This window comes from Acinetobacter sp. ANC 5378, assembly GCF_013004315.1.
Classification (GTDB): domain Bacteria; phylum Pseudomonadota; class Gammaproteobacteria; order Pseudomonadales; family Moraxellaceae; genus Acinetobacter.
In genome coordinates this window covers 1-49,676 of record NZ_JABERK010000002.1, presented here as the reverse complement: position 1 = coordinate 49,676, position 49,676 = coordinate 1, and the positions used below count along the sequence as shown (strand labels likewise).

The window sequence follows — 49,676 nt, the reverse complement described above, 5'->3', positions numbered from 1 at the left end:
ATATTGGCAGGACTTTCGATTTTACTGAACACTCTTCAACTGCTCTCAGAATATTCAATAGATGAACTGAATGAAATCGCAACAATTGCATTAGGTACCTAAAGATGTGTAGATACCTATGCCTCTTAGGAGAGGGTTAGGGAGAGGTATTTTTCAATTCAGTACATACTTGCCATAAGTGTTCTAAAACCACATTCGTCCTTCCCAACACATCATAATTCCAATACCGAACCACTATTAAATCCAACGCTTCTAAAAACTTGGTACGTTCAGCATCATATTCAATCGCATCATCCATTCCATGCTGACTACCATCCAACTCAATCACTAAACCAATTTCGTGACAGTAAAAATCTACAATATATGGCGCAATCACATGCTGACGGCGAAACTTGAGATTTATAAAATGTTTGGCACGTAAAAACTGCCACATGAGATGTTCTGCATCGGTAGCGGTGTGACGCATAGATTTTGCGAATATTAAAAGTTGAGGATCGATCTTTTTGTTCATGAGTTTTTGTTTTTATTGTTTTCTTTAGATTAGCAGAATTTATAACCTCTCCCTAGCCCTCTCCTAAAAAGAGAGGGAACATCCACTGCTGTCCCATAGTTTGATTTAAATAAAAAAACCTGAGTCCTAACAGTTAAAATATGAGTGCGAACCAACACTTTAACGACCAGGATTCAGGTTTTGTCACATCAGAATACCGTATTTCATCAGCTGATTAAACCCGTCATGCGACAGGATTTTGAACAACTTGCTAAAGTACACCATGTTGGACAGAAATTTAGAGCGGCTTCAAGATGGGATCAGTTTATTGCCATATTGATGTCTCAACTTTCCTGCAGGCAAAGTCTGAGAGATATTCAATCCAATCTGGAGTGCCAACAGGAAAAACTGAGTCATCTCGGAGCAAAGTCTATACCCCGAAGTACACTGGCACGAATCAATGAGCAGCAGCCCGCGGTCTTGTATCAACAGCTCTTTTACAAGTTACTTAAATACTATGAACACTCAAAAGTAGCTCATAAATTTCGCTTTAAGAATCCATTATATTCCCTGGATGCCAGTCATATTGACCTGTCACTTTCCTTATGTGGGTGGGCCAAAGTTCACGACTCAAAAGCCAGCATGAAACTCAGCGTAGGATTGAATCACAGCAATGATATTCCTGAGTTTGTTGCAGTTGAAAATGGTAAAGAAAATGACATGGTACAAGGCCGAAAATTCCAGTTTCCCGCTGGCAGCATTGTGGTCTTTGATAAAGGCTATGTCGATTATCAATGGTATGCGAATCTAAGCGCTCAAAACATTGGCTTTGTGACACGTTTTAGACCTAAATCGGTGTATCAGGTGATCCAGCAACATCCCGTGCTTGAATCCAAAGGCATTCTAAAAGATGAAACCATTCAGCTGAATAGCGCACATGCCCTAAAAAGAAAAGCCCCCGTATTAAGAAGAATTGAATATAGAGATCAGCAAAGTGGCAAGCACTTCAGCTTTCTCAGCAATAACTTTCATTTAGCGGCCTCTACCATTGCAGCGATTTACAAAGACCGCTGGAAAGTTGAATTGTTCTTTAAAGCAATTAAACAGAACCTGAAATTAAAAGCCTTTTTAGGCCGAAGCAAGAACGCCATTCAGACACAAATCTGGATTGCAATGATCGCCTATTTACTAGTAAGTTTCGCTCAACATTTAGGGAAAAAAGGCTGGACAGTTCAGCGCTTACTCAGAATAATTCAGGTGAATTTATTTGAAATAAAAACCTTAAAAGCGTTATTTTCACCCGCTAAAATCCCCATCAAACAAGAGGAAGCTCATGTGAGCTTCCTCTTATAAAAATTGTGGGACAGCAGTGAGGGAACATCCATTTTTAAATTTATGATGGCATAAAATCACGTACTGCTCCCTTTCCCTATGGGATGAGAAGCATTGCTTCACAAGGGGGGGAACTAAAGTGCCCCATTCTCCAACAACATCTCTAACCCTTTCACCCGACTCATATATTTGAGTCGTTCTTTTTCCCATTTTACCTGCTGCTTTAAAGCCGAAGTATCAGCATCTATTTGTTTATATAAGTCAGAAATTTGAACCTTTCCTTTGGACTTTTGCACTGCAATTTTGGTATTCTCTGACCAAACCAGTGAATCAATAATGTCATTTATTTGATCATCAAGTTTTTGACTTTGTGCATCTAAAGCCAATTTATAGAACTTCACTTGCTCCGCACTTAAACCCTTTTGTGAAATACCTCGGTTTTGCTCAATCTGGATTTGAAGTTTCAGCAAATAGAACAAATCCTGCTTTTCGTAAGCTGCATTGGCATGCTGTAACATTTCGGTTTTTTCGAGCTTCTTGCTTTCATCCTGTTCACGGTCAGGATGAATCACAGCAGTAATTTTTAAATACACGGTTTTCAGCGACTGCTCTGCCATTTTCTGAGCTTGCTCGCGTTTCTCTTGCAGTTTTTTGAGTTTGGCTTGTTCACGTTGCTGTTCGTGCTTTGTATGGTCCCAATCATCTAACCTATCAAATGCTGTTTCGCTTTCATCTGATTCAGAGCTTTCAGACACAAAATCTGTTGCAACGGAAAGCTTTTTCTTGGTTTTCTTCGCGTTTGTATGTTCTGTATGTTGCTGGTAAAAGGTATCAATTTCTTCGACTGTATTGGCTTGTTGCGCTGACAAAGCTTTTGAATCTTTTAAGTATGCTGCAAGGTTTTGGATTTTTTCATCAAGCTGCACGACTTCTGCTTTTGAAAATTCAACACCATGCAAATGTTTCCATAACTGTTCAAGCTGCTGAAACAATACAGTGTGTAATTCATTATAAGCAGGTACAAGGGTTTTACGTGCATGTTGTTGAATGTCGGCTTGAGCTTTTTCCCATGCTACCAAGTCTATTTTTTGCTGTTCAATTTTTTCAATCAGACGATTAAGCTTTTTTTGTTGTGGCGAAAGCTCTGCATCTGGCTGAACAGTGGTTTTTAAATCGAAAGACATAGCAAGGAAAAAAGCAAAAGAAAAACTATAGCAATATTCCTGACTCAATGACAGATAACAGCAAGCAATCTAAAACTAGGCAAAAGTTAAAAGTACCCATTTAGTTATTGGATGATTCATTTTTTATTGTGTCATACCGGTTATTTTAAGTTCAGTAAGTTACTAAAATACTGGCAGTTCTTTACCGAATTATAAACATACATCCTGTGCTACTCGGGCATAGTATAAAAAGATGAATAAACGAATAATGGAAAGGAACGACATCCATGGATTGGGCAACTCTCTTTATTCATGACACCACTTGGACATTTGCCGCAGAAATCACCATACGCGTAGTGCTCATGTTTAGCATGATCATGATCTTTCTGCGCTTAACCGGTAAACGGGGTATTCGGCAACTCTCCATTTTTGAGCTGGCGATTATTTTATCTCTCGGTTCCATTGCCGGTGACCCGATGTTCACCGAAGACCTGCCGCTGATTCAAGCCCTGCTGATCATGAGTATTGTGATCACACTTTACCGCCTGACCACCTGGCTGATGATGAAATACCAGCCTTTTGAGGACTTAATCGAAGGAAAGTCGCTCTATATTGTGGAAGATGGCATGCTGGTTTTGGACAAGATTAAACGCGGCAAAATGTCGCATGATGAATTCTTTGCGGAAATGCGTCAGCAAGGCATCGAACATTTGGGTCAGGTGCGTGCCGGCTTGCTGGAAACCGACGGTAACTTTAGTATTTTATTATTTAAGCCCGATGAAATTCGTTACGGTCTCCCCCTTTTCCCCAAACAGTATCAGCAAACCACTCAAGTAGAACTGGAAACCTACTATGCCTGCATGCATTGCGGTTATGTCGATTATATTTCCAAGCCAGATCAGCAATGTTCACGTTGCCAATGTTGTCGTTGGGCCAAAGCGCTTAATAGTCAGATGTTAAGATAAATTTCCAAGTGATCTGAATAGTTGTATCTTTTATTTAAATTAAGCCACCCTAAACTTTAGTCGAAAGTCTCAATTACAAACTTCCTCTGGCATGCTTCCTGCTGTAGTTAAAGTCAGTTGTTATACGGAGTTTTGACTAAAAACTGGTTATTTCCTCAACATTTATCATTAACAAAACGGTAAAAAATCTTGCTTGAGCCTTGAATAGAAACTCGATTAAGATGAAAGCCAAGATTAAAAAATAAATGCAACAAAAAGTGTCATTTGTTATCTCAAGCTGATGAATGAATCATCGGTTTAAATCCAAAACAAATGATGATTAATAATAGAAATGGAGTTTTCAATATGTCACCTAAACGCACTATGACCTCTTTACTTTGTGCAAGCGCACTGATGCTTGGACTAAGCGCTTGTAGCGACAATAAAGCTCCGGCATCGGGCGAAAAAGCCACTGGCGATGCAACGACCTCTGGCACACTGGATAAGATTAAAAAATCAGGCACCATTGTATTGGGCTATCGCGATTCTTCTATTCCGTTCTCTTATATTGCAGACAATCCAAATCAACCGGTCGGTTATGCCCATGACCTGCAATTAAAAGTGGTCGAGGCGGTTAAACAAAAATTGAATATGCCGGACTTAAAAATTCGCTATAACTTGGTAACCAGTCAAAACCGTATTCCGCTGGTTTCAAATGGCACGGTCGATTTGGAATGTGGCTCAACCACCAATAACAAGGAACGTCAGCAACAAGTCGATTTCTCGGTGGGCTTCTTTGAAGTCGGTTCTCGCCTGCTTACCGCTAAAGATTCAGGGGTGAAAGATTTCACTGATCTCAAAGGCAAAAAACTGGTCACTACAGCCGGAACAACCTCTGAACGTTATATCCGTCAGCATCAGCAGGAACTCGGGATTGGTGAAATTATTTCTGCCAAAGACCATGCAGAATCGTTCTTGATGCTACAAAACGGACGTGCCGCTGCCTTTATGATGGATGATATCTTGCTGGCAGGTGAAAAATCTAAAGCCGCTGATCCAAATAAGTGGGAAATTGTCGGCACTGCACCAATTCACGAAATTTATGGCTGTATGCTGCGTAAAGGCGACACGGGCTTTAAACAAGTGGTCGATGATGCGATTAAAGCCACTTATAGTTCCGGTGAAATTAACAAAATGTACGAGAAATGGTTCCAGCAACCGATTCCACCAAAAAACATTAATCTAAACTTTAAAATGTCAGATCAGCTTAAAGCGTTAATTGCTACACCGCACGATCGCGATCAATAAACTTTAAAACAACATACGTTCAAGGTCAGGTAAACATGGATTTTTACCTGATTCTTCGGTGGAGTCACTATGAATTATAGTTGGAATTGGAGTGTTTTGTGGCAATCCACCGGAGTCGGTGATAGTACCTATTTACAATGGGTGTTAGTGGGTCTGGGCTGGTTGTTGGTGATTGCCCTAGTCGCGTGGAGCATTGCCATGGTTTTGGGCAGTATTCTCGGCATCATGCGGACTTTGCCGAATAAGACTGCACGCGCGATTGGTACAGGCTATGTCACTATTTTCCGTAATGTACCGTTGCTGATTCAATTATTTATCTGGTTTTATGTGGTTCCCAACTTTTTGCCCTCAGCTATTCGAGACTGGTGGATCAATGACCTAGGTGCCAATACCACAGCGCTGATTTCAGCCAGTGTCGGTTTGGGTCTATTTACCGCCGCACGGGTCTGTGAACAGGTGCGTACCGGGATTGAAGCCTTGCCGGTCGGACAGGTGAACGCCGGTTATGCCATGGGTTTTAGTACTGCCCAGCTCTATCGCTACGTTATTTTACCGCAGTCTTTTCGCACCATTTTACCGCCGCTCAGTTCAGAGCTGACCAACTGTGTAAAAAACACCTCGGTTGCTTCACTGGTGGGAGTGGCAGAAATTATTTCCCAGATGAAAACCATCAGTGAATACACGCAAAATACCATCGAGATTTACACCATTGTGACCGTGATTTTCATTGTGATTAACGTCTGTTTAATCTCGGCAATGACCCTGCTGGAAAGACGCTTACATGTGCCCGGTTTAATTGCAGGAGGTAAATGATGGAATGGCTCTCTGCATTTTTAAATGACTTGCAACTCTCGGGTCCTGCCTTATGGCATGGCTTTAGTATCACTTTAAAAGTGGTCTGTATTGCAACTGTGGGTGGTATTCTGATTGGCACCATTTTGGCTTTAATGCGTTTGTCTTCCATTAAAGTGTTGAACTGGATTGCACAAGGCTATGTGAACCTGTTTCGCTCCATTCCCTTGCTGTTGGTGTTGATGTGGTTCTACTTTGCGGTACCTTTTATTTATACCGCAGTCACGGGAAATTACCTGACTATTGATACCGCCTTGGTATCCAGTATTGTGGCATTCATGCTATTTGAAGCAGCCTATTTTTCTGAAATTGTGCGTGCCGGCATTCAGTCGATTCCGCGTGGCCAATCAGCAGCAGCTTCAGCTTTAGGTATGAGTTATGGGCAATCGATGCGTCTTATTATCTTACCGCAAGCCTTTCGTAAAATGACGCCCCTGCTCCTACAGCAAACCATTATTTTATTTCAGGATTCAACCATGGTGTATGCCATCGGTTTACTGGACTTTTTCAGGACCAACTATGTCCGTGGTGACCTGATGTCACTGCTGACCCAGTACATTTTATTTGCAGGGCTGGTGTATTTCACCATTAGTCTTTTGGCCACCTATGCGGTTAAAAAATTACAAAGAAGGTTACGCGTATGAATGATAACAAAGTGATGATCGACATTCAGAACGTGAGTAAATGGTACGATAAATTTCAGGTACTCACAGATTGCAGCACGCAAATTCGCCAAGGTGAAGTTGTGGTGGTCTGTGGTCCTTCTGGTTCGGGGAAATCCACCCTGATTAAAACCGTCAATGGTCTGGAAGCCTTCCAGCAAGGCAATATTGTAGTGGATGGAATTTCGATTAAAGACCCGAAAACCAATTTGAACCAGTTGCGTAGCCGTGTAGGCATGGTATTTCAGCATTTTGAACTGTTTCCGCATTTAACCATTACCGAAAACTTGACCATTGCCCAAATTAAAGTTTTGGGACGTTCTGAAGCTGAAGCCAAGAAAAAAGGCTTGGCGTATTTAGAGCGAGTTGGACTGAGTGCTCAGGCGGATAAATTCCCTGCACAACTTTCCGGCGGACAGCAACAACGTGTTGCCATTGCGCGTGCCTTGAGTATGGATCCTATTGCCATGCTGTTTGATGAACCGACTTCCGCGCTTGATCCTGAAATGATTACCGAAGTTTTAGATGTGATGGTGGGACTGGCCAAAGAAGGCATGACCATGATGTGTGTCACCCATGAAATGGGCTTTGCGCGTCAGGTGGCGAACCGTGTGATCTTTATGGATCAGGGCAAAATTGTAGAAGATTGTACTAAAGATGAATTCTTTAATACAAAGCGTGGCGAACGCGCTCAGCAGTTCCTGGATAAAATTTTGCATTAAACCTAAAAGTATTTAAAAAGCAGATCATAAGATCTGCTTTTTTTATGGGGAAAAAATTATTCAAGCACCAAGCGTGCATGGGTCGGCTGTACAGGACGATTATTCGGATGTTCCAGCAAACTTGAAAATGCCTTGATTTGTTGTTTCGAAGCTTGTTGAATATCTTTAAGCACAATCCAGCGTACGCCTTCAGAACACGGTGGCGTGGTGAGCGAACCATTAAAACGATAATAATCTAATTTTTCAGGTAAGAAGGCAGCGGCTAAATCTTGATGTTTCAACTGTACCGCATTGCCTGCTTTTTTCGGCAATTCTTTCCAGAGTTGTTTCAGTTTTTTATTTTCCTGACCTTCGTCAAACATCACAGCAATAACGGCTAACTCGCCTTGTTCAGTGGCATGCACCAAATGCATTTCCATGGCATAGCTTTTGCCCTTAATGGTATTTTCACTTGGACTATGTAAATGAAATTGTTTGAGATGAAAGAGTTTATGATCCAATTCCAGGGTATTACCCTCGGCAAAATTAATTTGCACGGTTCGATGATTATTAATAATCGTATCCGCTTTTGAACTGTAATTTAATTTTAAAGCCGGTAGTTTTGCCGATATAGTTTGATCAATATTAATCGGCGCTTGATTGACTCCTTCGCAGGCTTGATATTCAGGTTTAATCTTGCCCCATTGTGCCGGTGCAGTCTGTTTTGCATAACCCCAGTCAAACTGTGTGCCTTCTGCTGCAAATGAATAATTAAACCCAACCAATGCCATTAACGCAAGCATACTCCGCTTCATTATTAAATCCTAAAATATAATATAAAATGAAGACTTATCTTCTAGAGTTAACATGTTGAACGCAAAACCAAAACTACCATTTCGTTATAGGTTTTGTATCCCATATCGTTTAATTATTCACCTTGTTTGCTTTAAAGAAATTCAGTTGCTCCTACTTTATTTTTATTTTGCTCATCTTTTATTTAGATTTCAAATAAGAGTGATGTTTTCAAAACGCACCATAATTGATGATAAAAGCAGCTAAAACTGCTTCATCAAAATGCATTGCTTACTTTATCTTTAAATTATTTTTAATATTTTAGATCAATAACATTGCCACTATTCAGTGCTCGGAGAAAAAGCCGAAAAAATAAACACAATCACAAGTCCTAAATTTAATTTAGTAATCATATATTTATATATACTTTAATTTAAATCTCTTGCCTTAAATTGGTGCATGAAATGCATCTAAAAATCATGCTTTGCTTTATATCGAGTCTTGAGCATTTTTTTGCATGAATTATCAATATTTCCCTTTTTCAAAGCTCTTCCTCAAATCCTAGGCCTCGATATACTGATCTTCTTTTTGTGAAAAACAGCACTAAAATTGGGCTAAAATATGCAAAATATAGATTTACTCTTTCTCCTTCTTGGTGCAGTTTTAGTTTTAGCCATGCATGCAGGTTTTGCATTTTTGGAGCTGGGCACAGTACGACATAAAAACCAGGTTAATGCACTCAGCAAAATTTTGACTGATTTCTCTATTTCAGCCATCGCCTACTTTTTTGTTGGCTATTACATTGCTTATGGACAACATTTTTTCCATATTGGCGCAACCTTAGCCGCAGATCATGGCTATAACCTGATGCGCTGTTTCTTCCTGCTGACTTTTGCTGCGGCCATTCCTGCCATTATTTCTGGCGGTATTGCTGAACGTGCCAAAATGCGTTCCCAAGCGATTGCCACCTTATTATTGGTCGCCTTGATCTATCCTTTCTTTGAAGGCATTGCCTGGAATGGCAATTTGGGATTGCAAAAATGGTTAGCAAGCACATTTGGTGCAAGTTTCCATGACTTTGCCGGTTCTGTGGTGGTGCATGCGATGGGCGGATGGATGGCTTTAGTGGCGGTGCTTTTACTTGGTGCACGTTATGGACGTTATAAAAAAGATGGCCGAGTAAGCGCACATCCACCCTCTTCGATTCCTTTTCTGGCTTTGGGTTCATGGATCTTAATCGTGGGCTGGTTTGGTTTTAACGTAATGAGCGCGCAGCGTTTAGATGCCATTTCCGGTCTGGTCGCGATTAACTCACTCATGGCCATGGTCGGTGGAACCATTGCTGCCAACTTCATGGGCAAAAATGACCCCGGCTTTTTACACAATGGTCCTTTGGCAGGTTTGGTGGCGATTTGTGCAGGTTCTGATGTGGTGCATCCGGTTGGAGCGCTTATAATTGGAGCAGTTGCAGGCGTGATCTTCGTGAAACTCTTTACCTATACCCAAAATAAACTTAAAGTCGATGACGTCTTGGGTGTTTGGCCATTGCACGGTGTATGCGGTACATTTGGCGGCTTGGCCGTGGGTGTTTTCGGACAACAATGGTTAGGTGGCCTGGGCAATGTTTCCATGATTTCACAAATCATTGGTACACTCCTGGCAATCTCGATTGCACTTACTGGCAGCTTTCTGGTTTACGGTGCACTCAAAATCACCATGGGTATCCGCTTATCCCAAGAAGATGAATTTCGTGGTGCGGATTTGTCTATTCATAAAATTTCTGCCAATTCAGAAGACACAATGTTTTAAAGCTTAAATTTTAAACCTAATTCTTAAACCTGCTCTTAAACTTAATACGATTTTCAGCGCGACTCGAAAGAGTCGCTTTTTTTATCTATATAAATGTCACTTCTATTTCTAAGAATAAATAAGCAACAATGACCCTTATAAATATTGTTTAATTTCAGCTAAGTTTTGAATCGTATTCATCGGCTGATGATCTTCAACATCATGAAAACCTTGCAGCCACAGAGCATTCATACCCGCTTGGGTTGCGCCTTGTATATCATTCACTGGATGATCACCAATAAAAAGACAATGTTGCGGCTCAACATCCAATTGACGGCTGGTATGCAGAAAAATTTCAGGATTCGGTTTACTCATCCCGACCAATTCAGAGCTGACAATTTCATCAAAATAATGGCTAAAACCCAAACCCTGTAAAATGGTTAAACGCGTGGCATGTCCACCATTGGAAATAACTGCCAGTTTATACCCCTGCTGTTTTAAGTCTGCTAATAAGCTATTCGCACCTGGCATGGCAACAGCAGACAATCCAAATTGCTGAAACCAGAATTGTGATAACTCTTCCAAGTCAGGTAAGTTTTTCCACGTCAGTTCTTGCTGTAAAGCATAAGCCACGGAAGCAGCAATACTCGGGTGGGTTAACAGCTCTTTTTGGGGATAACCACCATTATCAATGCGGCGGATAATCGACTGAATCTGGCTGATATCAGCATGCGGTAATTGATGCTGATATGTACGAGCCAGATGTTGGCTATATGCCAAAATACTTTGATCACGATGGGTTAAGGTATTATCCAGATCAAATAAAACAGCACGAATCGTCATATTAATACCTCACAAATCTTGTGGGCTAATGTAGCACTGAAGACCTGAATGATTATGCTGTTTCTTGAATATGCTTATCACGATACAGCACAAAATTATTTTGCATCCTCACACAATTTTCTAAGGGTTTAGCCCCCTATTCAGCCATAGCTTAAGTCTAAATTAAGTTTTGCTTGGTGTAATCGCTGAAATAAAATCAATCGATCTTTTTTATGCACGATAAGCAACGCTTCATCCTCTATCAAGGCTGTTTCTTGGTCATTAGTTTTTGCATGCTTTGGATATTCTTTCCTATCGGTGGATCACTGGATCTTGCCCTGATTCATCCGTGGGTGAGTGAATCGGGGAAATTTTTATTGCGTGATAACTGGTATCTAGCCGAACTGAATCACCGTTATGTGAAAGATCTGATCATTTTGGTCTATGTCAGTTTTTTTATTATCTGGCTGGCTTCGTTCAAAGTTGAAAAATTAAAACCGGTACGCTGGACCTATGGCTATTTCTTTTGCATGGTCATTCTCTCGACCTCGATCATTGGATTGTTAAAATCTCAATCCGCCCACGCCTGCCCCTGGAATATCACGATTCCCACATCTCAGGGCTTCTTTTGGGATTTTTCAGCCAGCAAAGGACATTGTTTCCCGGGTGGTCATGCCTCAACCGGCTTTGCGCTCATGGCAGGCTATACTGTATTTCGCCAATCTGATAAAAAACGCGCCTACTTTTTTCTGGTCTCGGGCTGTATTTTAGGGTTTGCCATGGGGTGGGCACAGATGATGCGTGGAGCGCATTTTCTCAGTCATAATCTGTGGACGGCATGGATTATCTGGCTGGTCAATGTGGTTTTTTATTTATTTAACTACAAGCGTTTTACCATTACTCCATCTTCTCCAGAGTGATGGATTTTTAAATCTGCTTGACCAGTGGCAATTGGACATTCACCTGTAAACCTCCCAGACTTTCACTCCTTGAAAAAGAGATGCTGCCACCCAATCGTTCCGTGGCTTTATCGACAATAGAAAGTCCCAAACCGCTACCCATTTCTAAATGATGGTGAATACGATAAAAGCGCTTAAGAATCTGCTTATGCAACTCGGGGGCAATCCCCGGCCCACTATCTTCAACTTGAACCATGGCAAAACCATTTTGTTCAAATACAGACACATTAATCACGCCCTGATTCGGTGTGTATTTAATCGCGTTATCAATCAGATTAAAAATAATGGAATGCACCGCTGATTCTTGGCTATTCAGTAGTACATCTTCTTGTCTCTCCATACCCAAATCAATTTCTTTTTGCATGGCTAAATGGATCAACTGTTCAACGCAATTAACTGCCACCTGATTGAGTAAAAACTGCTGTTTGGTTTCCACATTCAAAATTGAAGCATCTTGTTTTGCCAGATTGAGTAACTGGCTGACCAGATGTTGAATCCGGATTAATCCCTTACTCAAATTCTGTAAATTGTGATCTTCTGGAAATTGTTTTAACAGAATTTGCATTTGTAAATTTAATGCAGTGATGGGCGTGCGTAATTCATGTGCAGCATCGGCAATAAATTGTCGCTGTTCCTGTTGCGAATGTGAAATACGCTCAAACAAATGATTCATTTCAGTAATGGTCGGAACAATTTCCACAGGATAATCACTGAGTTGTATTGCGCTTAATTCGTCTGAATCTCGTTGTGCCAATTCAGCTTTAAAATCATCGAGTGGCTGTAAACTTCGGCTAATAATCCAGCTTAAACCCCAAATCACAAAAGGCATAAACAGCAGGTAAGGAATAAACATACTTCCGGCAAGCTCTAATGCCAAACGCTGCCGGGTCGATTGCTGCTGGCTGACCTGAACCTGATAATGCTCTAAAGGTAAAACATAAGTATGCCAAATGTCCTGTGCGGTTTTATGGGTGTAAAATCCTGCTTTATGAACAGGATGGATCAACAAATCTAAATCATGCGTTTTATGATCTTGATTGGCATAAGCCCAGACATCAACAAATAAATCTTCTTCATGATAATGCTTGGATGGATCAAATTGGCTTTCAACCGGTTCAGGATCATGCGTAGCGACGCGTTCTGCCAAATTTTGCATCTGCGCATCTAAAACTTCATTAATTTCTTCCAGTGCAATCCGATAAGTAGAAAAAATCAGCAAGCAGCCCAAGGCAATACTAAAAACAGAAATATAAATGATCAGGCGTTTTTTTAATGAATACTGTGATTGCACCAGTTGCTGACCTTATAGTTGTCCGAGTCGATAGCCTAACCCGCGAATGGTGCGAATAAAATCTTTACCCAGTTTGGCACGTAAATGATGGACATAGACCTCAATGGTATTACTGCTCACTTCGCTATCCAGATCATACAATTTATCTTCTAAATTGGCTTTAGAAAAAATCTTGTTCGGATGACTGACTAAAGGAATCAAAATCGCCCATTCACGATTAGAAATATCGATATATTGTCCCTTAAACTTGGCAATATGCTGCTCCACATCCAGAACCAAATCACCATAACGAAGGATTTCTGGACTGTCTTGAAGTGCTGATTCTGCACCGCTACGGCGTAACAAAGCATGAATGCGCGCCACCAATTCATCAAACTCATAGGGCTTAATCAAATAGTCATCGGCCCCATTATTCAAGCCTTCGACACGGTTTTGTAATTGATCACGTGCGGAAATAATCAGAACAGGTAAATTTGAACATTGCTGACGAATTTGTTTCAACACCTGCATACCATCCATCATCGGTAAACCAAGGTCGAGCAAGACAATATCAAATTTTTCTTGGGTCAGTTTTTTTAAACCATCAATCCCATTGTTGACCCACTCCACATCAAATTGCTGATATTTCAACAAAGTCATGCTTGATTCAGCAATCATAAAATCATCTTCAATCATTAATATTTTAGTCATGCTTTAAACTCACGCTTTCTTTTTTGATTCACACTGCTGCAACATATTTTTTTGTTCATCAATAACTTGGGTTTTAACATCTAGCAGACTTAGCAGACTTGGGAACAAGTTATCTTGGCTTAATTCTTTGCTTTTTTGCTTGGTTAAGCAAGTGATTTGTGCAGAATTGTGTTGAGCCCATTCCGGTGAAAACCACATCAACATTGGAATATGGGTTTGTTGGCTTGGCGCGATCGCATACGGTGAACCATGTAAATATAAACCATGTTCCCCTGTCGATTCACCATGATCGGATAAATACCAGAATCCGGTTTGATAGCTGGTATTGCCTTTTAATACCTGAATCAGCGAGCTTAAAACATGGTCGGTATACACAATCGAATTATCATAACTGTTCAATAATTCTGTGCTGCTACAGCCTTGAATCGCATTGCTATCACAGCTAGGTTTAAACGGCTGGAATGCAGTAGTTGCACGCTGATAATAAGCCGGTCCATGACTGCCCATTTGATGTAAGACAATTAAACGCGGGGTTTTATCAGTTTCAGGAATAGCCGCAAGATAGGTTTTTAAACTATCCACCAAAATTTCATCGTAACAATCACCGTCTTTCGCACACCATTTATCTTTTAACTGTTGTGGAATTTGATACTGTTCCACTCGATTACAGGTACCTTTACAGCCTGAATTATTATCTATCCACGTCACTTTATAGCCCGCTCGCTGTGCAATATCGAGCATTCCCTCACGGTGACTGGCAAGCTGTTCGTCATAATCTGAACGTGGCATCCCAGAGAACATACACGGTACTGAAACCGCTGTTGCCGTACCACATGAACTCACCTGATTAAAATTAATAATATCCAGTTTAGAGAGTTCAGGGTTGGTATTTTTGGCATAACCATTTAAAGAAAAACTTTCTGCACGTGCAGTTTCACCCACCACCAAGACCATCAATTTTGGTTTATTCTGCTTAGCCGCGGGCTGAAGCAAATGGGCATCTTCACCATAAGTAACTAAAGGCAAATTCTGCGCAGGTTTAGATTTATGATAATAAGAGAGTGTCGATGCGATGGTATTTTGTGGAGAAATCATGCCTTTTAAATAACGATGTTCACGAAAGATCGCGGCATAATCCACATAAAAGAGAAATAACAACCCCCCCACCAATAACAATGAAATGCTGCTATTAATGAATTTTTTAGTGACTTTCGATAAGAAAAATTCAGGCTTGATCCGAACCAAAGCAACCAAAATGAGCGGGCAAATCACAAAGGCCAATGTCCATAAAACAAAGCGTAAAGACAATAAGCCCCGGACTTCACGCGTATCAGTTTGCATCATATTCTGAACTTGTTCAGGTGAAATCACTACACCCAGACTATTCACAAAATATGCAGTAAAACCGCCAATGAAAATTAATACATAGGCAAAGATTTTTGCATTCCATTTCCATTGAATCAGTTGAAAAATGAAGTTATAAGCTGCAACAATCACCAATACAGTAGCGATTAAAAACAAGTAGGCTTTAGGACCTTGATACGGGGTCAAGCTTTGTATTTTTTGAAAAAAAGCAAAGTTCAGAACCACCCCTAACCAAATCGCCAGCAATAAATTAAACTGGCTTAATGAAATCGGCTTTATCTTATTGCGTATTAGACTGATTATATTTGACATGATTACTGACTAATCTTTTTACTGATATCTTAATCTAAAATACAAAACTTAAAACTCACTTAATAAAAGAAAATAATAAAAAAGGCGATGTAACCATCACCTTTTGATTAACTAAAAGTAACCATTGATTAGAACTTATATTCCAAACCTGTCCCTACAACGGGTTGTTTGGTTTCATTAGAACCTTGTTCAAGGGTCAAATAACCTGCATAACCATAAGCTTTCACTTGTTTGTTAAATGCATAGTCTGCACCAACAAAAATTTGCTTCGCTTCTAAATCTGCTGTTGCATTTTTAAAACTGGTTGTATTTTGGCTATATTGTGCTTTTACAGTCCAGGCTTTCGCAGTAGGAAGATTATATTCAGCACCCAATAACCAGCCTTGAGCATCATCAATATTTCTAATTGCTGCTAGCCAGTTTGCCTGAGCCACTAAATCAGTAGGAGAAATATCAGCATTTTTCGTTTCTTCTACTTCAGATGTTTGATACAAAGCTTTAAGCGCTAAACCACCATCAAGGTTCACACGACCAATTGCACGAATGGTATTTGCAGCGGCAAGTAAACTACCACCTGCAACTTCTGGTGCAGGAGCATTAACAAAGCCACGACCTAAGAAGTTGCTTGTAATCGCTTTGTCATACGCAATACCTGCTACAACCACTGGGCTGTCATAAACAACAGATGCAGACCATGCATCACCTAAGCCACGACCTGCAGTCTTAGATGAGCCATTGCCTTTCGCAATACCTGAATCTTCACCAGAAGCTAATAAAGCGTTCACTTTAATTGTACCTGTAGGCAAGGCAATTGCTGGAGATTCATAAATGACTGCATTAGAAATACGATTTTCACCGGTCATAATGCCAGTAACATCGGCTTTATTGGCTACGTAGTTGTTAAAGGTATCCACTGAGCTTGAAAGTTGTTTCAATGGAGTGTCATGTGCACCCACTTTTAAAGTACCGAGCTGGGCATCTTTTAAACCCACAAAACGGTTACGTACACCTAAGTCGGTAGAGTCGCCATCTGCGCTAATGCTCCATTCAATCGCATACACGGCGCTTAAGCGATCAGTCAGCTTCTCATCACCTTTTAAACCAATGAATGAGCTGTTTGAACTTACTTCAACGACATCTTTATCAGAAAAACCTGATCTATTATCTTCAGGTAAATAATCGATAGAAGCATCAATTTCCCCATAGAAGGTTGGTGCTGCAAATGTAGAGCCTGCAAGTAGAGTTAAAGCAATTGCTGCTGCAATTTTGGTTTTCATTTTTAAATACTCCTAAGTTATTTTGTAACAGATGTTACTGTTTAGAAATATTTAAAAAAATGATTTAGATTTTATTAAGTTATCTTTTTTATTCCTTAGATTTTAAATAGATATTTAATTGAATTAAAAAGCTTTTATTGCATTATTACTGGTTGGTTTTCCATCTCAAAATAGGCAATAAACAGACCACGGCAACCAAGGTGATGAAGGCTAAATAATCGGCATAACCTAAAAGATCACCTAATATTCCACTTAGGCTATATAGTCCACCACTGACCGTTGCCATCAGCGCCACCTGAAAAGTAAAATCTGTCCCTGCCAAATGTTTGCGACTGTATTGCATCACCAAAGTTAGCATCACCACCAATAACATGGCTGAAATCATGTCTTCAGCAGCATTAATCACATAAATCACCCAAGCTTCAATTTTTCGGTGTGACTCATATTGAAAAGCCAGCCATGTGTATGCACCTAAGCTGAAAATTTTCAATACAGAAAAACTCAATAGCGCATTCGCACGAGAAATATACTTCAGACTCAGTCCCGCGAATCCTGCCCCAATTAATGCGGCCAACGCCCCAAGCATGGTCACATAAATGCCAATTTGGGAAAATGTCAGTCCCATATCCACCATTAACGGTTTCAGTAAAGGACCTGCTAAACCATCGGCAATTTTAAAAGTGATCAGCACGCCTAACCATAAAGCCAAACTACGGCTTTGATAAAAATACGACAGATAACTTTTTACTTTGCTCCAGCTAAATGATTCTTTGTCAGTCGCTTGCTGAATATGCTGGAATCGCGCAGGTTCTTTAAAAAACAGAATTGGTAATGTATTTAGAAGAACCAGCCCTGCCAAAACCAAAAAAGTGACTTGCCAATCTAGCCAGTCCAGTGCCCATAAAATCGCGCCACCACCGACAATAAACCCCAAGCGTGAACCAATCACCTGAAAAGTATTGCCCCAATGCTGCTGTTCATTTTTCAGAATATTGACGGCTAAGCCATCGGTTGCAATATCTTGGGTCGCACCGACCAGATTCATGCTCAGTAAAGCCACAAAAAAAACCAGTAAATATTCGGGCTGATTTAAGGCTTGGATCGGCAGGAATGATAAACCAATGAGTACGACCACACTGAGTAACTGAGTCGGAACAATCCAGCTCCGGTAATGTCCAAACGCCGAATAACCAAAACGATCCACCCACGGCGCCCAAAAAATCTTAATCGACCATGGCAACATCAATAATCCAAAGCCGCCAATCTGTGCCAGTGACACCCCTTGGGCACGTAAAATCACCGGTAAGGCATGGGTCATAAAACCAACAGGTAAACCTTGCGCCCAATATAAAGAGAACAACAAGATATAGATGTTACGTGTAATCGGCATAGTGTGCCCTTATGATCAAAACCGGATTGATTATTTCTATCAAGCCCACTGAATTATGCTTTACATTTTGCCAATGAATCTTATTTAACAAAAGCTTAACATTATTAAAATGCAATAAACTTTTGTCAGGGAGGCCGATAAAACCATGTCAGCACATTTCCCAACATTGCCCGATCAAGTGCCTGCTCGCGGTAGCAACTTGAGCCGAACTATTTTCAAAAAATTATTTCTTGCTCAAGGCTGGAGTTTTGAAGGTGAATTTCCCAACCTGCCTAAAGCCGTCGCTATTATTTCCCCCCATACATCCAATATAGATGCCTGGCATGGTTTTACAGCCCTGCTCGGACTGGGCATTAAAATTACCATTTTTGGCAAACATACGTTATTTAACACCCCGCTGAAACCCTTACTGGAATGGATTGGCGTGATTCCGGTCAATCGCAGTATTCAACAAGGTACCACTCAGCAAATTATCGACTTCATCAATACTCAAGAGCAGATCTGGGTTGGTATGGCGCCTGAAGGAACGCGTAAACAGGCAGAATCGTTTAGAAGTGGTTTTTACCGTATTGCCGTAGGTGCCAAGCTCCCGATTGTGATGTTTTCCTTTGATTACGACCATAAAACCATTTATTGCCTAGGCGTGTTTCAACCGACTGGAAATTATCAACAGGATCTAGAACAGATCTTGAACCGGTACGTGGGAAAATTTTCTCCAAAAAATCCGCAGTGGTTGGCCAAACCGTTACAAAATCGTATAAAAAATAGCTAGCCAAATTAAGCATTATCTGCTGTCATGTGTGCAATTTTGTCTATTTAATATCCAATTTCAACTATGAATCTTGTGCAATACTCTTTCATTGGTCTGCTTGCGTTTAGTCTGGTTGGCTGTGATAAAGCCACTAAAACCTCCCCACAAACCACGACCATAAAAGCACGTGAACCAGTAGTTGCCATTGCTCTAGGGGGTGGTGGAGCCAAAGGTTTTGCCCATATTGGGGTATTGAAAGTTTTAGAATCACATGGTATTAAACCGAAAATTGTCACCGGTACCAGTGCCGGGAGCTTTGTTGGCAGTATTTATGCCAGTGGTAAAACCCCTTACCAATTACAGCAAATTGCCCTAACGTTAAAAGAATCTGACATTCGTGATTTAACATTAAACAGTCAAGGCGTGGTGCAAGGTCAAAAATTGCAGAACTATGTCAACAAACACATTGCCAACAAACCGATTGAACAGTTTCCGATTCGTTTCGCGGCTGTTGCAACGCGCCTCGACACAGGTCGTAAAGCCGAGTTTATTAAAGGCAATGCAGGTCAGGCCGTTCGAGCCTCATGCAGTATTCCCAATGTATTCGTGCCTGCAACGATTGGTGGAAAACAATATGTCGATGGTGGTTTAGTCAGTCCGATTCCAGTGAAAACGGCGAAAGATATGGGTGCAGATATTGTCATTGCGGTGGATATTTCTGCACGCCCAGTCGGTGGTAAACCCCTGAACATGTGGGGCTTGCTGGACCAGACCATTAATATTATGGGACAGCAAAGTATTAATGAAGAACTCAGTCAAGCCACTGTAGTGATTCAACCTAAAGTGGGACATTTAGGCACGCTGGATTTAAAAGCCAGCAATCAATCGATTTTAGAAGGTGAAAAAGCCACCCAACTGAAAATCATCGCGATTGACAAAGCCATTACCGATTTTAAAAAGTCTCCTGCCGCGTTTAAAGCTGCACCAAAAGCCAAAATTTAAAAAAGATGCTTTTTTAATATTCAAAGACTTACTCATCTGCTAAATTGATATAGACACTTGGTTATCTATATCAATTTTAACAATACACGAGTAGATGTATGGAATTTGCTTTCGAACCTTGGCATTGGTTTGTATTGGGTATTTTGCTCATTCTTTCTGAATTGGTAATCCCCGCTTTTGCTGCACTATGGTTTGGTCTCGCAGCCATCATGGTGGGGGTTTTACTGTGGATGTTCCCGATGATGGGCTTCACCACTCAAATCGTCACCTGGATTATTTTATCCATACTGTGCACATTACTTTGGTTTAAATTTATTAAACCGCTTTCAATCGATAAAACTAAAGCCGGTTTATCTCGTGAGGCGACTATTGGGCAGGTCGGTATGGTCATTCAAACCCATATGCAACATGATCTGATTACAGTCCGTTTCCCCATGCCGGTTTTGGGCTCTGATGAATGGAACTGCCGTACCTTAGCACCAGTTCAGGTGGGCGATCGGGTTCGCGTGGTCGATATTCTCGGCAATGATCTCGTGGTCAAGCCACACCATTCACATCATGAAAATATATAAAGCGAGGAAATAACATGTCTGGTGGATCTATTATTGTTTTAGCCTTCCTGGTTTTTGCAGGTGTTACCATTTTTAAAGGGGTGCGCATTGTTCCCCAAGGCTATAAATGGATTGTACAACGTCTGGGTAAATACCATACCACGCTAACACCGGGTCTGAATTTTGTGATTCCTTATGTCGATGAAGTTGCGTATAAAGTCACCACCAAAGACATCGTGATGGATATTCCTTCTCAGGAAGTGATTACCCGTGATAATGCGGTTTTACTGATGAATGCCATGGCCTATATCAATATCACAACCCCGGAAAAAGCGGTCTACGGTATTGAAAACTATACCTGGGCGATTCAAAACCTGGTACAGACTTCACTACGTTCAATTGTCGGCGAAATGGATCTGGATGATGCCTTGTCTTCACGTGATCACATTAAGGCCAAACTGAAAGCGGCCATTTCTGATGATATTTCTGACTGGGGTATTACGCTAAAGACTGTTGAAATTCAGGATATTCAACCTTCAGCCACCATGCAATCGGCAATGGAAGCGCAAGCTGCAGCGGAACGTCAGCGCCGTGCGACCGTAACCAAGGCCGATGGTGAAAAACAGGCCGCTATTTTAGAAGCAGACGGTCGCCTGGAAGCTTCACGTCGTGATGCTGAAGCGCAAGTGGTCTTGGCTGAATCATCACAACGTGCCATTGAGATGATTACTTCTGCGGTCGGTGACAAAGAAATCCCGGTGGCCTACTTGCTCGGTGAACAGTATGTTAAAGCCATGCAAGACATGGCGAAATCTAATAATGCCAAAACAGTTGTGTTACCTGCAGATATCATGAATACCATTCGTGGCGTGATGGGTCGTAAACCATAAACGACTGCATTTTTTCTATAAAATAGACAGCATTCGCTGTCTATTTTTATTTCAGTTGCGAAAAACTCTGCAATCATTGTGAAATTATGATTAAATTTCGCGTTATTTTTTGAAATTATTTGTGCTTCTTTTTATAAGCCTTTGTTTCGATCTACTGTCTACTGTCCACCTTGTAAATGGATACCGTATGAGCTCCCTGAATCCGACCTTAATTACCTTTCTTTTTTATATTGTCGCCATGATCGTGATTGGCCTCATGGCTTATCGCGCGACAGCCAACTTCTCTGATTACATTTTGGGGGGTCGTCGTTTAGGTAGTTTCGTAACGGCGCTCTCTGCTGGTGCTTCAGATATGAGTGGCTGGTTGCTGATGGGACTGCCTGGTGCAATTTATCTTTCAGGTTTGTCTGAAATGTGGATTGCCATTGGCCTGATTATTGGCGCATGGCTGAACTGGCGACTGGTTGCCGGACGTCTTCGTGTCCATACCGAAGTGCAACACAATGCCCTCACCTTGCCAGACTATTTCTCCAACCGTTTTAACGATCAAAAGAAAATTCTGCGTATTGCTTCTGCTTTCATCATTTTGATTTTCTTTGCAATTTACTGTGCTTCAGGCATGGTTGCAGGCGCACGTCTGTTTGAAAGCATGTTTGACATGTCCTATAGCACGGCGCTTTGGGTCAGTGCGATTGCCACCATCAGTTATGTGTTTATTGGTGGCTTCTTGGCAGTTAGCTGGACCGATACCATTCAAGCCGGTCTGATGATTTTTGCCTTGTTGCTGACTCCTGTGGTTGCCGTATTAAGCTTTGCCGATATGGATCAAGTGACTTTGGCACTTGAAGCGGCTCGCCCACAAGCAACTGACGTAATTGGCAATTTAAGCTTTGTCGCCATTATTTCATTATTGGCTTGGGGTTTGGGTTACTTTGGTCAGCCGCACATTCTTGTGCGTTTTATGGCGGCAGATTCAGTCACCTCCATTCCCAATGCACGTCGTATTGGCATGACCTGGATGATTCTTTGCTTAGGTGGTGCAGTGGCTGCCGGTTTCTTTGGTATTGCCTACTTCCAGCAACACCCAGAACTTGCCAGTGCAGTGAACGCCAATCCAGAAACCGTGTTTATGGAACTGACCAAAATTCTGTTTAATCCATGGATTGCAGGGATTGTGTTGGCTGCCATTTTAGCCGCGGTGATGAGTACCTTAAGCTGCCAGTTACTGGTTTGCTCAAGTACCTTAACCGAAGACTTTTACAAATCATTCTTACGCAAAAATGCAACGCAAACAGAACTGGTGTGGATTGGCCGTTTAATGGTACTCCTGATTGCCCTGCTTGCCATCTGGATGGCTGGAAATCCTGAATCTAAAGTTCTTGGCTTAGTGGCATATGCTTGGGCGGGCTTTGGTGCTGCCTTCGGTCCACTGATCATTCTTTCATTGTTCTGGCGTCGTATGACACTCAATGGCGCACTTGCCGGCATGTTGATTGGTGCGGTTGTGGTGATTCTCTGGAAAAACATGTTCAGTGCCACTGGCCTTTATGAAATTATTCCAGGCTTTATTTGCTCGCTGATTGCCATTGTCGTGGTCAGCTTAATGGGTAAAGCACCAACGGAAGAAATCACCACACGTTTCGATGAAGGTGATCGTTTATATCAAGACTCTAAATAATCTTTAGCGCATAAAAAAGAGGACATCATGTCCTCTTTTTTAATTCATGTTTTCTAAATCACCCGCTTCTAAAGCTAAGTGTATTTAGCTTTTACGCGACAATAAAAATTGTGAAATCTGATTGAGTTCAGCTGCATTTTCACCAAACATTGTCAAAGCGCTAAACGCCTGATCATGCAATTCTTTGGCATAAGTTTGGGCTTTTTGCAGACCCATCAATGCCGGATAAGTCGATTTATCCACTTGCTGATCTTTACCGGCAGTTTTCCCCAATACTTCTGTGTCGGAAATAATATCCAGAATGTCGTCCTGCACTTGAAAAGCCAGTCCAATTGTTTGCGCATATTCGCGCAGCCTAGGAATGGCTTGATCAGTGCCTTCAAACACACATACCGCAGCCATCATCACCGCAGCAGAAATTAACGCTCCGGTTTTATTACGGTGAATATTTTCCAAAGCTTCCTGATCAACATGCTTACCTTCAGCTTGTAAATCCAGCACCTGACCACAGACCATTTTTGAACTGGCTGTCGCCAAAATCTGCATCTGTTTTAAAATAATCGATGGATCAACCGCAGGACCTTGATCAAACAGGCGACTGCCTAATATCTCAAAGGCCATCGACTGTAAAATATCACCGGCAAGTAATGCTGTATCTTCACCAAAAGCCACATGACAGGTCGGCTGACCGCGACGCAACAAATCATTATCCATACACGGCAAATCATCGTGTGCCAGTGAATAGCAATGGATCATTTCAATGGCTACTGCCGCACGGCGTACTGCGGCAAAATTTGCATGTGGCTTTATCGCCGCTGTTGCATAACAAAGTGCTGGACGTACACGTTTACCACCGAGCATCACCGCATGATGCACAGCGCCTTTCAGCGGTTCTGGAATGGAAAATGCGTCTAATGCCGTCAATAAATCTTGTTGAATACGTTGCTGTGCTTGGGTTAATACATTTGCATGTACGTCAGTTAAAGATGACACATTCGCCTCGAATATTTTGCTTTGGTTCGTCGATTTAACCATCAGAAATCAATGATTGATCTAATATACAACGCTCTTGTCGTCATCGACAGAGAACTTGCGACTCATGATACTGCTTTCTCGCAAGATTCTCTATCTGGTTTGTTATTTCAAGCTATCTTCAGGAATTCGAACCCAACCTTCCATCAGAACTCGTGCGCTACGGCTCATCACCGCCTTCTTCACCTGCCATTGTCCATTTTCCTGCACTGCTTGCGCACCGACACGTAAAGTCCCTGAAGGATGACCAAAACGTACTGCTTCACGTGCTCCCCCACCCGCAGCCAAATTCACTAGTGTTCCCGGAATCGCAGCTGCTGTACCAATCGCCACTGCAGCTGTTCCCATCATGGCATGATGCAGTTTACCCATAGACAAGGCACGAACCAGTAAATCGACATCACCTGTTTGAATGGCTTTACCACTGGATGATGTATAACTTTTCGGCTTGGAAACAAACGCAATTTTAGGGGTGTGTTGACGTTTTTCAGCTTCAGAAATGTCCTGGATCAAACCCATCTGTTTTGCCCCATAAGCACGGATGGTTTCAAAACGTGCCAGTGCCTGAGCATCGCCATTAATGGCTTCTTGTAATTCAGTCCCTGTATAGCCAATCTCTTCAGCATTTAAGAAGATGGTCGGAATACCGGCATTAATAAATGTCGCTTGGAAAGTGCCGATATTTGGAACGTCTAAAGTATCGACTACATTTCCGGTCGGGAACATGGCACCGCCATCTTCGCCATCATCAGCAGGGTCTAGAAATTCAATCTGAACTTCGGCTGCAGGAAAAGTCACACCATCCAGTTCAAAATCACCGGTTTCCTGCACTTGTCCATTGGTCATCGGTACATGGGCAATAATGGTTTTTTGAATATTCACTTGCCAGATGCGTACCGTACAGATGCCATTTTCAGGAATACGCTCTGCACTGACCAAGCCGTTGGAAATCGCAAATGAGCCCACTGCCGCTGTTAAGTTGCCACAGTTACCGCTCCAGTCGACAAAAGGCTGATCGATCGCCACCTGTCCAAATAAATAATCCACATCATGATCAGGCTGTGCACTTTTGGCCAAGATCACGGTTTTACTGGTACTTGAACTTGCTCCACCCATGCCATCAATTTGCTTGCCGTATGGATCTGGACTGCCAATCACACGCAATAACAATTGATCACGCACTTTTCCAGGCTGCTGTGCTGCTTCCGGTAAGTCATCCAATTTAAAGAAAACACCTTTACTGGTACCGCCACGCATATAGGTTGCTGGAATTTTGATTTGTGGAGCAAAACTCATTTTATTGATCCTTGATATTTATCATTGTTTTAAACAACATACGGGAAATGTTGATCACTTTTATCATAATGCTTTTTTCAGCAAAAACACTCACTACAGGACTTAAGTATAAAAAACGAACCCTAAACTTTTTCTTATAATTTACATCATTTTATTTTATGTAATTAAAAATAAAATTAATTCATTGATTCAAAATCGAAATATACAAAATATTTTTTTGTGATTATTTTTTAACAAGCTCCCTCCTAGCCCCGTACTAGGCTTATACAAATCAATCCATTACAATCACAATCTTATCCATTGTCGGGCTGAGTACTTTGAACAACGAGTCTTCTAAACTTCAGCGTGGCTTAAAGAACCGTCATATCCAACTCATCGCCATGGGCGGAGCAATTGGTACAGGCTTATTCTTAGGTTCCGCACAGGTGATTCAATCTGCAGGTCCTTCCATCATTTTGGGTTATGCCATTGGTGGTTTGATTGCATTTTTAATCATGCGTCAACTGGGTGAAATGATTGTACATGAGCCTGTAGCAGGATCATTCAGCCATTTTGCCTTTAAATATTGGGGGAAATTTCCCGGCTTTTTAGCAGGTTGGAATTACTGGATTTTATATATTTTGGTGGCCATGACAGAGCTTACTGCTGTCGCCAAATATATTAATTACTGGTGGCCTTTTATTCCTGCCTGGGCATCGGTACTGTTCTTTTTCGTTGTGATTACTTTAGTCAATCTCGGCAATGTGAAATTTTATGGTGAATCAGAATTCTGGCTTTCCATCATCAAGGTCACGGCGATTGTATCCATGATCGTGTTCGGTTTGTATTTATTACTCACCGCAGATGCTGGCTCAACCTCTTCATTTAGCAATCTTTGGACTCATGGTGGATTCTTCCCGAATGGATTTGAAGGCTTATTCTATATGCTTGCCTTCCTCATGTTCGCCTTCGGGGGGATTGAACTGATTGGTATGGCTGCAGCAGAAGCTAAAGATCCTGAAAAAACCATCCCTAAAGCCATTAATCAGGTGGTTTTCCGTATTTTGCTGTTCTATATCGGTTCACTGACGATTCTTTTATCATTGGTGCCATGGAATCAGCTTGATCTAGGCGGTCTGGATAAAAGTCCATTTGTGATGATTTTCAGTCAACTCGGAATCGGCTGGGCAGCGCATTTACTGAATTTCATTATTTTAACCGCTGCGCTGTCTGTTTATAACAGTGGCATGTATGCCAATAGCCGTATGCTTTTCGGTTTGGCACAGCAAGGAAATGCACCAAAGGTATTCCAAAAGGTGAATAAACAAGGTGTTCCGATTCCTGCTGTTTTATTTTCCGCACTGTTAATTTTTGGTTGCGTACTTTTAAACTACTTTGTTCCAGAAGATGCCTTAAGCCATTTGATGTATGTCGTGGTGGGTGCGTTGGTTTTAAACTGGGCGATGATTAGTTTGACTCACTTGAAATTTAAACAAGCGGTTAAACAAGCTTCCATTCAAACCAAATTCCCTGCACTTTGGTCTCCAATCAGTAATTATCTGGTTCTTATTTTCATTGCGACCGTCCTTTATATTATGTGGACGCAAGGTTTTAAAGAATCTGTACTGATGATTCCGATCTGGATTGTGATCATGTTTGGTCTATTTAAAGCACTCAAGATGAATAAATCTTAAGCAAAAACCTTAAAGATATGTCTTTTAAAAAGTTATTGTTTCGACAATAACTTTTTTTTTATCAGTATTTGCGCTAAATTAGCTGCGCATTGTGCCCTTAGCTTAACTGGATAGAGCAGTTGCCTCCTAAGTGACCGACGCGGGTTCGACTCCCGCAGGGCGCACCATGCTAAAAATCGTTATACCTCTTACAGATACAAAGATTAAAATAACTAAAACTAACCCAGAGAAAATACAAAAATTAGCTGATGGTAATAGTGTTTTTTCTAACCATTGCTAAAATAGGTGACAAAACCTAGAGATTTGATTACTCACGTCCCTATACCCAAAAAAGGAATTCATTAAGCTTTTGGTTCCTATCCGAATGTGACCTTAGCTCAAGCGCGAATCAAACGAGAAGAAGCTCGCACACTACTTGCTCAAAATATCGTTCCACTTCTAGAAAAGAATTAAGAATGATATCTCTAATTCAAAAATAATATTTTCAGTAAACTTACTAAGGAATAGATGAGTAAATAATAGTTTGCAGAATCTCCCCCCCTTAGAAATCAGCAAAGCTTGTTAGAAGTCATCAATCAACATATTGATCCAATTCCTGTTCATGAAATTAAACCAACTGATATCCTTAAAGTTTGTCAGATTTATGAAAAGAAGAAAAACTAGAAACAACCAAAAAAGTTAAATGTGGTCAGATATTACGTTATACAAGTGAACAAGTATGCGGTCACGGTTTCCGAGCATCTTTTAAAAATATTGATGATAACGATGCTGGTCGATACCGTTCTCAAAATGTACTCATTTATTCGTAGTGGTTTAAATTGAATGCCGCCACCAAATTTGTGTAACAACAAAAGCTCGGTCATTTGATCGGGCTTTTTATTTATTCTAAATTATTAATTTATCTTTTCTAAAAACATGATTTAATTAACATTATTTTAAATTTTGGTATATTGCGCCACTGAAAATTACTGGATTAGTGTACAAAATAGCGAACAGAAACTAGCTGTAGTTTCTGAAGGATCTCCCAAGGTCCTTAGTTTATAAGCCCACTTCGTTCTTTCCCTGAGTGGGCTTTTTTTTGTCGGGAGAAAAGAAATACTCCGATTTCTAATGTGTTTATTTGGTCTTCATAGTGCCATTCAAATCGATTACACGGTTGATGATGAAGTGATCAAAGTGTGCCGTGATTGCTTGAAAGAAGTTAAGTAACAATCAATCAAAAAGCATACGATTAATTAAATTATTAATCATACTTTTTTTGTTTTCACAATGTTGAAATAATTTAATTATATATTGAGTGAAAACAAAGAATAAGTGTAAAAATTCTAAAGTTTTAGCGCAAATTAGGCCTGTTTAATTTGGGAGAGTTAGACAGGTTTTTTATTGAAAGATATTTATATTTTCCTTTCTTGTCGAACGTATTACGACACATAAACCCCGTCATTAATTTGTCGGGGTTTTTTTTCTTCTTGGTGATGAAATGAAGGTTCAAAACTTTTATGAATGTTACAAACATAAGTGCCCAGGCTTTATAAATTCAGAACTTACCTACAATTATTTACATGCTCTGAGTCAGTCATAAACCGGCTGACTCGGACTAATAAAGTCAGCTTATTCTTTATAAGTCTGCGTACTGTATAGTTCAACGGGTAAGCGTTTCAGGACTTTTTCATTTTTTGCATAATCCAAGAAGGCTACAGCATAATCCAGTCATACTTCTACACGACGTTCACCAATGATATTTTTAAAACTGCTATAAAAATCTTGACCATCTGCAAGAAAATTAATGGTAATCACTTGATAGGTTTGATTTGGATTTAAAGATTCGTGTTGTCTTTACTATCATTAGTACACCCAGCTAAAAATATACTGGAAACTACTAAACAGTATGTAAGACTCAAATAGTGATTGATTTTATTTTTAAAGGTCACGATCTCCTCCCAATTTGATTATAATTTAACTACAAATAATGTAGGGCAGTTGTTTAAAACTCATTAAATTAGCTATTTTTTGCTCATTAATTTTTGAACAAAAAGTTGTAATTAGCTCATTAAGAAAAAATTCATGTATGTCTTAAAGCTAAATTAATCGTTTTGAGTCATCGAGTGTTTGATCTTATTTAGCTGATTTTTTAGAACAATGAGTGCAGCTACAATTCTATACACGCATACAATAAAATAAGGAGAAATATAAAATTCCTCCTTATACAGTAAATTTATCTGGTCAGTTTCGAGATTTTACATTTAATAGATTCATCTAAAAATTTACGTCTGCGTAGGGTAGGAACTAAAACCAGCCCCGTTAAGGTTAAAATTAACCATAACCCTATGCTGCCACCGCTTATTTTGCCGCTATCCAGATTATTCACTACATTTTCATTTAGATCCATATCGACAATCACTGCATCATGATCGGAAGAACGGAATGCATCATCGCTATAGAATGCTGTGATTTACTCATATGCAACAAAGCCTCTTGCAATCAGAAATCATGTTTAAGACCGCTCAACCGCTAATGCAACGCCCATTCCACCACCAATACATAAGGTCGCCAGTCCTTTTTTCTTTTCACTACGTTGCATTTCATGTAACAGCGTGACCAGAATTCGACAGCCTGAGGCTCCAATCGGATGGCCTAAGGCAATGGCTCCACCATTGACATTGACCTTGTCCATATTCAGGCCCAATTCTTTTGACACCCCTAAAGCTTGTGCAGCAAAGGCTTCATTGGCTTCAATCAGATCAACCTCTTGCAAAGACCAGCTTGCTTTTTCTAGCGTCTTTCTCACAGCATTTACTGGACCAAGTCCCATCACTTCCGGCTCAATACCAGACATGCTATACGCTTTAATTTTCGCTAGTGGCTGTAAACCAAGCTCTGCTGCTTTATCTGCACTCATCACCAATACTGCAGCTGCACCATCATTAATCCCCGAGGCATTACCTGCAGTCACCGTGCCATCCTTTTTAAAAGCTGGGCGCAGCTTGGCTAGACTCTGTTCATTCGTTTCGGCCTTGATATATTCATCACAGTCAAAAACTAACGGATCACCTTTACGTTGAGACACTTGAACCGGCACGATTTCTGCATCAAATTTCCCTTCCGCCTGTGCTTTGACTGCACGCTGCTGAGACGATAGTGCCAAAGCATCCTGATCTTCACGGCTAATTGACAGTTTTTCTACAATATTCTCAGCGGTCATTCCCATGTGATACTGGTTATACACATCGGTCAGACCATCATAGACCATGCTATCCACCAATTGCGCATTGCCCATCTTCTGCCCGTTACGCATCTGGATAATATGGGCACTTTGTGACATCGACTCCTGACCACCAGCCACGACAATATCGGCTTCACCAGTGGCAATGGCCTGTGCTGCCAAATGAACAGCGCGCAGTCCCGAACCACATACCACATTCAAGGTTGAAGTGGGTACTGAAACCGGAATACCCGCAGCAATTGCCGCTTGTCGTGCCGGATTCTGTCCCACACCCGCAGTCAACACATTCCCCATAATGACCTGATCTACCTGTTCTGGCTTCACTCCGGCAGCGTCTAATACCGCACCAATCACCACTTTACCTAACTGCGGTGCACTGATACTGGCCAGGCCACCCAAAAAACTTCCAATCGCAGTACGTTTTGCAGCAACAATCACAACTTCTTTCATTTTATTTCCTATTTTTTAACTCATATCTTGCTTGATACTCCTGCCCCCATACGATTGGTCGGCAGTGAGAATGCCTAAATGCTAAAATAAACTGACTTGTACATAACTGCCCGGTGCTGCTTCCTTGACAGGATAAGTTGCACTACCTAATGTACGCGCTGGAACCTGATCGCCGGTATAAGGTGCGATCCATTCCTGCCAGCGTAACCACCAGGATTCTGGATGGAACTGGGCATCTGCCAGCCACTGTTTCGGGTTTTCATAAGGTCTATTATTGGTATAACAGCCATATTTGTTGCGGTTTGGCGGATTGACGATTCCTGCCACATGTCCGGATTCGCCGAGTACCAGTGTGGTTTCCCCACCCAGATAGGCAGAACCTTTAAAGCACGTATCCCACAGTGCAATATGATCTTCCTGAGTCGAGATAAAAAAGTTCGGTGTTTTCACTTTAGACAGGTTTAAACCCACGCCATTAACCTTGATCTTATTCGGCTGAATCAGTTCGTTATTCAGGTACAGATTGCGCACCAGGAAATTGTGCACATGTGCAGCAATGTTGGTGCCATCACTATTCCAGTACAAAATATCAAAGTCGGACGGATGCTTGCCTTTCAGGTAATTTTCAATGTAATAGTTCCAGTACAGGGTATTTTCACGTAACAGACTAAAAGTCACCGCCAACATGCGGCCATCAAAATAGCCCACCTGTTGATTCAAAGTTTCAATCCCTTGAATGACCGGCTCATTAATAAAAGCCCCCAAACTGCCTGGATTGTCAAAGTCCAACATTGTGGCCAGATAAGTGGCACTCTTGACGTGATTCTTCAGACGTTTCGCCACATAGTACGCCTGCGTCGCAGCAAGCACCGCTCCACCGATACAATAGCCAATGGCATTGACCTCTTTTTCTCCAGTCATTTCCTCAATGACACGCATCGCCTCAACCGTACCGGAGGTAATCAGGTCATCAAAGCGCATGTCCTTTTGTTCAGCCCCCGGATTACGCCAGGACATTAAAAATACGGTATGCCCTTGCTGACGTAACCAGTTCACAAAAGAATTCTGCTCACGCAAATCCAGAATATAGTATTTGTTAATAAAAGGCGGGATGAGCAAAATAGGCGTCTGATATACAGTTTCAGTGGTCGCTTCATACTGTAACAATTGAAAAACCGGATTTTCAAAGACCACCGCACCCGGCGTATAGGCTAGATCTTTTCCCAAACGGAACGAGTCATTATTGACCATGCGTACGGACAGATATTTACTACTGTTCATGATATCGTCATGGAAAATTTCCATGCCACGCACCAGATTTTGCCCGTGTTCCTGTACCGTCTGATGAATCACTTCCGGATTGGTCCACAAAAAATTGCCGGGAGAAAAGGCATTCACCATTTGGCGGGTAAAAAAGTGGATACGGTGACGGACTTTATCCGGAATGCCTTCAACCTCATCCAGCATTTCTTGCACCAATTGACTGAAATGCAGATAGGACTGGGTCAAGAGATCATAATTGGGTTCTTGCCAAAGTGAATCTTTGAACCGGCGATCGCCCTGCTCAGGTTTCACTAACGGCTGGATATCCTTGTTCACACTGCGCAGCATGATATTTTGGTAAATCTGCATCTGACCGATCCACCATTTGCTCTGCATCTCGATCAAGCGTGCCGGATTTTTGGTTAATGCCTGAAAGAACAGGGTCATATCTTCACTGTTGACTTTACTCAATGCATCATTGAGCGGATTATCGCCATAGTGAAATTCTTGTACTTTCTTCCAGATTTCTTCATGTACATCGAAAAAACGCTGGACGTTCTGATTAAACTGAAAAAGATTCTGCTGCATTGCACCACTCCTTATACTGGGTCATTCCTCACTTTCGCTCAGGAATGGGATAGAAAACGGGGAAGTGATCTCCACTTCCCCGCTCACTAGTCTTCAATCTTCATTAAGGTTGCTAACCATTATTTATTGTTCGGCATCGATTCGCTAACTAACTTGTCAAACTCGGCTTTAAATTCAGTTGCCAAGCTTGCCAGTTTTTGGCCATCGTCAATCATTTGCTGGCTGAGTTTGGTCATGGTTTCTACTTGCTTCATGCCACAATTAATCATCGTTTGCATGTCTTTGACTTCACTGTTGGCAAATACTTGCGACAAGGTAATATCGGCATAATGACGTGCAGCATTGAGTTGTAAATTGGTCAGATCCGCAAAGTTTTTCGCCACTAGACTGTTAAATTTTGCATAAGGTTCAAAAATGTTTTTGTATTGAGCATTCATGTTTGAAAAGATATCACCGTATAGCATGTTGTATTACTCCATTGATTTATAGTGCTTAAAATTTAGTTATTGTTTAAAAAATAAATGAAAAAACTGACTCAGTGAGCACAGGGCTTATTGCATGTATAAACCGCCATTGATCGATAAGGTTTCACCCGTAATATAGGTGCCATACTCACCGATCAGATACATGACTGCCGCTGCAATTTCTTCAGGCTGGGCCAAACGCTGCAAAGGAATCTGGTCTTCAATACTTTTGATGACCTCTTCCCGCATGCCAGTAACCATCGGTGTCGCAGTATAGCCCGGTGCCACGACATTCACGCAAACATTGGAACGTGCACCTTCCTGGGCCAAGGCCTTGGTAAAACCGATCATGCCCGCTTTTGCGGCTGAATAATTGGCTTGACCAAACTGTCCTTTCAGACCATTGACCGAACTAATATTGACAATGCGTCCCTGCTTTTGCTCCAGCATTTTATTAAAGACTGGATGGGTCACGGTAAATAGCGTCTTTAAATTGGTATCGAGTACCTGCGACCACTGTTCGAATGACATTTTTTTAAATGTTGCATCGCGCGTGATGCCGGCATTATTTACCAACACATCTACGCGACCTTCAGCCTTTATCGCATCCTGGATCGCGGTCGTCGCATCAGCATGATTGGTCAGATCCGTTAAGACAAAACGAACGTCTTCCTGTTGGAAACCCTCATTTTTTAGCCACTGCATTTCCCGGTCTTCCTCACGAGGGACAACCGTTGCAATCACTTTATAATTCGCCTTCACCAGCTGACGACAAATCTCACTACCAATACCACCTAGTGCCCCTGTCACAAATGCGACTTTTCTTTCGGACATATCTTTACCTTTAGCAAATCGAAAAATGGTTGAGTGGATCCACAAAGATTCCTGAGAATCTGGACTTAAATTAACCTCTTCTATGTTAAAGCCCGATTACAAGCGATCGATTTTTTTATGAGCAAATGTAAATAACGATATGTTTGAGTAACCGCAAAAAGAAAATTAAATAAATTTTTTAGGATTAAAGCATTAGGTAAAAATAAAGGGTTTTTAATATTTACATTTGAATCAAATACTTAAAAATGACCTTGTTACGGTTTTTTTGCACAAAGATTTAAAAGTTAAATCTACCCTATGCTACTCAAATTCAAGGCACAATTCTGGTGTGATGTCTACCTAATTCGTTGAATTTATTGAGAACGGCTATACGTGTATGTATTTCATTAACCTGACTTTAAAAGTTCCTTGCATTTAGCGTGTCACCTAATAATTTAATACAATACATCTTGGTTTTTACCATACTTCGTCTAAGCCTGAGCTATCTACAAGTAAGTACAGTCTAGTACTATTTTTTTTTGATAATTAATTGCAATATCGATATGTCTTTGTCTTCTACAGAGGGTTGAATACTGATATCAGGGCGCACAATTTTTTTAGTGAAACACAAAATCTCTAAAACCCAGATTACCACATGAAATAAATATTTAATCACTTCACTTTTAATGACATTTTTTATTCACCACTTAAACTTAACTAATCCCATAAATAAGACCATATTTTTTTTAAAAATTCAGAATAAATATAAAAAGATATAGCCTAAAAAATAGCTCACAGTATTCAGACTTCAATATATTGAGTTCTTTAAACTAAACCACAGAATTCCTATAACAAAATAGTGTGATCTAGATAACAAACTATTATTACACTTTTTACGACAACTGATTATTTTTTAATCAAATAAAAATCTAAATTAAATTTCTATTAATTATTTTTTATTTATATTTTTCAATATATTATATATTAACGACCACTTAGTTTTAGATTAAAAGCTCTAATAAAGTATATTTTTACACTTATTTGTTTTTCTAGAGCATTTACTCTTTTTTTTATTGTGTTATTTTTGTCACATAGAGTAACAAATGATATTCGGTAAAACCGAAGTTACCAAAAAATGAATACTGAGCATAAATAACATAAAGCCGCAGTAAAAAATTTGTACCTCAAGGAAAGACAGACAATGAAATTAAAAACACTTAGTACAGCGATTCTTCTTGCAACAGTACCAATGACAGGGGCTTTTGCAGCTGCTTTGGACCGTTCAGGCCAATCTATTGCCGCTTTCTTACAACCAGGTAACTATTTTGAAGCGGGTATTTCAGTTTTAGATCCTAACGTATCAGGTAAATCTACGCCATTAGCACCAGGGCTACCAGCACAAAATACAGGTGATATGGCGAGTGATTATCACTTTCCTCATGCGGCCTTAAAACTTCAACTGACTGATAATTTCTCATTTGGTTTACTTTACGATCAACCATTTGGTGCAGATGCAGAATATACCACTCCTTCATTAAATTTTACTGATACCACTGGCGGTACATCAGCAGAAGTTAAAACTGAAAATTTAACTTTCTTATTTGGTTTTCAACCAAATCAAAACTGGAACTTCTATGCTGGACCAGTGATTCAAACTGCTGAGGGTGAAGTTTCATTACGTGGCTTAGCTTATGGTGGTCCAACAGCATTTGGTTCTTATGATGCGACAATGAAAAAAGATACCGAACTTGGTTGGATTGCAGGTATTGCTTATCAAATTCCAGAAATCGCATTAAAAACATCTTTAACATATCGTTCAGAAGTAGAACATGAGCTTCAAGCTACTGAAACTGTTGGCTATGGAACAACTAATCTTGCATTAAACCCAGCATTTACTCCTGGAAAAACTGCAGTTACTACCCCGCAATCTGTTAATCTTGATTTCCAGACAGGTGTGATGGCAGATACAGTCGCATTTGCTAATGTACGTTGGGTAAATTGGGAAGATTTTTCAATTCGTCCAAATTATTTTGGTCAAGCTGCTGATGCACGTGGTCTAATTGGTGCAAATCTTGTTGATTACTCTGATGATCAAATTTCAGCTACTGTAGGTATAGGTCGTAAATTAAGCGAAAAATGGGCAGGTAATGTCTCTGTAGGTTGGGACTCTGGTGCAGGTAATCCTGTAACCACTTTAGGCCCTACAGAAGGTTATTGGAATCTTGGTCTAGGTGTTCAATTTTCACCAACTCCTAACTACTTCATCGCTGGTGGTTTAAAATACTTCTGGTTAGGTGATGCAACTGCAAAAACTGCAGCAGTGCAAAATGTAGGTAAATTTGAAGATAGCGATGCTTGGGGTTACGGCTTAAAAATTGGCTACCGTTTCTAAAATTATTTGATAAATTAATAAAAGACCATTGTTCGCAATGGTCTTTTTACATTACACCACTTGTTTTTTTAAATGACACAATCTAGATGTTTTAAATTTAATCAAAAAGAATTACTTATATTGCCCTATTTTTTTAAGCTTATTACTCTAATTTTTTACTTATAAATCATTAATATACAAAAGTATTGTTAGTACTTTTACTCTATTCAAGTTCATTTTTTGAATTAGTCAGTTCATTTTGCACTCAGTCCTCAGCATTTACTCTTTTTTTATTTATGTTACTTTCCCGTAACTTTTAAAAAGATGAAGCGACTCAGGGAAAAGAATCTATGAAGCTTACAGCAATTCATTCAGCTATTTTACTCAGTTTAATTCCAGCTACAGCAACTTTTGCTGGTGGATTAGACCGTTCTGGACAATCAATTTCAGCTTTTTTACAACCAGGTAATTATGCTGAAGCAGGTATCTCAGTTTTAGATCCAACTGTTAAAGGTTCTTCTACTGTACAAGGTTTAGAAGGTGAAAAAATCAGTGACATGGCTGAAGATTATTATTTCCCTTCAGCAGCTATCAAAGTACAGGCAACTGATAAAATTTCACTTGGCTTGATTTACGATCAACCTTATGGTGCTGACTCTCAATATGCATCAACTGCAGGTTCGTTTGGAGATGGAATTGAAGGTACTTCTGTTGAAGTAAAAACCAACAACCTAACTGCTTTAATCGGTTATCAACCTACTGAAAACTGGAATTTCTATGCTGGTCCAGTATGGCAAACCGTAGAAGCCGACATTAAATTACGTGGTGAAGCATATGCAAAACCTTCTGCAGGAACTTTAAGTGGCTATAATATTAACGTAGAGCAAGAAGAAGCTTACGGTTGGTTAGCTGGGTTTGCTTACCAGATTCCTGAAATTGCTTTAAAAGCTGCTGTTACATATCGTTCTGAGATTAAACATAATGCTAAATCTAAAGAAACATATAATTTAATTCCGGGTTTTGCTTATATTGATAAACTAGAAGCTATTACTCCACAATCAGTAAATTTAGATTTACAAACAGGGATTTCTCAAAATACTTTGGCCTTTGCAAATCTTCGTTGGGTACATTGGGATCAATTTGCAGTAACACCTTCATTCCTAGCTCAAACTACTGCTGCATTGGGAGCAAAACAAAATCTGATTGATTATTCAGATGACCAATACTCAATTACCACTGGCCTTTCACACAAATTCAACAGTAAATGGGCAGGTACTGCAGCGATTGGTTGGGATTCTGGTGCAGGTAATCCTGTAACGACTTTAGGACCTACTGAAGGCTACTGGAATGTGGGTTTAGGTGGCCAATATAGCCCTGCTGAAAACTATTTTATTCAAGCTGGGGTTAAATACTTCTGGCTAGGCGATGCTCAAGCTCAAACTGGTGGGTCTGTAAAAGCTGATTTTGAAGACAATCATGCAATTGGTTATGGTATGAAAATCGGTTACCGCTTCTAATTGCGTTAAAAATTAGGATTAAAGAAGAAAGGGCGCTATAAGCGCCCTTCTTTTATTCCATAAACTTAAATATTAAGCTGGAATATCACGAACTGATGCATTACGAATGGCTTCTTTTAACGCTTCATAACCATGAATGGGTGGAAATTGCGGGAATTCAGCAATCACGTTTTCAGGCGCATCAAATAAGAAACCGTGGTCTGCTTCACCCAGCATCGTAGTATCATTATACGAATCACCCGCTGCAATTACACGGAAATTCAAACCGTGCAGCGCTTTCACTGCCTGACGTTTTTGATCCGGCTGGCGAAGTTTATAGGCAGAGATCATGCCCGCTTCATCAGTTTCTAGCTTGTGACAGAAAATGGTCGGCCAATCCAGTTGCTTCATAAGTGGATGAGCAAATTCATAGAAAGTATCTGAAAGAATAATCAATTGAAAATGAGTACTCACCCATTTTACAAATTCTTTTGCACCCGGGAAAGGTCCCATATCTGCAATCACTTCCTGAATATCATTTAAGCCTAAACCGTGCTCTTTTAAAATATTCAGACGTTGCGTCATCAACACATCGTAGTCCGGAATATCACGTGTAGTGGCTTCCAATGCTTTAATTCCAGTTTTCTTGGCGAAGTTAATCCAGATTTCTGGAACTAATACCCCTTCAAGATCAAGACATACGATTTCCATGGGTTCTCCCAATGTCAGTGAAAAAAATTTGCGCTATCATAGCTTAAAAATTGATATTTCATGTGCTGTTTTTTAAATCTATTTTATTCATAAGTATTTATTTTTTAGTGCTAAGCAGGCTATTTCAATTCTATTAAAATCATTGTGAATTAAATTAATATAGGTTTTTAAGTGTCCAAGCCTATACGCCAGGAACTATCATGACTACGATCCCCACCATTGACCTTGTTGATGCCCTTGCATCTGAATATGCCGCTAAATCTCCCAGCGAGATCATGGAACTTGCTTTAAGTCAAGAAGGTGAAATTGCAATTTCATTTTCAGGTGCTGAAGATGTAGTTTTGATTGATATGGCCTCTCACCTGGGTAAACCATTTCGTGTCTTTAGTTTAGATACCGGTCGTTTACATGCAGAAACCTATCAATTTATCGACCAAGTTCGTAAACATTACAGTATTGATATCGAAATTTGCTTCCCTGAAACAGAAACGATGCAAAAACTGGTCACTGAAAAAGGTTTCTTCAGCTTCTATCAAGATGGACATAAGGAATGTTGCGGCATTCGTAAAGTTCAACCCTTACGTAAAAAACTTGCTAAATTAGATGGCTGGATTACCGGTCAGCGTAAAGATCAAAGCCCAGGTACTCGCAATGAAATTCCTGTGGTTGAGGCCGATGCTGGTTTTTCTGGTCCAAGTAAACAGTTAATTAAGTATAATCCGCTAGCTAACTGGTCAAGCGCGGATGTATGGAATTATATTCGCATGATGGAAATTCCTTATAATCCGTTGCACGAACGTGGTTTTATTTCTATTGGCTGTGAACCGTGTACTCGCCCCGTCCTTCCGAACCAACATGAACGTGAAGGTCGTTGGTGGTGGGAAGAGGCCACCCATAAAGAATGTGGATTACATGCTGGAAACTTAAAAAAATAATTTTTCAAAAAAAGTCACTGTTTTTCAGTGGCTTTTTATTCACTTTTCCTTACACAGAAATCGGTTCTTTTCTTTTAAAAAAAGATATACTGAAAAAACGGTTTTTATAATTCTAACAAGCCTGTTCAAATAAGAACAGCCAATGAAATTGCAGTGAGGCATTCCACGCTATGCGTCCATTACACCCGATTGATTTTATTTTTCTGTCGCTAGAGAAACGTCAGCAACCGATGCATGTCGGTGGACTCTTTTTATTTCAAATTCCTGACAATGCACCTGAAACATTTATTCAAGATCTCGTTGCTGATATTCGTAAATCCAAGTGTCTTCCTGTTGCACCTTTTAATAATAAACTGAATGGCCTATTTTGGGATGAAGATCAGGAATTTGACTTAGACCATCATTTCCGTCACATCGCGCTTCCTCATCCAGGTCGAATTCGTGAATTACTGACTTATATTTCGCAAGAACATAGCGCTCTGCTGGATCGTGCCAAACCACTTTGGACTTGTAATATTATTGAAGGCATTGAAGGCAACCGCTTTGCCATGTACTTTAAAATTCACCATGCGATGGTGGATGGTATTGCAGGTATGCGTTTAGTTGAAAAATCACTGTCGCGTGATCCTCATGCAAAAAGTATTGTGCCGCTGTGGTGTGTTGAAGGGCCTCGCGCTAAACGCCTTAAAGAACCGCAAAAGAATAGCCGTATAAAAAAAATTATGGGTGCTTTAAAAGAGCAAATTGAAGCGACTCCCAAAGTCATGTATGAATTATCTCAAACCATTTGCAAAGATATGGGACGTAATCCTGACTATGTTTCAAGTTTTCAGGCGCCGAGTAGTATTTTAAATCAACGTGTGAGTTCTTCGCGTCGGTTTGCAGCACAATCCTTTGAACTAGGTCGCTTAAGCAAGATTGCCAAAGCACTCGGTGTGACCATTAATGATGTGGTATTGGCGATCTGTTCCGGCGCACTGCGTGAATATTTACTCAGCCAACACGCTTTGCCGAAAAAGCCCCTCATTGCCATGGTCCCTGCTTCCATTCGTGATGATAATTCTGATGTATCTAACCGTATCACCATGATTTTGGCCAATCTCGGCACCAATAAAGAAACACCATTAGAACGTCTGCAAATTATTCGTCGTAGTGTACTCAATGCGAAACAGCGTTTTAAACGCATGACCTCAAATCAAATTTTAAACTATAGTGCATTGGTTTACGGTGCAGCGGGTTTAAATATTGTGTCAGGCATGATGCCAAAACGCCAAGCATTCAATATTGTGATTTCGAATGTTCCAGGACCGCGTGAACCGCTATATTGGAATGGTGCCAAACTAGATGCACTTTATCCTGCTTCGATTGTTCTAGATGGACAAGCACTGAATATTACAATGACCAGTTATTTGGATAAATTGGAAGTGGGCTTAACGGGCTGTCGAAATGCATTACCTAAAATGCAAAACCTGCTGACTCACCTGGAAGATGAAATTCAGCGATTTGAAGAGATCGTGGGTCACGAAACCCCAAAGTTAAAGGCGGTGAGTTAACCGCAAGCAATAAAGAATAAACATGAATAAATTAAGGGGCTTTTGATGAGCCCCTTAATTTTTAATACTACGACATTGATTTAATAATTGATGGCAGACCGAATGAATCATGGCAGCAGTAATCTGAATTTCTTTGCCTTGTTCATCGACGATATAACCATTCTGTGTTGGTTTATTATCTAACGTATTCAAACTTTTTTTAATAACCACTTGACTCATACTCATGTCATACCTCTTTTTGCTAAGCCAAAAGGGAGATTTTGGCTTTGGCTACTGTGTACGACTAGTATTAAAAATTACACCGAGAAAGTAAAATTTCAGATGTAACAAGTATTTAACGATATTCTGTTACAATTTCAACTCAGAATGATATCGTATTGCTCTTGCGTATATAGATTTTCCACCTGAAACTTGATCATACGCCCTATAAAGTGCTCTAAATCGGCCACTGCCGGTGCTTCAGCTGTTAACAATCGGTCAATCACCAAAGGGTGTGCAACAACGGTAAATTCACTTTTTGATTCAAAAGCGCGCGCATATCTTAAAATTTCTCTAAAAATTTCATAACACACCGTCTCTGCAGTTTTCACATAGCCACGTCCCTGACAGGTCGAACATGATTCACATAACAAGTGTTCTAAAGATTCACGGGTACGCTTACGGGTCATTTCGACCAAGCCAAGCTCGGATACTTGCGTGATTTTAGTTTTGGCATGATCACGTTCCAGCATGCGCTCAAACTGGCTCATTACTTCTTCACGATGCTGCGCTTCCTGCATATCAATGAAGTCGATAATGATAATGCCCCCCAAATTACGCAAACGCAGCTGACGTGCAATCACTTGCGTCGCTTCCATATTGGTTTTGAACACGGTATCTTCCAGTGTCCGACCACCGACATATGAACCAGTATTGACATCAATCGTGGTCATCGCTTCAGTCTGGTCTAGCATCAAATAACCGCCAGACTTGAGCGCTACACGCGTTTGTAGCGCTTTTTGAATATCTTCTTCTACATTGTACAAGTCGAAAATAGGACGTTCACCTGGGTAGTGCACCAGTCTCGTTTGCATACTGGGTACAAACTCTTCGACAAATTCTTGCAACTTGGCATGAATTTCACGCGAATCTACTGAAATTTTGGCCGTATCTTCATTGGCTAAATCACGAATCACCCGTTGCGGAAGTGGAAGCTCTTCAAAAATCAGTGAAGGTACAGCGATGCTGGTTTGCTTGCGCTGAATAAACTCCCAAAGCTTGGCCAAATACGCCATATCCTGGGCAATTTCTGATTCTGGAATACCTTCAGCAGCGGTTCGTACAATGACACTGCCCGGTAGCTTATGTTCAGTCTGAATGCCTTCAATCATCGAACGTAAGCGATCACGCTCCTCTTCCGATTCAATACGTTGTGAAACGCCAATATGATGACCATAAGGCATCAGAACCAGATAACGCGAAGGAATAGAAAGGTCGGTACTTAAACGTGCACCTTTGGTTCCAAGCATGTCTTTCATCACTTGAACAGTGAGGATCTGACCCGGTTGGAGCAATTCAAAAACATTGGGTGTGGGTTGATTACGTGGCCAAACCATATCGTTAATATGCAAAAATGCGGTACGAGATAAACCAATATCTACAAACGCGGCTTGCATACCCGGCAAAACGCGAACAACTTTGCCTTTGTAAATATTTCCAACCAAACCACGTTTAACCGTGCGCTCTACAAATAGTTCATTGACCGTACCATTTTGGATTAAGGCCACCCGACATTCCATAGGTGTGACGTTAATCAACAACTCGTCAGACATAATAAGACTCAAAACATTATAAAAATTCTTTTTTTCAGCCGTTAATTTAGTGCCTTAACCGACTGTAATAACTGTACTGTCTCATATAAAGGTAAGCCCACAACGTTACTATAACTTCCTTCTATGCGAGGAATATAACGTGCTGCAATACCCTGAATGGCATAAGCTCCCGCTTTGCCTACAGGTTCGCCTGTCGCCCAATAACTTTCCATATCATCGAGACTTAATTGTTGAAACTCAACCTGCGTTCGTACCACTATACTTGATTTTTCTGTGGTTGTACGTACGCAAACACCTGAAAATACATCATGTTTACGACCCGAAATACGTTGCCACATTTCAAAAGCATGTTGTTTAGACTCAGGTTTACCTAAAATTTGATTATCGACACTTAAACTGGTATCCGCTGCAATAACAATAGCATCGGGGAATTGATCCAAGACTACCTGAGCTTTGCTGCATGCGAGGCGTTCAACATAGGCTGCAACGCCCTCGCCTGCTAAAACCGATTCATCAATCTTGGGACTAAAAATTTCAAATTCCAGTCCGAGTTGCTGAAGCAGCTTGCGACGGCGCGGAGAACTCGAAGCGAGAATTAAACGCGCCATTTTCTTAAGAGAAAATAAATAACAGGGAAAACTAAAACGCTGCTCAATAAGGGCTGCCAGTGTCTTGCAATCGAAAATTGCAAACCGCCCATAATTTGAGCCACCCAGGTCATAAACAAATGCGCCAACACGGCCAAGAAGCTAATGACCCAGAGATTAGCAAAGGTCAAAATGCGTCGTTCCCGGGTTAAAAATCTGGCGATAAAAGTGATCATCACAAATGTTAAAGCATTCATTCCCAAGGGTGCATCAACCAGAAGATCGGTAAAAATACCGGTCGCAAAGGCAAACCAGATCCCACACCATGTCGGCTGGCACATGATCCAAAACAGCATCACCAGCAACATGAATAATGGACGTGCGCCTGAAATAGCATAGGACAATGGATAAACAATCAGTACTGAACTGATAATGACTGAAACAATAATGGCAATGAGAGGATCACGTTTATTTTCAGAACGTAATTTAGCGAGCAGCATACGGTTGCTCCATCGCTAAAGAATCAGAAAAAAGCACCACCACATGATGTCCACCTGCCAGTTGAGCGGCTGGAATAACTTCAATTTTGGCAAATTCACCCGAATTATGTCGATTCACTTTAGACACTGTTCCCACTAAGTAACCCGCAGGGAAATGTGCACCCAAACCTGAGCTATACACTTTCTCACCGACTTTGATGTTGGCACTGGTTGGAACATATTCCATTTTCAAATGACCTAAATCACCTGTACCCGTGACAATGGCACGCATTCCAGTATGTTCCAAACGTACAGATAGAGAATGCTCTTTATCGGACAACAGCATGATCCGGCTACTGTGCGGATAGACATCGATAATTTGCCCCATAATGCCTTTGTCATCCAAAACCGTTTGACCGACTTTGAGCTGGCTGCTTGCACCACGGTTAATCACAATAATATGTCTGAGTGGATCTGCATCTGTACCGATTACTTCTGCAATTTCCATACGCCCATCAATAATCAGCGGCGTATCGAGTAAACCTCTTAGACGGGTATTTTCAGCAGAAAGTTCAGATAATTTTTGCAGACGAACTTGCGCCTGTAAAAGCTCGGCTTGCATCGCGGTATTTTCACGACGTAACTGGGCTTCAGACTTGGTTTGTTGATTTAGCCATTCTCGCGATAACACTGGATAACTTGCTAAGGCATAAATAGGATTATATGCCGCATACAAGACATCACGTGCGGGCTGAATCACATGTGGCATGCGCCAGTTAAAAAACAGCACAACCCAGCATGTGAGAACCGCAATGATAAATGAGCGAAAAGATGGCGGTTGTCTAGAAAACAGATTTGTTTGCACCCGCCTGGTCCTTAACTTAGCCTACAAATAGCATGTCATGATTTGGGTTATCAAAGAATTCTAAGACTTTACCGCCACCACGCGTCACGCAAGTTAAAGGATCTTCTGCGACAACCACAGGCAAACCTGTTTCTTGTGCAAGCAGTTTATCGAGGTTACGTAATAATGCGCCGCCACCTGTCAATACAATACCGCGCTCTGCAATGTCTGATGACAATTCAGGCGGGGTTTGTTCAAGGGCAGATTTCACCGCAGACACAATATTTTGTAATGGGTCAGAAATGGCTTGCATAATTTCATCAGAAGTAACGGTAATTGCACGAGGCACACCTTCTGCCAGGTTACGACCACGAACTTCAATTTCGAGTGGTTTAGCACCTTCATCCGGCAATGCCATACCCACTTCTTTTTTAATCACTTCAGCAGTGGTTTCACCAATCACGCAACCATGTGCTTTACGCACATAGTTAATGATCTGTTCATCAAATACATCACCACCAATACGTAGTGAGTCTGCATAAACACAGCCTTGCAATGAAATAATGGCAATTTCAGTGGTACCACCACCAACATCAACCACCATTGAACCACATGCTTGCTCAACCGGCATACCCGCACCAATTGCAGCAGCCATTGGCTCTTCAATTAAGCGAACATCACGCGCACCGGCATTGAACACCGCTTCACGGATGGCACGACGCTCTACCAGTGTCGATTTGCACGGCACACAAACCACAACTCGCGGTGCAGGTGGGAATAGACGTCTTTCATGCACTTTACCAATAAACTGGTTCAGCATGGTTTCAGTCACTTCAAAATCGGCAATCACACCATCTTTCATGGGACGGATTGCGGTAATATTCGCAGGAGTACGACCCAGCATTTGCTTTGCATCAAGACCTACCGCGGCAACGATTTTTTGTGAACCACTGTGACGAATGGCCACAACTGTCGGTTCATTTAATATAATGCCTCGTCCTGGTGCATAAATAAGTGTATTTGCTGTACCTAAATCAATGGCTAGATCGGGCGAAAACAAGCCAATTAGTCTTTTTAGAATCACGGAGACGTTCTCGATTAAACTTTATGTGGACGCAAGGTGGCAACTTTAACTAAATGTGATGATTTGAACAAGTCAATCGCTTATTATAACGCACGATATTTTGAATTTTTTTAATACTGATCAGGTGATGTTATGTCTACAACGGATGCACAGCATTCTGCAGATTTAAATGCACAAACAGTTTCAGCAATCGCCAATCTTGCACGATTGTCGCTAGATGATACGCAATCTGCTGAATATGCTCAAAGTCTAAATAAAATTTTAGGCATGATGGAAACCTTAAAAGGCATTGACACTGAAGGTGTCGAGCCGCTTAAAAGCCCATTTGACCATCCGCAACCCTTACGTGAAGACGTGGTTTCTGAAGAAAATCATCGTGAAGAATATCAAGCTGTTGCACCTGCAACTCAAGATGGCTTGTACCTTGTGCCACGCGTGATTGAATAATTTCCAATCAGTCAAACCATTTTTGTTAAATTAAACGTAAAGAATTATTTCTCATGACAGATTTACATCGCTTATCGATTCGTGAACTTTCTGAGGGTTTAGCTGGTTCTAAATTCTCGTCTCGTGAACTCACCGAACATTATTTAAAACGCATTGAAAAAATCGATGCCCAAGTACAAAGTTATGTCACGGTTACGCCTGAACAAGCCTTAGCTCAAGCGGATGCTGCAGATGCCCTGCGCAAATCTGGAATGGCTAATGTACTCACTGGTGTTCCCGTTGCACACAAAGATATTTTCTGTACCCAAGGCATTAAAACCACTGCCGGTTCTAAAATGCTGGATAACTTTATCTCTCCTTACGACGCAACCGTTGTAGCGAAAGGTAAAGTTGCAGGTTTGGTGACTTTAGGTAAGGCGAACATGGACGAATTTGCCATGGGTTCGACCTCTGAGTCATCTTACTTTGGCGCAACCAGAAACCCGTGGGCACTGGATCATGTTCCAGGTGGTTCTTCAGGTGGTTCTGCGGCAGCTGTAGCAGCTGACCTTGCACCATTTGCAACTGGTACTGACACAGGTGGTTCAATTCGCCAACCTGCATCTTTTTGTGGTCTTACAGGCTTAAAACCGACTTATGGTCGTGTCTCTCGTTTCGGTATGATTGCGTATGCATCCTCTTTAGACCAAGGCGGCCCAATGGCGCGTTCGGCTGAAGACTGTGCCTACTTGATGAACGTGATGGCGGGTCACGATGCCAAAGATTCAACTTCGATGGATCAAGACGTTGATGATTACGTAGCGAACTTGAACGGCACTTCGGTTAAAGGTTTGCGTATTGGTATTCCTAAACAGTACTTTAATGTTGCAGGCTTAGATGCTGACGTTAAAGCACGTGTTGAGGAATCGTTGAAAAAACTGGAAGAAATGGGCGCAACTTTGGTTGAGATTGATCTCAACATGACTGACGCTTATGTTCCGACGTATTACCTGATTGCGCCTGCTGAAGCTTCATCTAACTTACAGCGTTTTGATGGTGTGCGTTATGGTTACCGCTGTGAAAATCCGGTGGATTTAACAGATTTGTACAAGCGTTCACGTTCAGAAGGTTTTGGCCCTGAAGTGCAACGTCGTATCCTGATTGGGACTTATGCACTTTCTGCCGGTTATTACGATGCTTACTATGTAAAAGCACAAAAAGTACGTCGTTTAATCCAGCAAGATTTCTTGAAAGCTTTTGAATCGGTTGATGTGATTGCTGCACCTTCTGCACCAACCACAGCTTACAGAATTGGTGCGAACCTCACACCAGTTGAAATGTACCTGGGTGACATCTACACCATCGCGGTGAACTTGGCCGGCCTGCCAGCCATTAATGCGCCTGTAGGTTTTGACAAAGATAACTTACCGGTTGGCTTACAGTTGATTGGTAACTACTGGTCAGAATCTCAATTGTTGTCTGTTGTGCATCAATACCAACAAGCAACCGATTGGCATACCAAACGCGCGGCAATTGCTGAGGAGAACGCATAATGGCTCAAGCTCAAAAGAAACCGAAGTCAAACCTGATTGATGGTTGGGAAGTCGTTATTGGTATCGAGATTCACACTCAGCTTGCGACCAATTCTAAAATCTTCTCAGGTTCATCGACTGAGTTTGGTAATGATCCGAATACGCAGGCGAGCCTTGTAGACTTGGCAATGCCGGGTGTATTGCCGGTACTGAACAAAGCAGTGGTTGATCTTGCGATTCGCTTTGGTTTAGGTATCGATGCGTATATTGACAAAGCCTCTGTATTTGCACGCAAAAACTACTTCTACCCGGATTCTCCAAAAGGCTACCAGATTAGCCAGATGGACAACCCGATTGTGGGTTTGGGTCACATCGACATCCAGCTTGAAGATGGTACGGTTAAACGCATTGGCGTAACACGTGCGCACCTTGAGGAAGATGCCGGAAAATCGATTCATGACCAGTTTGAAGGTATGTCAGGCATCGACTTGAACCGTGCAGGGACACCTTTACTTGAAATCGTATCTGAACCAGATATGCGTTCGGTTGAAGAAGCGGTTGCTTACATCAAGGCCATTCACACCCTTGTGCGTTGGTTAGGCATTTCTGACGGTAACATGGCGGAAGGTTCATTCCGTTGTGACTGTAACGTATCTTTACGCCGTCCGGGTCAACCGTTCGGTACACGTTGTGAGCTTAAAAACCTCAACTCATTCCGTTTCATTGAACAAGCGCTCAATGTTGAAATTGAACGTCAAATGGAAATTCTGGAATGGGATGGTACCATCGACCAGGAAACGCGTTTGTTCGATCCTGTGAAGATGGAAACGCGTTCAATGCGTTCGAAAGAAGAAGCGAACGATTACCGCTACTTCCCTGACCCAGACTTGTTGCCTGTGGTAATTGCGGATGAGCAAATCGAAGCGATTAAAGCAACCATGCCTGAGCTTCCTGCTGCACGTCGTGAGCGTTTTGTCGCTGACTTTGGTGTAACTGAGTATGATGCTCATGTATTGACGCTTACACGTGAAATGTCAGAGTTCTATGAAGCTGTTGTGGCTGCTGCTGGCGGTGCTGCGCAAGGTAAGATTGCGGCAAACTGGGTGATGGGTGAATTCTCTGGTGCTTTAAACAAAGCAGGCTTAGATTTGGCGGACTCTCCTGTTACAGCTGAGAAACTTGGTGGCATGATCGCGCGTATTGTGGACAACACGATTAGCGGTAAGATCGCGAAACAAGTGTTCGGCTTTATGTGGGACGAAGGCAAAACTGCAGACGAAATTATTGCTGAGAAAGGCTTGAAACAGGAAACTGATACAGGCGCAATTGAAGCAATTATTAAGGAAGTGCTTGCCGCTAACGAGAAGATGGTTGAAGAGTATAAATCTGGTAAAGAGAAAGCTTTCAACGGTCTAGTTGGTCAAGTAATGAAAGCGTCTAAAGGGAAAGCTAACCCTGCACAAGTGAATGAATTGATGAAGAAATTGATTGGTTGATCTAATCTTTCTTTAAAAGAAAAACCCGCTTTAGAGCGGGTTTTTCTTATTTTATTAGCTTATTTAATTTCTTATTCAAAACATCATCTAAAAATAGATGAGGATGCCAATCATCTGTAGTTTTTTTGAATGCCTCTCTTTCAAAGATAATACTAGTTAATAATCCTGATAGTGGATCAGCCATACCAACTAGTGTTGTTGTTGCAAATTTAACGGCATTCCAATTAACTTTATCAAAAATGTTTTGCCTTTTGATTACATCATGAAATATTTCATTGTCAGATCTTGATGGGTCTAAAAACCATTCTCGAAATTTCTGCGTATTTAAATCATCTCTAATTTCTAAAACTTGTTTAATACTCAATAAATCTAACCGATATAAATCATAAATATCAGGGATACCTTTATGCTCTGCAATAGACTTCTTTCATAAATCATTTTTTACTCAGCTCCTGGTTATAAATTCCAGCAATTAAATTGAATCTCAAACCGAGTCTTTTGCCTCTATTTCGATAACGCTCAGCAAGGATTTTGAAGGT

General features: G+C 41.0%; 45 protein-coding genes, 1 tRNA gene and 3 pseudogenes. 23 read left to right on the top strand and 26 right to left on the bottom strand.

Annotation, left to right across the window (positions count from 1 at the left end):
* Positions 1–136: 136 nt before the first annotated feature.
* The gene (locus tag HLH16_RS00260) at positions 137–511 is read right to left on the bottom strand and encodes an endonuclease domain-containing protein (protein WP_171527779.1); all 375 of its coding nucleotides are present in this window, start codon (positions 509–511) and stop codon (positions 137–139) included.
* A 180-nt stretch (positions 512–691) separates the two neighbouring features.
* Here HLH16_RS00260 and HLH16_RS00255 point away from each other — a divergent pair, with 180 nt between their 5' ends.
* The gene (locus HLH16_RS00255; protein ID WP_171527778.1) at positions 692–1,843 is read left to right on the top strand and encodes an IS4 family transposase; all 1,152 of its coding nucleotides are present in this window, start codon (positions 692–694) and stop codon (positions 1,841–1,843) included.
* Between the two features lie 113 nt (positions 1,844–1,956).
* Here the strand turns inward: HLH16_RS00255 and HLH16_RS00250 are convergent, their stop codons facing one another.
* A complete protein-coding gene (locus HLH16_RS00250) occupies positions 1,957–3,006 on the bottom strand; it encodes a molecular chaperone DnaJ (protein ID WP_171527777.1) in 1,050 nt (349 codons plus the stop codon).
* A 266-nt stretch (positions 3,007–3,272) separates the two neighbouring features.
* Here HLH16_RS00250 and HLH16_RS00245 point away from each other — a divergent pair, with 266 nt between their 5' ends.
* The 5 genes from HLH16_RS00245 to HLH16_RS00225 all read left to right on the top strand — a co-directional run bounded on the left by HLH16_RS00245 (position 3,273) and on the right by HLH16_RS00225 (position 7,473).
* Positions 3,273–3,950 carry a DUF421 domain-containing protein gene (locus tag HLH16_RS00245; RefSeq protein WP_171527776.1) on the top strand — a complete coding sequence of 226 codons (678 nt, stop codon included), beginning with the start codon at positions 3,273–3,275 and terminating at the stop codon, positions 3,948–3,950.
* A 345-nt stretch (positions 3,951–4,295) separates the two neighbouring features.
* A complete protein-coding gene (locus HLH16_RS00240; protein WP_171527775.1) occupies positions 4,296–5,237 on the top strand; it encodes a transporter substrate-binding domain-containing protein in 942 nt (313 codons plus the stop codon).
* 69 nt (positions 5,238–5,306) lie between these two features.
* Complete coding sequence (locus HLH16_RS00235) at positions 5,307–6,050, top strand: amino acid ABC transporter permease (protein ID WP_171527774.1); 744 nt, start codon at positions 5,307–5,309, stop codon at positions 6,048–6,050.
* Positions 6,050–6,733, top strand: coding sequence for an ABC transporter permease subunit (locus HLH16_RS00230; RefSeq protein ID WP_131290890.1), 684 nt, complete (start codon positions 6,050–6,052; stop codon positions 6,731–6,733). Before HLH16_RS00235 ends, HLH16_RS00230 begins: the two co-directional genes overlap by 1 nt.
* Positions 6,734–6,747: 14 nt before the next feature.
* Entirely contained in the window at positions 6,748–7,473 is a 726-nt protein-coding gene (locus tag HLH16_RS00225; RefSeq protein WP_171458806.1) for an amino acid ABC transporter ATP-binding protein, read from the top strand.
* A 56-nt stretch (positions 7,474–7,529) separates the two neighbouring features.
* On the opposite strand, the gene HLH16_RS00220 is transcribed toward HLH16_RS00225, so the two are convergent.
* Positions 7,530–8,267 carry a carbonic anhydrase gene (locus HLH16_RS00220; RefSeq protein ID WP_171527773.1) on the bottom strand — a complete coding sequence of 246 codons (738 nt, stop codon included), beginning with the start codon at positions 8,265–8,267 and terminating at the stop codon, positions 7,530–7,532.
* A 598-nt stretch (positions 8,268–8,865) separates the two neighbouring features.
* On the opposite strand from HLH16_RS00220, the gene HLH16_RS00215 reads away from it, so the two are divergent.
* Positions 8,866–10,053: an ammonium transporter gene (locus HLH16_RS00215; protein WP_171527772.1), complete on the top strand. Its 1,188-nt coding sequence runs from the start codon at positions 8,866–8,868 to the stop codon at positions 10,051–10,053.
* A 135-nt stretch (positions 10,054–10,188) separates the two neighbouring features.
* On the opposite strand, the gene HLH16_RS00210 is transcribed toward HLH16_RS00215, so the two are convergent.
* Positions 10,189–10,875: an HAD family hydrolase gene (locus HLH16_RS00210; RefSeq protein WP_171527771.1), complete on the bottom strand. Its 687-nt coding sequence runs from the start codon at positions 10,873–10,875 to the stop codon at positions 10,189–10,191.
* Positions 10,876–11,087: 212 nt separating this feature from the next.
* Here HLH16_RS00210 and HLH16_RS00205 point away from each other — a divergent pair, with 212 nt between their 5' ends.
* Complete coding sequence (locus tag HLH16_RS00205; protein ID WP_171527770.1) at positions 11,088–11,774, top strand: phosphatase PAP2 family protein; 687 nt, start codon at positions 11,088–11,090, stop codon at positions 11,772–11,774.
* Positions 11,775–11,781: 7 nt separating this feature from the next.
* Here the strand turns inward: HLH16_RS00205 and HLH16_RS00200 are convergent, their stop codons facing one another.
* The 5 genes from HLH16_RS00200 to HLH16_RS00180 all read right to left on the bottom strand — a co-directional run bounded on the left by HLH16_RS00200 (position 11,782) and on the right by HLH16_RS00180 (position 18,138).
* The gene (locus HLH16_RS00200) at positions 11,782–13,104 is read right to left on the bottom strand and encodes an ATP-binding protein (RefSeq protein ID WP_171527769.1); all 1,323 of its coding nucleotides are present in this window, start codon (positions 13,102–13,104) and stop codon (positions 11,782–11,784) included.
* A gap of 12 nt (positions 13,105–13,116) precedes the next feature.
* Positions 13,117–13,794 carry a response regulator transcription factor gene (locus HLH16_RS00195; protein ID WP_171527768.1) on the bottom strand — a complete coding sequence of 226 codons (678 nt, stop codon included), beginning with the start codon at positions 13,792–13,794 and terminating at the stop codon, positions 13,117–13,119.
* A gap of 9 nt (positions 13,795–13,803) precedes the next feature.
* A complete protein-coding gene (locus HLH16_RS00190) occupies positions 13,804–15,471 on the bottom strand; it encodes a phosphoethanolamine transferase (protein WP_171527767.1) in 1,668 nt (555 codons plus the stop codon).
* Between the two features lie 128 nt (positions 15,472–15,599).
* Positions 15,600–16,748 carry a porin gene (locus HLH16_RS00185; RefSeq protein ID WP_171527766.1) on the bottom strand — a complete coding sequence of 383 codons (1,149 nt, stop codon included), beginning with the start codon at positions 16,746–16,748 and terminating at the stop codon, positions 15,600–15,602.
* 145 nt (positions 16,749–16,893) lie between these two features.
* Positions 16,894–18,138, bottom strand: coding sequence for an MFS transporter (locus HLH16_RS00180; RefSeq protein ID WP_171527765.1), 1,245 nt, complete (start codon positions 18,136–18,138; stop codon positions 16,894–16,896).
* Positions 18,139–18,283: 145 nt separating this feature from the next.
* Here HLH16_RS00180 and HLH16_RS00175 point away from each other — a divergent pair, with 145 nt between their 5' ends.
* The 5 genes from HLH16_RS00175 (at position 18,284) to putP (ending at position 23,010) form a co-directional block, all read left to right on the top strand.
* The gene (locus HLH16_RS00175) at positions 18,284–18,910 is read left to right on the top strand and encodes a 1-acyl-sn-glycerol-3-phosphate acyltransferase (RefSeq protein ID WP_171527764.1); all 627 of its coding nucleotides are present in this window, start codon (positions 18,284–18,286) and stop codon (positions 18,908–18,910) included.
* 63 nt (positions 18,911–18,973) lie between these two features.
* Positions 18,974–19,891 carry a patatin-like phospholipase family protein gene (locus HLH16_RS00170; protein WP_171527763.1) on the top strand — a complete coding sequence of 306 codons (918 nt, stop codon included), beginning with the start codon at positions 18,974–18,976 and terminating at the stop codon, positions 19,889–19,891.
* Positions 19,892–19,989: 98 nt separating this feature from the next.
* Positions 19,990–20,463 carry an NfeD family protein gene (locus tag HLH16_RS00165; protein ID WP_131290826.1) on the top strand — a complete coding sequence of 158 codons (474 nt, stop codon included), beginning with the start codon at positions 19,990–19,992 and terminating at the stop codon, positions 20,461–20,463.
* A 14-nt stretch (positions 20,464–20,477) separates the two neighbouring features.
* Entirely contained in the window at positions 20,478–21,332 is an 855-nt protein-coding gene (locus HLH16_RS00160; RefSeq protein ID WP_171527762.1) for an SPFH domain-containing protein, read from the top strand.
* 187 nt (positions 21,333–21,519) lie between these two features.
* Positions 21,520–23,010: a sodium/proline symporter PutP gene (putP, locus tag HLH16_RS00155; protein ID WP_171527761.1), complete on the top strand. Its 1,491-nt coding sequence runs from the start codon at positions 21,520–21,522 to the stop codon at positions 23,008–23,010.
* Positions 23,011–23,094: 84 nt separating this feature from the next.
* On the opposite strand, the gene HLH16_RS00150 is transcribed toward putP, so the two are convergent.
* Positions 23,095–24,003: a polyprenyl synthetase family protein gene (locus tag HLH16_RS00150; RefSeq protein WP_171527760.1), complete on the bottom strand. Its 909-nt coding sequence runs from the start codon at positions 24,001–24,003 to the stop codon at positions 23,095–23,097.
* Positions 24,004–24,147: 144 nt separating this feature from the next.
* Positions 24,148–25,338 (bottom strand): 2-methylaconitate cis-trans isomerase PrpF, encoded by a 1,191-nt coding sequence (gene prpF / locus HLH16_RS00145; protein WP_171527759.1) that lies wholly within the window; start codon positions 25,336–25,338, stop codon positions 24,148–24,150.
* A gap of 317 nt (positions 25,339–25,655) precedes the next feature.
* On the opposite strand from prpF, the gene HLH16_RS00140 reads away from it, so the two are divergent.
* The 3 genes from HLH16_RS00140 to HLH16_RS15900 all read left to right on the top strand — a co-directional run bounded on the left by HLH16_RS00140 (position 25,656) and on the right by HLH16_RS15900 (position 27,464).
* Positions 25,656–27,011, top strand: coding sequence for an amino acid permease (locus HLH16_RS00140; protein WP_171527758.1), 1,356 nt, complete (start codon positions 25,656–25,658; stop codon positions 27,009–27,011).
* Between the two features lie 91 nt (positions 27,012–27,102).
* A tRNA-Arg gene (locus HLH16_RS00135) sits at positions 27,103–27,178 on the top strand.
* A 199-nt stretch (positions 27,179–27,377) separates the two neighbouring features.
* Entirely contained in the window at positions 27,378–27,464 is an 87-nt protein-coding gene (locus HLH16_RS15900) for a hypothetical protein (RefSeq protein ID WP_350643826.1), read from the top strand.
* Between the two features lie 2,041 nt (positions 27,465–29,505).
* Here the strand turns inward: HLH16_RS15900 and HLH16_RS00125 are convergent.
* From HLH16_RS00125 to HLH16_RS15975, 6 genes and pseudogenes are all read right to left on the bottom strand, one after another.
* On the bottom strand, positions 29,506–30,684 hold the full coding sequence (locus HLH16_RS00125) for an acetyl-CoA C-acetyltransferase (protein WP_171527757.1): 1,179 nt from the start codon (positions 30,682–30,684) through the stop codon (positions 29,506–29,508).
* An 81-nt stretch (positions 30,685–30,765) separates the two neighbouring features.
* Complete coding sequence (gene phaC / locus HLH16_RS00120) at positions 30,766–32,535, bottom strand: class I poly(R)-hydroxyalkanoic acid synthase (RefSeq protein ID WP_171527756.1); 1,770 nt, start codon at positions 32,533–32,535, stop codon at positions 30,766–30,768.
* Positions 32,536–32,654: 119 nt separating this feature from the next.
* Complete coding sequence (locus tag HLH16_RS00115) at positions 32,655–32,999, bottom strand: phasin family protein (protein WP_171527755.1); 345 nt, start codon at positions 32,997–32,999, stop codon at positions 32,655–32,657.
* An 87-nt stretch (positions 33,000–33,086) separates the two neighbouring features.
* Complete coding sequence (locus tag HLH16_RS00110) at positions 33,087–33,833, bottom strand: beta-ketoacyl-ACP reductase (protein ID WP_171527754.1); 747 nt, start codon at positions 33,831–33,833, stop codon at positions 33,087–33,089.
* 310 nt (positions 33,834–34,143) lie between these two features.
* Positions 34,144–34,305 (bottom strand): annotated as a pseudogene (locus tag HLH16_RS15595) (IS5/IS1182 family transposase); the annotation flags it as partial.
* Positions 34,305–34,405, bottom strand: a pseudogene (locus HLH16_RS15975) (transposase); the annotation flags it as partial. The pseudogenes HLH16_RS15975 and HLH16_RS15595, both read right to left, overlap by 1 nt.
* 608 nt (positions 34,406–35,013) lie before the next feature.
* Between HLH16_RS15975 and HLH16_RS00105 the strand changes: the two are divergent.
* Entirely contained in the window at positions 35,014–36,204 is a 1,191-nt protein-coding gene (locus tag HLH16_RS00105) for an OmpP1/FadL family transporter (RefSeq protein WP_171527753.1), read from the top strand.
* Positions 36,205–36,533: 329 nt separating this feature from the next.
* Positions 36,534–37,700 carry an OmpP1/FadL family transporter gene (locus tag HLH16_RS00100; protein ID WP_171527752.1) on the top strand — a complete coding sequence of 389 codons (1,167 nt, stop codon included), beginning with the start codon at positions 36,534–36,536 and terminating at the stop codon, positions 37,698–37,700.
* A gap of 72 nt (positions 37,701–37,772) precedes the next feature.
* Here the strand turns inward: HLH16_RS00100 and thrH are convergent, their stop codons facing one another.
* Positions 37,773–38,390, bottom strand: coding sequence for a bifunctional phosphoserine phosphatase/homoserine phosphotransferase ThrH (thrH, locus tag HLH16_RS00095; RefSeq protein ID WP_067723937.1), 618 nt, complete (start codon positions 38,388–38,390; stop codon positions 37,773–37,775).
* A gap of 200 nt (positions 38,391–38,590) precedes the next feature.
* On the opposite strand from thrH, the gene HLH16_RS00090 reads away from it, so the two are divergent.
* Together HLH16_RS00090 and HLH16_RS00085 are read left to right on the top strand one after the other, a co-directional pair.
* A complete protein-coding gene (locus tag HLH16_RS00090; protein ID WP_171527751.1) occupies positions 38,591–39,325 on the top strand; it encodes a phosphoadenylyl-sulfate reductase in 735 nt (244 codons plus the stop codon).
* 170 nt (positions 39,326–39,495) lie between these two features.
* Positions 39,496–40,878, top strand: a complete 1,383-nt coding sequence (locus tag HLH16_RS00085) for a WS/DGAT/MGAT family O-acyltransferase (RefSeq protein WP_171527750.1) — start codon at positions 39,496–39,498, stop codon at positions 40,876–40,878.
* A gap of 54 nt (positions 40,879–40,932) precedes the next feature.
* Here HLH16_RS00085 and HLH16_RS00080 read toward each other — a convergent pair whose 3' ends face one another.
* The 6 genes from HLH16_RS00080 to HLH16_RS00055 all read right to left on the bottom strand — a co-directional run bounded on the left by HLH16_RS00080 (position 40,933) and on the right by HLH16_RS00055 (position 45,683).
* On the bottom strand, positions 40,933–41,103 hold the full coding sequence (locus HLH16_RS00080; protein WP_171527749.1) for a PA1571 family protein: 171 nt from the start codon (positions 41,101–41,103) through the stop codon (positions 40,933–40,935).
* Positions 41,104–41,234: 131 nt separating this feature from the next.
* The gene (gene rng / locus HLH16_RS00075; protein WP_171527748.1) at positions 41,235–42,689 is read right to left on the bottom strand and encodes a ribonuclease G; all 1,455 of its coding nucleotides are present in this window, start codon (positions 42,687–42,689) and stop codon (positions 41,235–41,237) included.
* Between the two features lie 41 nt (positions 42,690–42,730).
* Positions 42,731–43,297, bottom strand: a complete 567-nt coding sequence (locus HLH16_RS00070; protein WP_171527747.1) for a Maf-like protein — start codon at positions 43,295–43,297, stop codon at positions 42,731–42,733.
* Entirely contained in the window at positions 43,285–43,776 is a 492-nt protein-coding gene (mreD, locus tag HLH16_RS00065; RefSeq protein WP_171527746.1) for a rod shape-determining protein MreD, read from the bottom strand. The genes HLH16_RS00070 and mreD overlap by 13 nt, the downstream gene beginning before the upstream one ends.
* On the bottom strand, positions 43,763–44,620 hold the full coding sequence (mreC, locus tag HLH16_RS00060) for a rod shape-determining protein MreC (RefSeq protein WP_171527745.1): 858 nt from the start codon (positions 44,618–44,620) through the stop codon (positions 43,763–43,765). Before mreC ends, mreD begins: the two co-directional genes overlap by 14 nt.
* 16 nt (positions 44,621–44,636) lie before the next feature.
* The gene (locus tag HLH16_RS00055) at positions 44,637–45,683 is read right to left on the bottom strand and encodes a rod shape-determining protein (protein ID WP_171545450.1); all 1,047 of its coding nucleotides are present in this window, start codon (positions 45,681–45,683) and stop codon (positions 44,637–44,639) included.
* Positions 45,684–45,815: 132 nt separating this feature from the next.
* Between HLH16_RS00055 and gatC the strand changes: the two genes are divergently transcribed.
* The 3 genes from gatC to gatB are packed head-to-tail and all read left to right on the top strand — an operon-like array spanning position 45,816 to position 49,137.
* A complete protein-coding gene (gene gatC, locus HLH16_RS00050; protein WP_131266991.1) occupies positions 45,816–46,130 on the top strand; it encodes an Asp-tRNA(Asn)/Glu-tRNA(Gln) amidotransferase subunit GatC in 315 nt (104 codons plus the stop codon).
* A 53-nt stretch (positions 46,131–46,183) separates the two neighbouring features.
* Positions 46,184–47,662 carry an Asp-tRNA(Asn)/Glu-tRNA(Gln) amidotransferase subunit GatA gene (gene gatA / locus HLH16_RS00045; protein ID WP_171527744.1) on the top strand — a complete coding sequence of 493 codons (1,479 nt, stop codon included), beginning with the start codon at positions 46,184–46,186 and terminating at the stop codon, positions 47,660–47,662.
* Positions 47,662–49,137, top strand: a complete 1,476-nt coding sequence (gatB, locus tag HLH16_RS00040; protein ID WP_171527743.1) for an Asp-tRNA(Asn)/Glu-tRNA(Gln) amidotransferase subunit GatB — start codon at positions 47,662–47,664, stop codon at positions 49,135–49,137. Before gatA ends, gatB begins: the two co-directional genes overlap by 1 nt.
* Before the next feature lie 46 nt (positions 49,138–49,183).
* Here the strand turns inward: gatB and HLH16_RS00035 are convergent, their stop codons facing one another.
* Positions 49,184–49,501: a hypothetical protein gene (locus HLH16_RS00035; RefSeq protein ID WP_171527742.1), complete on the bottom strand. Its 318-nt coding sequence runs from the start codon at positions 49,499–49,501 to the stop codon at positions 49,184–49,186.
* A 70-nt stretch (positions 49,502–49,571) separates the two neighbouring features.
* Positions 49,572–49,676, bottom strand: a pseudogene (locus HLH16_RS00030) (IS5/IS1182 family transposase); the annotation flags it as partial.

Bases quoted from the DNA above. Each gene is read 5' to 3' on its own strand.
- HLH16_RS00260 (WP_171527779.1), bottom strand. From the start codon at position 511: ATGAACAAAAAGATCGATCCTCAACTTTTAATATTCGCAAAATCTATG.
- HLH16_RS00250 (WP_171527777.1), bottom strand. From the start codon at position 3,006: ATGTCTTTCGATTTAAAAACCACTGTTCAGCCAGATGCAGAGCTTTCG.
- HLH16_RS00245 (WP_171527776.1), top strand. From the start codon at position 3,273: ATGGATTGGGCAACTCTCTTTATTCATGACACCACTTGGACATTTGCC.
- HLH16_RS00240 (WP_171527775.1), top strand. From the start codon at position 4,296: ATGTCACCTAAACGCACTATGACCTCTTTACTTTGTGCAAGCGCACTG.
- HLH16_RS00235 (WP_171527774.1), top strand. From the start codon at position 5,307: ATGAATTATAGTTGGAATTGGAGTGTTTTGTGGCAATCCACCGGAGTC.
- HLH16_RS00230 (WP_131290890.1), top strand. From the start codon at position 6,050: ATGGAATGGCTCTCTGCATTTTTAAATGACTTGCAACTCTCGGGTCCT.
- HLH16_RS00225 (WP_171458806.1), top strand. From the start codon at position 6,748: ATGATCGACATTCAGAACGTGAGTAAATGGTACGATAAATTTCAGGTA.
- HLH16_RS00220 (WP_171527773.1), bottom strand. From the start codon at position 8,267: ATGAAGCGGAGTATGCTTGCGTTAATGGCATTGGTTGGGTTTAATTAT.
- HLH16_RS00215 (WP_171527772.1), top strand. From the start codon at position 8,866: ATGCAAAATATAGATTTACTCTTTCTCCTTCTTGGTGCAGTTTTAGTT.
- HLH16_RS00210 (WP_171527771.1), bottom strand. From the start codon at position 10,875: ATGACGATTCGTGCTGTTTTATTTGATCTGGATAATACCTTAACCCAT.
- HLH16_RS00205 (WP_171527770.1), top strand. From the start codon at position 11,088: ATGCACGATAAGCAACGCTTCATCCTCTATCAAGGCTGTTTCTTGGTC.
- HLH16_RS00195 (WP_171527768.1), bottom strand. From the start codon at position 13,794: ATGACTAAAATATTAATGATTGAAGATGATTTTATGATTGCTGAATCA.
- HLH16_RS00190 (WP_171527767.1), bottom strand. From the start codon at position 15,471: ATGTCAAATATAATCAGTCTAATACGCAATAAGATAAAGCCGATTTCA.
- HLH16_RS00185 (WP_171527766.1), bottom strand. From the start codon at position 16,748: ATGAAAACCAAAATTGCAGCAGCAATTGCTTTAACTCTACTTGCAGGC.
- HLH16_RS00180 (WP_171527765.1), bottom strand. From the start codon at position 18,138: ATGCCGATTACACGTAACATCTATATCTTGTTGTTCTCTTTATATTGG.
- HLH16_RS00175 (WP_171527764.1), top strand. From the start codon at position 18,284: ATGTCAGCACATTTCCCAACATTGCCCGATCAAGTGCCTGCTCGCGGT.
- HLH16_RS00170 (WP_171527763.1), top strand. From the start codon at position 18,974: ATGAATCTTGTGCAATACTCTTTCATTGGTCTGCTTGCGTTTAGTCTG.
- HLH16_RS00165 (WP_131290826.1), top strand. From the start codon at position 19,990: ATGGAATTTGCTTTCGAACCTTGGCATTGGTTTGTATTGGGTATTTTG.
- HLH16_RS00160 (WP_171527762.1), top strand. From the start codon at position 20,478: ATGTCTGGTGGATCTATTATTGTTTTAGCCTTCCTGGTTTTTGCAGGT.
- putP (WP_171527761.1), top strand. From the start codon at position 21,520: ATGAGCTCCCTGAATCCGACCTTAATTACCTTTCTTTTTTATATTGTC.
- prpF (WP_171527759.1), bottom strand. From the start codon at position 25,338: ATGAGTTTTGCTCCACAAATCAAAATTCCAGCAACCTATATGCGTGGC.
- HLH16_RS00125 (WP_171527757.1), bottom strand. From the start codon at position 30,684: ATGAAAGAAGTTGTGATTGTTGCTGCAAAACGTACTGCGATTGGAAGT.
- phaC (WP_171527756.1), bottom strand. From the start codon at position 32,535: ATGCAGCAGAATCTTTTTCAGTTTAATCAGAACGTCCAGCGTTTTTTC.
- HLH16_RS00115 (WP_171527755.1), bottom strand. From the start codon at position 32,999: ATGCTATACGGTGATATCTTTTCAAACATGAATGCTCAATACAAAAAC.
- HLH16_RS00110 (WP_171527754.1), bottom strand. From the start codon at position 33,833: ATGTCCGAAAGAAAAGTCGCATTTGTGACAGGGGCACTAGGTGGTATT.
- HLH16_RS00105 (WP_171527753.1), top strand. From the start codon at position 35,014: ATGAAATTAAAAACACTTAGTACAGCGATTCTTCTTGCAACAGTACCA.
- HLH16_RS00100 (WP_171527752.1), top strand. From the start codon at position 36,534: ATGAAGCTTACAGCAATTCATTCAGCTATTTTACTCAGTTTAATTCCA.
- thrH (WP_067723937.1), bottom strand. From the start codon at position 38,390: ATGGAAATCGTATGTCTTGATCTTGAAGGGGTATTAGTTCCAGAAATC.
- HLH16_RS00090 (WP_171527751.1), top strand. From the start codon at position 38,591: ATGACTACGATCCCCACCATTGACCTTGTTGATGCCCTTGCATCTGAA.
- HLH16_RS00085 (WP_171527750.1), top strand. From the start codon at position 39,496: ATGCGTCCATTACACCCGATTGATTTTATTTTTCTGTCGCTAGAGAAA.
- HLH16_RS00080 (WP_171527749.1), bottom strand. From the start codon at position 41,103: ATGAGTATGAGTCAAGTGGTTATTAAAAAAAGTTTGAATACGTTAGAT.
- rng (WP_171527748.1), bottom strand. From the start codon at position 42,689: ATGTCTGACGAGTTGTTGATTAACGTCACACCTATGGAATGTCGGGTG.
- HLH16_RS00070 (WP_171527747.1), bottom strand. From the start codon at position 43,297: ATGGCGCGTTTAATTCTCGCTTCGAGTTCTCCGCGCCGTCGCAAGCTG.
- mreD (WP_171527746.1), bottom strand. From the start codon at position 43,776: ATGCTGCTCGCTAAATTACGTTCTGAAAATAAACGTGATCCTCTCATT.
- gatC (WP_131266991.1), top strand. From the start codon at position 45,816: ATGTCTACAACGGATGCACAGCATTCTGCAGATTTAAATGCACAAACA.
- gatA (WP_171527744.1), top strand. From the start codon at position 46,184: ATGACAGATTTACATCGCTTATCGATTCGTGAACTTTCTGAGGGTTTA.
- gatB (WP_171527743.1), top strand. From the start codon at position 47,662: ATGGCTCAAGCTCAAAAGAAACCGAAGTCAAACCTGATTGATGGTTGG.